This is a genomic window from Neobacillus sp. NPDC093182 (genome assembly GCF_044754045.1).
Genome location: NZ_JBIVOI010000002.1, coordinates 57,672 through 115,342 on the forward strand (window position 1 = coordinate 57,672; position 57,671 = coordinate 115,342).

Consider the following 57,671-nt stretch of genomic DNA (forward strand, 5'->3'; position numbering starts at 1 on the left):
AAATGCTACAGCTATATATGATTTCGATATTTTTGCATCTTCTGGGAAGTATCCCAGCATCTTGTTTGTTTTATCTTTAAAACCTACTTTTAAATCTGCTTCCATTTTCATCTGCTATCCCCCCTTATTTAACCGTAATCGTTGTACTCATTAATTGGTGACCCGCACCACAATATTCGTTACAGATAACTAAATAACTGCCTGGCTTATCAAATGTTTGGGTGATTTTTTGAATATGTCCTGGCATAACCATTGCATTTATATTTGTTCCAGCTACTTCAAATCCGTGAACAACATCCTTTGATGTCATAATAAAAGTAACCTTTGCCCCAGCAGGTATCTCAATATTATTTGGAGTAAAACCAAACGCTTGTAACGTCATGACCACTTCATATTCATTATCGCCAATTTCCTTGACACCTGGGTTATCGAATGGTGCCGTCTGATCTACCTTTTGCGGGTCAATCGTTTCCATATTACTTGGCGGTCCCATTTCTAGTGCAAAAGCTTGGTAACCTGTGATTAACATGAATCCCATGATAATTCCAAAACTTATCGTAAGCCATATTTTTTCATCAAGATGCATTTTCATCTCTCTATCCCCCTTATAATCTCGCCATATAAAGACCGTATAGAACTATATACGTAGCAACAATCACGAGTCCAACCACTGTTACAGAAATCCATGTTCCTTTTAGCGGTGCTTCCTGCTCTTGTTTTTTACCTTTATGAGTTACTTTTGTAGCTGCCATCGAAAAATCAACCCCCTTAATTTGTTCTTACCTTAATAATAATTGCGACTGATTCTCAATGTAGTGAACTGAATCACGGGCGAAGAAACTTTTATAAAAAATAAAAAACTGCCCCTTGAGCTGCAAAGGTAAGCAGCTCAAGGGACAGTTTTAATCATTAAATGGTAACAATAACCATTAGTAAAAATAAGATTGTTATATAATTTACAGAATACAAAAAAATCACATGTGCCCACTTTAAATCGTTCTTGGTAAAAAATCCGCTAATACTTACAACTAACCAGCCTGCATTAAATAAAGTGGCAAGCACAATAAATGCCGTTCCAAGAGGTGCTAAAAAAAATGGTAAAGGCAGTAAACAGGCCACATAGACAACTATTTGCACTTTTGTTACTGCAAAGCCGCGTACCACTGGAAGCATTGCTACACCAGCAGCACTATATTCTTTACATTTCTTCATAGCAATCGCAAAAGTATGCGGCATTTGAAATATAAATAAGATCAGAAACAATATGATTGGAATGATATGCAAGCTGGAATCAAGGGCTGCCCATCCAATTAACGGTGTTACAGCTCCCGAAATACTTCCTATGACGGTATTAAACGTATATCTTCGTTTTGACCACATGGTATACAAAAAAACATAGGTGAACCAACCCACAAATCCATAAATGGCAGCTTCGATTGTCGTGAAAAGTAATAGAATGAATCCAATTATCGTAAAAACAATCCCCATTATTAAAACAACATTTAAAGATATATTGCCTGTTACTGTTGGACGTTTTTTTGTTCTTTCCATGACGGTATCAATATCAACGTCATACCAATTATTCAAGATAAGGGCTCCCGCCATAACCATTGTACTTCCGATCATGGTTAACAAGAATAATTCCCAGTAATCAACAAACGATTTATTGGTAAAATGCAGGGCTAGCCAGAATCCTGAAAAGACTGGCAGGACATTAGCGATTAATACACCTGCTTTAAAAAGTGACTTTAAATCAGAGATTAAGCTAGAGGGATTTCGCTCATCTACTAAAAGTTCTTTCCCAGCCTTCCGAAAAGAAGATAGTTCATCTTTACTCATTTTGCTAAACCTCCAAACTTAATTCCTTCCCTATTATTAAATCATACATTATATACCGTTCGCATGATATGAATCACTTTTTTACCTTTAACATTTCCTATCCCCGCCCTGCAAACACCGCCTCATGTGCTTTGTTTTCAAATAGAAAAGCTGTGTGGATTATTGGCATCCACACAGCTTTCTATTGCTATTCTCTACTTTCATTTAATTCATCGATAAGTTGCTTTGTTCTTTTGGCATTTCCTTCTGCGAAGTTTTCAAGGCGTTCCTTTAATTCATCGTCATCGTGAATCCGTTCAGCCGTGATCAAATAAGTCCGCATTAGATCCTCTTCTATCTCAATGGAATTTTCGAGGATTTCTTCAAGGTTATTTTTCTCTTCTTCACTTTTTCCTTTAAAAATATTTGCAGTCAACGCAAAATGCCTCCTTTAAAGTTAGGCTAATATTCTTCCACTGTTGCTATGTAGGGTAAATTTCTATACCTTTGTGCATAGTCGATTCCGTAACCGACAATGAATTCATCTGGAATCACAAAGCCAACATAATCCACCGGTAATTCCACTCTTCTTCTTTCAGGCTTGTCTAAAAGTGTACAGATCTTAATTTGTTTCGGTTTATGCATATTCAAATGGTCCCTCAAAAAATGCAGTGTGAGTCCACTGTCTATGATATCTTCGACCACCAAAACATTTTTATTCGTAATATCCGCTTCAAGATCCTTTAACAGCTTAACTTTTCCAGTTGTCTCCGTTTGGTCGCTGTAGCTTGAAACCGAAATGAAATCGACGTTAATGTCGCCTTTCATCTCGCGAATCAAATCAGCTGCAAAAACAAATGATCCTTTTAACACAACAATTAACATGATAGCCTCATAGTTAAAATCACTTTCGATTTCCGCCGCCAATGTCTTCACTCTTTGTTTGATTTCATCCACCGGAATCATCGTATCTTTTACTCGATAGGGCAAGAAACATACCTTCTTTCTTGTTAATCCGAACTAGTCATCATTATTATTCCGTAAAAAAAATCTCGAATACCATTTTTCTAATTTGGTTATCATTAAATTCTTTGTCTTCTCACTACTACTTCCTCACTAATCATATTGTACATACATTCGACGCCATCTTTAGTTGCTTCGAAACTAAATGCATTGCTCACCTCAATTCCAAGACTATCGGCTTCTTTTTCGGCGTCGATGTTTGCACCTAGAAAGATGAATTCCCAGCTGTATTTCTCCTGTTGGTGTTTAATTAACTCTTTTACCTTTTCATAGGTAAATTCACGGCTGGCATTTTCTAATCCGTCGGTTGTGATCACAAAAATAACCTTCGCTGGTCGATCTTCTTTATTTGTTTTTGATAGTCGATATCCTACATCAAGAATCGTTTTTCCTACCGCATCAAGCAGCGCTGTACACCCTCTTACATAATATTCTTCTGCTGTCAGCTTCACTTTTTCTGACTCAACGCCATTCCAAATGACTTCATATTGATCATCGAAAAGAACACCTGTGACCAATGTTTTACCTTCTAATTTCCTCTGATTTTCAATAAAAGCATTAAACCCGCCTATTGTGTCACTTTCAAGCCCTCCCATCGAACCGCTTCGATCAAGAAGGAAAATAATTTCTGTTAGATTACTATTCATCTCTATCATCCTTTCGATTTGTTTATACTATAATAATAGGTGAGTTCATCCATTATTTGGTCGCCTGGTGAGCGACATTTTCGGAGGTTTGGTTATGTTTAATCAAGAGCTATTAGAAGAATTGCAGCATTATATTGATACTCACTTACAGCCAGTTTTTCATGAAATGAAGCTATACAGCTCTGAAGAAAGATTGATTTCTGAGGAGATTCAAAATGTTGATATAGAAGAATTTATAAAAATTAAACGCCAGCCTGCCTTCAATCAAACATTATTCCGTTTTATCGATCAAAAAGCTGTAAGCGATGCTGATGTTTACAAACGTGCAGGTATGGACCGAAGACACTTTTCCAAAATACGAACGAACCCCGAGTACAAGCCAGGTAAAAATACCATTATCGCTCTAGCACTGGCACTTGAACTAACCAAAAAAGAAACAGATAAACTATTAAGCTCCGCTGGTTACTCCTTATCTGACAGCGACACCTTTGATTTAGTCATTCAATTCTGTCTCGAGAAAAAAATATATGATTTTTATGATATTAATGAGGCATTGGATTATTTTAGTTTAAATCCTTTGATATAAAAAAGGAATATTCAGACTAATATCGAATTAATCGGATAGAATGGTATTTGTACATAGCCATTAAGAGGAGTGAAGAAAATGCCAGTAAATGTTTATCTTGTTTTTAATGGTAACACCCGTGAGGCAGTAGAGTTTTATGCGAAAGTATTTAAAACCGAAGCACCGCAAATTATGACCTTTGGTGATCAACCGCAACATCCTGATTACCCTATGCCAGAGGAAGCAAAAAATTTAATCATGCACACTCGACTAAACATCGATGGAAGTACTGTTATGTTCTCTGATAATTTCCCTGGATCACCATTTATCGAAGGCAACAACGTCACGTTGGCATTAGTAAGTAAAAATTTGGATGATATCCAATCTTGGTATGATCAACTAAAAGAAGGCGGAAAAGTTACGATGGAGCTTCAAGAAACTTTCTGGGCTAAACTCTATGGACAGGTAACAGATAAATTCGGTATTCATTGGCAAATAAGCCATGATAGCGGAGAATATGGCAGTTAATTTTTTTATAAAAAAGGATACAGCCTTTTAAAGACTGTATCCTTTTTACTTATTTCAAGCTTCTGCTTAAGAAGGCTTTAGTCCGCTCATTCTGAGGATTTATAAATAACTCCGAAGGGTCCCCAGTTTCAATAATTTCGCCGTTATCCATGAAAATAACCCGGTTCGCCACTTCCCTGGCAAAGCCCATTTCATGTGTAACAACAATCATCGTCATCTGCTCTTCGGCTAGTGCCTTGATGACCTCAAGAACCTCTCCTGTCAATTCAGGATCCAATGCTGAAGTAGGTTCATCAAATAATAGAATTTCGGGATTCATCATTAGTGCTCTAGCAATCGCCACTCTTTGTTTTTGACCGCCTGATAGATTTGCTGGGTATGCATTTGAATGATCTGTCAGACCAATTTTCCTTAACAGCTCCGTGCTTCTCTGCTGAATGGCTGCAGCTGGCTCGTTTTTTACCAATTTAGGAGGCAGTTCTAAATTCTCCTTAACCGTCAGGTGCGGGAAGAGATTAAAATGCTGGAAAACCATGCCCATTTTAGAGGTAATCTTTTTGATATCCTGCGGTTTTACGTAGACTCCATCCTTAACAAACGGATCACCAGAAATCGTAATGCTTCCTCCATTTATTTCCTCCAAGTGAACTAAACTGCGAAGCATCGTACTTTTCCCCGATCCAGACGGGCCAATTACGGCTATTACATCATTTTTATTTACATCAAATGTTATCTGTTTTAGTACATCCAGCTTGCCAAACGATTTCTTCAAGTTGGAAACCTCAATGATAGCCACATTTACCAATCCTTCTTATTCAAATTTGTATCTTCTTTCAATTCCTTTAAAAATAAATGTTAAAAAGAGTGTCATAACAAGATAAATCAAACCAGCAACGAAGAATGGAACAATCGTAAAGTCACGGTTTACAGCCGTTTGAGCGTAGTGGAGCAGCTCCGGTACAGCAACTGCATAGAGCAGAGCCGTGTCCTTAACAAGTGTTACGGATTCGTTCGCAATCGCGGGAAGGGTAACCCGAAACATTTGCGGTAAAATAATCCTCGTGGTTGTCTGCCACTTACTTAACCCTAGAACCTGTGAAGCTTCATATTGTCCTTTATCAATTGCCAAAAGACCGCCGCGGAATATTTCTGCAAAGTAAGCTGCGTAATTTAATACGAACCCTAAACAAGCAGCCACGAACCGATCTAAAACTAAATATTCACCGACCACAGGAAGCATTGGCAGACCAAAACAAATTAATAGTAATTGCAGTAATAGAGGGGTCCCCCGCATGATATAAATATAGCCCTGAGCAAGTAATGATAAAGGCTTCATGCTGCTTTTAACAGCGAGAGTCAGCAGAAAGCCAAGTGGGATTGAGGCGATAATTGCAATAATAAACAATAAAACCGTCATCTGTGCACCTTCAAGCATTGGTACCAGTATCGACGTGAAATAGTCTAACGTCATTGAAAACTCCTCCAAAAACAAAACAGGGTTCCCAAAGGAAATCCTGTTTCACCTTATTTTCATATTACTTTAGAACTTTATCTTCTCCAAACCACTTTTCAGAAATACTGGCCGCCGTACCGTCCTCATTCATCTCATCAAGTGCCTTTTGGAGCTTTTCTAATAATTCCTCGTTGCCTTTTTTAACACCAATACCATATTCTTCAGGAGCAAGTGATTCCTCAAGTACTTTAAAGGTTTCCTTCTCTTGAGTCATGTAGTAATTGATGACGATTTCGTCAATGACCACTGCGTCCAAGCGGCCATTCTTTAAATCTGTTAATGCCTGTACATTGTCAGCGAATTCAGTAACCGTCTTTATTTTGTCTTTAACCGGTGAAGCATTTAGGGCATCAGAAGCTGAGGAAAGTGACTGCAGCCCAACTACTTTACCTTCTAAATCATCTAGTTTAGTAAGCTGTGAATCAGCAAGAGTAACGATTACCTGTGCATTTTTTAAATATGGCTTTGTGAAAAGGACCTTTTCTTTCCGTTCATCTGTAATCGTGTATCCATTCCAAATAAGGTCAATTCTTCCGCTGCTAAGCTCTGCTTCTTTTGTTTTCCAGTCGATTGGCTGGAATGTAACTTCTGTTCCCATTTTTTCTGCTGCCGCTTTAGCGTAATCAATATCAAAACCAACGATATTGTTATCCTTATCGCGGAACCCCATTGGTGCAAATTTATCATCGATACCAATAACGAGCTTTTCTTCCTCTTTACTTGCTGACTTTGAGCATCCTGTAAAAATGACAAGTACTGCAGTTACTATAAGAATCATAGTTGCTAACTGTTTCTTCATTTGTATGTACCCCTTTTATATAAATTTAATTTCGCTTTAGTACGTTACCATATTATCATACTACCACATTATAACACTATAATATTATGTAATACAACATAATAATAAAAAGGAGCCTATTTTTAAAAATAGGCCCCACTTGTTGATATTTTCCAAATCATATGATCCTGCCCATGCCCCCAATAATCCTTTAGTAAATAATCAGGTTCTCCAAATTTCTTTTTCCAAATTGTTTGGGCATTTTTGTAGCCGCTGTCGAGACAAAATTCTAGGATTCCCCGGGCCTTTAGGGTATAAAGCATTTGAGCTAGCAGCTTGTTCCCGATTCCCTTTCTTTGATAGTCAGGGAGTACAAATACCGTTCCTACTTCAACAAGATTCCTCAGTTTTCCATTGGTACAGTCTTGAATCAGTTTACTAGCAGGACCATATTCTATTGTTCCAATAATTTTGTTTTCTGCCAAAGCTATTAAGAAATACCTTTTCTCACCCTCGCTATCCAAATCCAAATGCAAATACTTTTTCTTACTTTCAATTTCAGCTTCGATATCGTCTATTAACCCCGCTAGTCCTTCTTTTGCAAAAGTATCGGTAATGACAATTCTAAAAAATTGATACAGCTCCTCGATGTCCCCGGTTCTAGGTCTTCTTATCTCGACTTTTCTCACCCCAAAGCCTCCTATATTAAGTTGACATATTTTTTTGAACATGGATTTTATTTACTACAAAAAGTCCACTATAGAGTAGGAAAGTACCAGCCATTAGTATCATTCCTAGATAAACAGACATCATTGTCGGTACTAAAAATGCCCCCAATACGATTGCGCCACGAGCAATTAAATCTGCTCCGTTAAAACCTAAATTAGCAAAGGCAGAATAGGAGCCACGTTTATCCTCCGGCATCATATTTGCCTTTTCAGCATTGGCAATCGGTGAATAAATAAGCTCACCAATTGTGGCAATGGCGTTAAATAAAATCAGGACATACCATAGATTCGCCGATGTGACGATGGTATAGCCTGCACTATACAGCAGCAGCCCCAACAGAAGCATTTTCCGCGGGGAAAATTTATCTGTCATTTTCGTAACAAAGAATGTTAGGGCCACTACCATCAGCATATTTTCGATATTAAGGAAACTTAGCATCCTTACCCCTGCTAATTCAAAATTAACGATAAATACTGATTTGAATTCTTCCGCTAATCGCACTCCGATATAACTATTAAGTGAAAATTCTGCTGCAAGTATAAACATTGACCCGGCAACCACCATGACAAATGGTTTATCTTGAAACGCAACTTTGTAATTATGAAATAGATCGACAAAAATATTTTCATGCTTTTTTTCCAAGAGTTTAACACGGGTATCCCGTAACCATATTCCATAGGCAATCGGCAAACTAATAGAAACAATTGTTAGAGTGATAAAAAGCTCTAATTGATGATTCACATATAAAAGTCCGCCTAATGCAGCCCCGATAGCCATCGCTAAATTAACCAGCCAATAATCAAGAGCATACACACTCTTCCGATTTTCCGGCGTTGTCGAGTCAATAATAATCGCGTGCACGGCAGGACGCCCTAGACTGCTGGTAATCGTAAAAATCACATAGCTGATCGCAAATAATACTATCCATTTTTGATCTGGCAGTAAGCTTACTGTCATAAGACCAAACATAAGTGCACTAGCCGCGGATGATAGGATAATGATTTTTTTACGAGGGAAGCGGTCTGAAATATAGCCGCCGATAAAGTTTATAAAAAAGCTTATAATGACGGTTATCGCTAAGAAAATACCGGCCCAAACGGCACCTTTATGCTGTGCAAAGAAGAGCGCCATAAACGGCATTACAGAGCTGCCAATTGCCCGGTTAAAAAACGAGGTTACCAGTCGAACCTTAATATTTTGGGGATAGTCTTTCCATGCCATATTATCAACACCTTTCATCTATTTATAGTAAACTAGACGTAAGAATTAAAAAATGACCAATTTTCAAAATAATGTCTACTTTTTAAAGGAATGAGAATATGGACCACTATCTACTAACATTATGGAATTCAGGAACTGCTGGAGAAGTAAAAGTACGACAGCTTGCAGAAATAATTAATCTGAGTACAAAGCAAACACGCCGCAAACTAAATCATTGGGAAGAAGATGGCTGGCTTACTTTTCAAGCTGGCATAGGCCGGGGGAACGAATCAAAACTGATATGGAATAAAGACGTGGAATCAGAGTATGAACAACTATTCTTATCAAAACTAGAAAAATACTCCATTGAGCAAGTAAGTAAATTATTATTATATGAATGGTCACTTGGAACCAAGCAGCGTTTAATGACCAGATTTCAGTCTAAATTTGGGTTTCATCAAGAGGATCAGGATCGTTTAATCATTCCCCGATTTTACCGCTTCTTAACGTATCATCCATTAAAGGCTGCAGACGTACATAGCGCAAACTTAATAGCAAACATTTATAACCGTGTTGTAGCATTGGAGGAAGATAATACAATCATTCCCGAGCTTGCTCATAGCTGGGAAGTCACGGATAAGAAGTTAACATTATACCTGCGAAAAGATGTAGCCTTTCATGATGGTTCCATTCTCAAAGCGGAGGACGTCGTCCAATCTTTTTTTCGGATGAAGCAAGATGAAATATATGCTGAACTATGGAAACCAATTACAAAGATATATTCATCTGCACCTCTAATAGTAGAACTTGAATTTCCAAATGGCTGTACCTATATTTTGCCGCTTCTTAGTATGATAACCGCGAGTATTTATAAAGAATCCAACGGTCAGGTCATTGGAACAGGCAGGTTTTATATGGGGGAGAATACGGAAGAGAAAACCATTTTACACGCTTTTAAACAATATTACGGTGAGCGCCCGCTATTGGATACTGTGGAATTTATTCAGGTTTCGAGAGAGTTTGGAAATATATATTATGGTGCCCATGAATCAAGAGAAGTAGGAACCTTTGAAGTGGAAAGTGACTCGGGCTTTGGTATTGTGGTGATGAATAGTTATCGTAATACCGATATTGCTAGAAAAGAAGTACGGGATTATATTCATATGTTGATAGACGAAAATCGATCACAAATTTCTACAATTAATTCACTTATTTCCGAAAATCGCTCTGGTTGTTTAATCGGTTTTTCCAAGCCTTATTCGATGCCAAAAATAGCAAAACCATCACTTTCAAAACCATTACAAATGAAGTACACAGGCTACGCTAAGGATGTGTCCATTTGGCTAAAAAACATCCTTGAAAGAGCCGGAATTAAAGTGGAGTTAGTGGAAGTCTCATTTCATGATGCCGTGTATCATGATCATTTAAAAGTAAATACGGATTTATTTATTCATGGAGAAATATTTGAGCTAAACCAAAGCTTTTCCTATTTTAATTTTATGAAAAATAACATTTCACCACTACGGAAATTAATACAATCTGATCCTTATTTACAGAATTCTATCCAAGCCTATGATCAATTGCCCTTTGAACAATGGATCGATCAGCATTTAAAAATAGAAGATTATTTAAAAACAAATTCTCTCTGTATCCCGCTCTATTATTCAAAGAGGCAAATACCTTTTTCCATTAATTTAATGAACATCAAAATGAAGCATTTTGGTTATGTTGACTTATCAAAGCTATGGATGAAGCCAAAACTTTAGCACAAAAGGAAGACCTGACACCTAAATGCCAGGTCATTTTCTTTATTTTTCCATCATTAATTTTAAAATTAATTCGTCTGTATGCCTTGTCCCTTCATTTCCCAACTTACAAAAGCTTTCAATACTTTTCTCCACGTCATCATGGATAAATCCATCAGTAGATTTAATTTCTTGATTGTTAAGTGCCAGAAGAGCTGATTGTACCGCTACATTCGAACAGGTGGATACTTTCATCGCACATCCAGCCTTGGCACCATCACAAATCATTCCCGAAACATTTCCAATAGTGTTCTGAATTGCCGCTTTAATTTGATCCAGATGACCATCAAGTAAATAAACGATTGCCCCACTTGCACCCATTCCTGCGGCGGTTACACCACATAATGCTGAAAGCCGCCCAAATTTTGATTTAATATGAATCGTAATAAGATGGCTAAGTGCAACTGCTCGAATCATCTTTTCCTCTGAAACCTGCAGTTTCTCTGCGACTGCCACAACTGGAAGTGTCACGGCAATTCCTTGGTTGCCACTTCCAGTGTTCGCCATTACCGGCAGCGTTGAACCTGCCATTCTAGCATCCGATCCAGCGGCAGCTAAAGACATCGCTGCAGTGGCTATATCATCCGATAGAATTCCCTTTTTTACATTTTCCTTAATGGTCTTCCCTACTTTTAATCCATAATCTCCTTGAAGACCTTCTTGTCCAATTACTTTATTTAGTTCGATACTCTTTTTTACGAGAGATAAGCTGTGTATATCGACCATTTGAACCCATTCAACAATTTCATCAATTGTAAGTGTGAATAATTCCTCTTCATTAGACTGAATGCCGATATTTTCGCATCCACCTTGAAACACAACCTTACCATCAACTTCGATTAACGTAATATTGCTATGATTATCAGAAATAACCACTTTAGAAGTATTCTGATTAGTTTTTAGGGTCACTTCAATATAAAGTCTTTTTGGTGTATCAGCTTGACCAGATGATACTTTACCTTCTTCTATTAGTTTTAATGCGGAGTGCTCATCTTCAAAAGTAAGTCCATCCAATAATTCCAATTGTTTCGTTGGATCCCCCGATACAGCTCCAAGAGCAGCAGCGAAATCGAGCCCACTAGAAGTCATTCCCGGAATCCCGACAGACTTAGCATTTTTGATTATATTTCCACTCGCTTTTAAAGTTATCTTTTCAATTTGCCCTTTGGCATAGCTTTTTGCCGTTGCTGCGGCCAATGCAATCGCCACTGGCTCCGTACAGCCGAGTGCAATGACTAATTCTTTTTCGAGAATGGCTTCTATTTTATCCTTCTTCATTTGCTCCACTCCTACTTTTTTAAATACCCTATCTATAATATTACCATAGCAGAGCAGATAAAAATTTGGGGTAATATTACCAATATCTATTAAAAAAAGAGTCTTTCGATGGACCGAAAGACTCTTTTAAAAACTCTATTACAATACCTTAACAATCGATTGATTAATTGATCCTTCTCCAATTTCTGCTTCTCTTCCAAACAGTCTAGCATAGACACCATTGCTATTTTCGAGTAAGTCAGTGTGTCCGCCTTGTTCGGCAATTTTTCCATTTTCTAAAACAATAATCTTATCTGCAGAGAGAACTGTAGAAAGACGGTGAGAGATAATAAGAATGGTTTGTTTCTTACCGGATTTCAAAACCGACTCATTGATCTTCGTTTCCGTAATTGGATCGAGAGCAGAACTTGCTTCATCAAGAATAAGAATTGGCGCATCTTTAATGATGGCTCTAGCCAGTGATAAGCGCTGCTTCTGTCCTCCAGAAAGAAGGCTTCCTCGTTCCCCGACCTTTGTATTCAATCCTTCCGGCAGACTTTCTACTAGTTCATCCAGACCGCTGTCATGGAGGGCTTTAAGTAATTCTTCATCCGCAGCATCCGGCTTACCAATTCTTAAGTTATCTACCAAGGAACCGTTTCGTAATTGAACATCCTGGGTCACGATTGCCATTTGAGATCGCAGCCACGCTGTATCCCATTCGGTAATATTTCTTCCATCCACTTCAATCTGACCATTTTTCGTTTCATACAATCTAAATAGCAAATCTACGATGGTAGACTTTCCTGAACCGCTTGGTCCAACCAAGGCTACTTTTTCACCAGCTTGGATATCAAAAGTAACACCTGATAATACGTTTTCTTCTTTTTCTGGATAAGCGAACGTTACATCTTTCAGTCTAATACTGCCGCTTGCCCTTCCACCTTTAATGCCTTCCTTAATTTCAGCTTCCGCTGGCTCGTGGGAAAGAAGAATGTCAGAACGATCCAGCGCCGGACCTGTTCTTCTAACAGAAAGCCAGTTACGAAGCAATCGCTGCATTTCGTTGGCCGCTATCGTAACCAAACCTCCTGCAGTCAGCATTTGTCCGGTTGTTAAACTATCGTTCCAAATTAATAATGTACTAATTAAGTAGACAATACCTAAGGCAAACCCATTATAGCTTGCAATTACCACTACCGATTGCATTCTTGCCTTTAGTTCCTTAATCGAATGCTTGACGAAAGAGTTTCGGATGGCAATAACACTTTCCACTTCATTTTCGGAAACTCCCATAACCCGTGATAAATGAATCCCTGTGACTGATTCTCTCAGTCTTTCAAGATACCTTGAAGCCTCTTGTCTTGCGTCAGCAGAGGCCGCTCTAGTCCTCACCCCGACATAGTTAGAGGTCCAATAAAAGATCACACCTAGAACCACACTGGTAATCATCAAATAAGGATGAATCCAAAGCAGTACCAGGCTATAAATCATAACCCCCTGAACGCTTGCCATGAAGGTGGAACCTTCCCAGGCAAGAAAATTGTGGAGCGTATCAGGGTCATCCGAGACTCTTGCCAGCAGTTCACCAGATGAATTGTTATGGTAAAAAGAGTATGGCAGAATCTGCAAATGACTAAAAAGACGCAGCTTTTGCCAATTGGTTACCGTCTTGGCAGTTTGATGGCAAAAATATTCATCAATGACCATCATGACTAAATCAAATATAGCAGAAAAAATTAATAACCACATTAACCCCCACAGCCAGGAGTGGTTTTCATTTGGAATGATCGTATCCACAAGCCAGCTAAGCGCTAAAGTTGGGATTAAAGCTGAAAAAACCTGACTAATTGCGATAACAACTGAATCGGCAATGACCCACTTTTTATAGGGCCTTAAAAATGCCAGAACCCTGCGGCCATCACGATTCTTATTTTGATGGGAGACAGCGTTTACACTCATCCAATCATCTCCTTTTCCAGCTCACTATATTGGGCTTTGTATAATTCATAATACTGCGCTCTTAATGCCAGCAGTTCTTCGTGTGTTCCTTCTTCGGCAACCATGCCCTGGTCTAAAAGGAGGATTTTATCAGCATTCCTGACAGTGATAAGCCGGTGGGCAATGGTGATGGTGGTTCTGCCTGGAATTAATTGTTCCAGCGCCTCCTGAACCTTTTCTTCTGTTTCACCATCTAAGGAGGATGTTGCTTCATCAAAGATCAATACTGGTGGCTGGCGCAGAATGGCTCTAGCAAGTGCTACCCTTTGCCTTTGTCCGCCGGATAGCTTTAATCCTCTCTCGCCGACTACTGTTTCGTACTTATCTTCCAAGGACTGTATCAATTCAGTTAACCCCGCAGCTTCAACTGCTTTATCTAATTCTTCTTGGTTCGCTTCCTTCTTTCCATATAAAAGATTATTACGCAGCGTACTGTTTAGGAGAAACGTTTCCTGAGAAACAACTCCTACCTGCTGCCTAAAGCTGTTTCGGTTGTAGTCAAAGAGATTCTTTCCATCTATAAGAACCGACCCTTTCTCAGGTTCATATAAACCAAGTAGAATTTGTATCAGTGTACTCTTCCCGCCTCCGCTTGTACCAACAATACCAATGTGATTACCTTGTTCCATTGATAGCGAAACGCCTTTAAGAATATTCTTATCGCTCTTAGGATAAGTGAACCAAATGTTATCTAAGTTAATATTTCCTTCTACAACACCAAAGGATGGCAGATGTTCTTCATGTTCTTCCGGTAAATCAAAATATTCATAGATTCTCTGTAGAGCCGGAATGGCCTGTTGGATCGTTAAAGCATTTTCAGCCAACGAGCGGACTGGCAAAAACATGATGGGAATAAAGTTAAGGCAGGCAATCAGGGTTCCAATGGTAAGATTGCCTTTCCAGATGGAAAAGCCCCCGATTAACATGACAACGCCGGGAGTTGCTATATTAAATAAGTTACCTAACCTCCAATTGACCTTCCCAATTAAAGCGGCACGAATGGAGTAGTTCTTCCATTCTGTCTGTTTTTTCTGCTGCGTTTCAATTTCCTTTTTTTGCGTCTGAAATGTCCTTACAAGCCTAGTACTTTCAATACTTTCCTGTAAATGCTGATACATATCTGCGCTCATATCTCTTTGTACAGCGCTCATTTTCCGCATCGTTTTACCTAGCTTAAATGAAGGAAGTATGTAAATAGCAAATACTGCAAACATTACGATTGCTGCGGGCCAGTACAATGCAAATACAGCTGAAAATGCAGCAACAGCACCGATAACCTGCTGTAAAATACGCGGGACAACTGTATTATTTAAGTTTTGAACTGACTCGACATCATGGGTTAACCGGTATAGCATATCTCCTCTTGGTGTCGTTGTAAAAAAGGACATCGGTGTTCGATGCAGCTTTTTAAATGCACGAATCTGCATGTCAGTTATTACATCGAGACCGATTTTAACCTGCACATACTCCTGCAGGGTTTCAAACAATGACTTCCCTAGGAAAGCGACGAGAACACCGCCGACAACCCATAGCAAAAAGGTTGTATCCCGTGCCCCAATTACTTCGTCCACTAGTTTTCCTACCAATATAGGAGGCAAAATTGTAAATGCACCGCCAATTAATGAAAAAGTAAGAGCAAGCAGCAATTTTCTCCAATACGGTTTAAAATGACCCAATGTAGTTTTTAATATATTCATAATTTTCCCCCTCACCGAGATACTATTTTATTACAAATTTTAGAAATATTCATTACTATTTGAAAAAATTTTTTCTGAATAATATTTCACCCTATACCACCGCAAAAAAGGTAACAGCCCTTGGGTTGTTACCTTTTTTGTGTATTATATTTTAATGATCACGGTGGACAATATAATTTAATAAATGCTTTAGAAAAGCTGTATTTCGTGGAATTTCCTGCAGGGTCTCCATTGCCATGCAATAATGTTCCCACATTGCTTTTTTGGCACCATCCACCCCTAAGATTGATACAAAGGTAGAATTGTTATTTTCCGCATCTTTTCCGACGGATTTACCAAGTGTATTCAAGTCCCCTTCAACATCCAGGAGATCATCTTTAATTTGAAAAGCGATCCCGGTATGATAGGCGTATTTTTTCAACGCTTGCATTTCCAAGTCTTTTGCATTTGCAAGAATAGCAGGCATAATGAGAGCAGCTTCAAAGGCGATTCCGGTTTTATAAAAACACAACATATTCAATTGATCCAGTGTTAATGGTTTACCTCTCGAATCTAAGTCCATCGCCTGCCCTTTACACATTTCTGCTGTCATTTGCGCAGAATATTGAATCAAGTTAAGGACCGTTTTCGAATCAAAATCGTCAAGCGATGCTTGTTCTTCAATCGCCTTCTGGGTAAGAAAGAGTCCCGTTAATTCGGCGATTGCATTGTTATAAACCATGTGGAGAGTGGAACGCCCTCTGCGGAACGATGCATTATCTTGGGATGGCAAATCATCAAAGATTAGGGAAGCAGTATGCATAAATTCCAATGATCGTAACAGAGGCACAATGGCGGACTGACTTAATTCATATTCATTTATACCCATAATCCACGTAATGATAGGCCTCAGCCGTTTTCCATCTCCCTCAAGACTATAGTTTGCTGCCTCGGTAATCGGCTCGTTCAACAAAGGTGCCGTTTCACCTTTAGGGATAGGCAGGAGGTGGTTAATCTGTTCCCGTACAGTTTCAATACTCTCTTGAAATTTTTCTTGTTCATTACGCTCATTTTTAAGATTGGTAATCATATGATCCCGGAGAAGTTTATCAAAGAAATCGACATCATCAGCTTTACTGACCATTTTTTGAATCACTGCATTAAATTTGGGATTTCCTGAAGCAAATAACTCCATTACTTCATTGTACTTTTTTGTACCCACACGTTCTTTAAATCTTTTTAATCCATTTATCGCACGATTTAAAATTACTTCACGTGCCTTTTTATCTGAATGATAAACATAATGAATTAAATTGGAAATGACACTCCAGTATAATTCAAATGGATTTATTAGATCGGCACGCTGTGTATGATATTTTAGATAATAGGTATAGGGTGTTACCGCACCATTTTCCAAGTCCTCAAACATATCTGCAAAATCATCAGCCAGTTGATTGTATATACCATAATAGAAGGTTCGATTATCAAAACCCTCATCTTCATCTGCAGTAATGACGGCACGGACGATCAATCGTGAAGAAGAAGACTTTAGAATAACCGGAATATACAGCTGTTCATTCGTGTAATTTCCATTTGTTAAATCCTTTTCACGGTCCACTTCCTGTGATTGAAAAAATACATACGATTGTTCAAAAAATGATTTTATCGTCTCTGGCCGCTGCTGCGCTTTAATATACTCAAATCCCTCGCGAAGCTCCGAATGAATGAACGTGATCAAGGCTTGGTTCTTTTCTTCCCAACCCCCGCCCAATTTCGGTACGGCTCCAGTGGTAAGAGTGGTCCGTATTAAGTTCGAATATTGTTTTTTCTCTTTATGGGATAAAACTTTTGAGTCGAGAAGGTCATCAATGAATGGATAGGTCAAACCATAGGCATAGCCTAACCGAATGGCTCTATCAAGTCTTTGTGCACGTTCTTCCGGTGCCGTTTTATCGCCCATCTCTTCAATCTCGTGCAGAATGACTCCAGCTATGATTTTAATTAGCTTACGCTGAGCATGATTCGCATCCATCCCTTGAGGAATATGATTAGCTACAGTCTTTAATTTGTTCATTACCCAGATAATGGTCAATTCAATACTTTCCTGCTGGGCCCATCTATACAGCCAAGCCATCGAGAAAATTTCATTTTTATTTTCTCGCTGTTCCTTAGGTTGAGTAAGATTGTTTTTTAAACTGGTAACAACACTCTGAATCCTAGTCTGTGTCTCTTTAGAATCCAGTGCTTTTCCTAAATCACGCATAAAAATATAAGAGATGCTTCTATCCAGGTAGTTATCTAATTTTCCTGTATAATCCAGCCATTGGAGATAACTATGATACTCTAAGGAAGTCGGCTTTCTCTTTCTGCGTGAAAGGAAAGTTACTAATGAATGATGGTGTATATGGTTGTGCTTCCAGGATTCTATATCTCTTGTGAGAGAAGAAACATAGCTTTTTTGCATAACTTGCTGATACAGTGATTGAAAATAATCTCTCGCCTTTTGCTCAGCCATACCATAGCATGTATCTTCATTTATTAATGACATCTTAATCATTTAAACATTACCTCAACTTCACGTTCACTAGTATGTATATTAATAATACACGTAAGCATTAGCTTTATAACTATTAAAATGAAAATTAAATTAAAAAATCCCTCAGACCTTCCATCTGAGGGAAATAAATTCTGTTATTCGTATCTTAATGCCTCAATCGGACTAAGTTTAGATGCCTTGTTTGCGGGAAGCAACCCAAAGATAATACCAATTAAGGCTGAAAAACTCACTCCTATGAGAACGATTATCGGACTAACGGTTGCAGTAATGGGCGAAAACTGCGAAACGAGGATACTGCCTATTGCTGCCAGGCCAATTCCAATCACCCCTCCTAATGAGGTTAACGTGATAGACTCGATTAGAAACTGCAAGAGGATTTTCCTTCTTGTCGCACCAATGGCTTTCCTAAGTCCAATTTCTCTTGTCCTTTCTGTGACAGAAACAAGCATAATATTCATCACACCAATCCCGCCTACTAAGAGGGAAATACCTGCGATACTTCCAATTAGTAGTGTTAGCAGCGAAATCATTGTGTTTAATTCTCGTTCATAATCTTCGAAATCATTTGTCGAATACTTGCCATTTTCAAGACCTTTTTCTGCTGTTAATGTATCTGCTGCAAGCCTGCCTGTTTCAGAAATGTTTTCGGGATTACTTGCAATCACCTGTAATTGTTCGATTTCTCGATTGCCAAACATCAGCGAGATGACAGAACGCGGCATAAGCATTTCACCAGTATCTTTATTTCGGAATTGTTCAGGCAGCGGAGATTCATACACTCCTACGACTTTGTATGGATTATCATTTAGGTCAATAATCTCCCCGATTGGGTTTTCGGATTCCTTAAAGAATTTTTCTCTAGCTATAGTATCAATTAGCACTACCCGATTCAAACCATCATTATCCGCAGCGTACAAAGCTCGTCCTTCAACTACTTGAATATCCCTCGCAGGGAAGAATTCCGCACCTACACCGGTAATTTGCATTTCACCCTGTTCATCATCATGTGTCATCATTCCCCAACCTTGATTCGTTGCAACCACAGCCTTAACACCAGGAACTTCCGCGAGTATTTGGACATCTTCAGAAGTTAACTCAGGTTCCTCCCAAAACATTTCTGATTCATCTTCAGGAGGGGTATATTCATAATAAATATCAATCGCGTTCTTATCCGTACTAAACAATTCATCTGTCATTTGCTTCTTCGTACCTTGACCTATTGCTACGATAATAATAACGGCGGCGACACCAATGATAATTCCGAGCATTGTTAGAATTGACCTTATCTTATGATTCCAGATAGATGAAAGGGCGATTTTGAAACTATCCCAAATATTCATGAGGTCACCCTCCGGTCATCTATAATCATGCCATCTTTTATTGTAATAACCCGCTTAGCATAGGCTGCTATCTCTTCTTCGTGAGTAACAATAATAACCGTTTTCCCTTCTTCATTCAGCTGTGTAAATAGTTTCATGATTTGTTCACTCGTATTCGAATCAAGGGCACCTGTCGGTTCATCGGCTAATAGAATAGTAGGATTATTAACCAGGGCTCTAGCGATCGCAACACGCTGCTTTTGACCTCCAGACAATTCATTAGGTAAATGCTTCATTCGGTCACCTAGACCTACTTTAACTAGCAGGTCTTTTGCTCTTGCTGTTCTTTCCCGCTTGGAAACCCCGGCATATACTAGTGGAGAGGCCACATTTTTAATAGCGTTGTCTCTTGGAAACATGAAGAATTGTTGAAATACAAAACCCACATGTTCATTTCTAAGCTTAGCAAGGGTGCTCTCTTTTGCCGAAGCGATTTGTTCCCCATTTAATTCATATGTACCTGAAGATGGATAATCTAAAAAGCCAATTATGTTCATCAATGTAGATTTACCAGAGCCTGAAGGTCCCATAATAGCGACAAACTCTCCATCTTCTATTGTTAAATCAATGCCATGAAGTACTGGGACCTCTATAGAACCCTTGCCGTATACTTTTGTAATATCACTCAACTTCATCATATGAGGTCACTTCCATTCCATCATGCATTTCTTCAGTTGGTGTGAGTACCACAAGTTCTCCAGGTGTAACCCCTGATGTGACTTCAATGAAAGCATCATTCATAACTCCCGTTTGAACTTCACGTCTTTCTAACATCCCATCTTTTAAAATATAAACGATTTTGACTCCAGCTTCATCGATTAAGGCAGGATGTGGGATTGCAATCTTTTTAATTGCATCGCCAGCCTTAATTTCTAAAGAAACATGGAAGCCTTGACGCAACTCTGAGGTGTCATCTGTAATCACTACCTTAAAAGGGTACATGGTCACGTTACCCCCTCCGGCACCGCCTTCAAATCCTTCACTACCGCCGCCTTCGGCATTTGGGAATTGTGAAACAGATTCAACGGCACCATTCCACTCACGATCTTTAAAAACTTTTGGCCGGATAATAACCGGTTGACCTTCCTTAATCTTGACTGCATCAAATTCACTCATGGACCCAATAACTTTATAGGGTTGACTAGAAATAATGTGGATGACAGGTTCTGCTGCACCTGCCTCTGTATTTGCTGCATTTTGATTTACCTTTACAATAATCCCATCCATTTTGCTTACAATCGTCATTTCATTTTTCTGAGCAGTTAATTCTTTTATACGGTCTTCAGCAGTTGTAATTTCAGACTTTGTACTTTCATATTGCATCTCTTGTTGGATCTTTTCGTTCGAAAGCTGGTTTACGTCTTCTTGTGAAACAAGCCCTTCAGCGGCACCTTCAGTTTCTACAGGTTGTGTTTCTATCTTCTTTTTAGCTTCTGCCAAACGCTTGTTGATAGCTGCAATTTGATTTTGTTCTGTTTTTCCCCTGCTTTGCAGTAATTCTTTCTCACGGACGGCTCTTTTAAGTTCACTTTCTATTTTTGAAGAATCATAGATTAATAGTGGGTCACCAGCCTTGACAGCTTGGTTTTCAGCCACTTTAAATTCACTTATTTCCCCTTTTTCAGGTTCTATAAAAATCTTTTGCTCACTTTCTGGAACAATTTTACCCGTAACAAGAATCGATTCTACCAATTCTTGTTCACTAACTTTTTGTACGCTAATATTGATTACACCGCTATCTTTACTTACTTGTTCTGTACCTGCATTTGCATATAAATATGTACCCGTGCTCGCAATGATCAGTATTCCCACGATAGCCGCTACCCAAATCCATACCTTTTTCTTCACCCATATACCCCCATTTATTCTATTATTTATCTATTAACTACTATAAAGGTACTGGAAATATTTTCAATAGATTTAAACGGTAAATTTTTTCATTTGCAATCGATAGAATCAATAGCAGACAAAAAGCCTTTCTTCTGAAAGGCTTTTGCTTTATCATTATGCATTCTCAAGTTCCACAAAAGGTTCGATAAGGACGAGGTGATGGTTCTGGCGGAGTAGTATATTCTATCTGTTCTGGAGAGTACGCATATGGATTGGATAAAACCTCAAGAAGCCTCTCCATCACACTATAGTCTCCATTATTCGCTGCTTCCAGTGCTTCCTCTACCCGGTGGTTCCGCGGAATGACAGCAGGATTACTGTTCCTCATTAATTGAATCCACGAGTCCTTCGATTCCTCCTGCCTGCCTAGTCTTGCCTTCCACCGTTCTAGCCACTCAGTGAATTCTGTTGTTCCTTGCAGACTTGTTTCTTCTGGTTTATCCAAAGTCAACGCTCTAAATGTGTTTGAATAGTCAGCACCGTGCTTCCGCATTATATCGAGAAGGTCTTTAATAAGGGGTTTATCTTCTTCCTCTTCATTAAATAATCCTAATTTCGCTCTCATTCCCTCGAGCCAATTGGATTCAAATAACCCAGCGAAGTCAGAGAGCTTATCTTGTGCAAGCGTAACTGACTCCTCCTGATTCTCATGTAACAGCGGTAAAAGTGCTTCAGCTAATCTTGCTAAATTCCAGACACCAATATTCGGCTGATTACCATATGCATACCGGCCTTCTCTGTCAATGGAACTGAACACGGTGGCAGGGTCATAGGTATCCATGAAGGCGCAAGGTCCATAATCAATGGTTTCTCCGCTAATGGTCATGTTGTCGGTGTTCATGACCCCGTGAATAAAGCCAACCAGCTGCCATTTAGTAATCAACATCGCTTGACGTTTAATCACTTCCTGAAGGAATGTAAGGTACTTGTTCTCTTCATCTTGAATTTCAGGATAATGGCGTTTTATTGCATAGTCTGCCAGCTCCCGCAGTTCCTCATTGGTGCCCCATCTTGCTGCATACTGAAAGGTTCCCACACGCAGATGACTAGCAGCCACACGAGTTAAAATAGCGCCGGGCAAATAGGATTCTCGGGCTATTTCTTCACCTGTTGTTACCACTGCTAAACTGCGGGTGGTAGGAATACCAAGAGCATGCATGGCTTCACTAATAATATACTCACGCAGCATTGGCCCAAGTGCTGCTCTACCATCACCCCCGCGTGAATAAGGTGTTCTTCCTGAACCTTTAAGCTGAATATCAAATCGTTCACCCTGTGGTGTGATCTGTTCTCCAAGAAGTACAGCCCGACCGTCACCTAACATCGTAAAATGCCCGAATTGATGTCCTGCATATGCTTGAGCAAGCGGTGAAGCGCCATCAGGTATTTTGTTACCTGCGAACATGGCTGCACCTTCTTCACTTTCCAAGGTTTTGACGTTCAAACCTAGTGATGCTGCCAATGGTTTATTTAAGACAGCAAGCTTTGGTGAACGTACTGGTGCTGGGTTCTGTCTTGTAAAAAAAGTTTGTGGCAAACGAGCGTAACTATTATCAAAATTCCATCCAGTTTCAGTTAATTCCTTTGTCATCGTATCCTCTTTTCTTCTTTTATCTTTTTATTTAGTTTATCCTCTAACCTTATTATAGTATCCTGCCACAAATCCATTAATAATTTTTTTATAAATAGAAGTGTTGGATTGGGGGCTTGATATGTTGACCTACAAATTATAGGATAAATCTACAAGTAACCATCTCAATTGAAAGGGTGATTAATAAATTGGAGAAAAAAATTGGGGTTATAGATATTGGCTCAAACACGATTAGATTGGTGATTTATGAATGGACCCAATCAAGAAGAAATTTCAGGGAAATAGAGAATATAAAAGTAACTGCCAGTTTACGCTCCTACTTGAATAGTAATCAATCACTAAGCGATGAAGGCATAAATTTATTAATTGATACCCTTCAAGGCTTTCAAATGATGATACGTCATTATGAATTAGCTGAAGTTATTTGTGTAGCTACCGCTGCAATTAGACAATCAGCTAATAGAGAAGAGATTCTCCGAATACTTCATGAGAAGACAAGCTTTTCCATTAATCTGTTGAGTGAATATGAGGAAGCATATTATGGATATCTATCTGTGATCCATTCTACCAATATAAAAGAAGGAATCACAATTGATATGGGAGGAGCAAGCACTGAAATTACCTATTTCCATGATAGTAAGCTTGTACATTATCATAGTTTCCCATTCGGTTCATTGTCTTTAAAGCTTCAGTTTGTTACAGGAAGCATCCCAACTGCAGAAGAACGTCAACAAATCCGCCAGTTCCTCCTGCCTCATTTTCAGAGTCTTACATGGTTACATGATAAACATATTCCTGTCATCGCTATGGGAGGGAGTGCACGAAACGCTGCCCGAATTCATCAAAATTATGTCAAATATCCCCTAGTTGGAATGCACCAATATGAAATGTCTAGACTTGAACTTATAGAAGTAAAAGAGATGTTGCAGGATATATCCTTTACTGATTTGCAAAAGGTAGAAGGACTTTCAAAGGAGCGCTCAACTACCATTTTGCCTGCTTTCGAATTATTCAATATTTTGTGTAACATAAGTAACGCAACAAAATTTGTATTTAGTTTAAAGGGATTAAGAGAAGGGATTCTTTATCAAAAGATGAATGATGTAAGCGGTGAACCCCTTCCATTAGCTGAGGCAAGTATAGATGAGCTTATGCAAGAATTCCGTATTGCTTCTCCAACTGTAAATCAATTCAAAAAATTAGCAGGTTTATTCTATTCGCAAGCAGCATCAATCATTGGAGAAGGAACTTATTTTAATGAGGATGATTTTGAATTGTTAATGAGAGGTGCACAAACCTTCCACTTAGGACGTTATGGTGAAGAAGATTCCAGCAGTGCTGCCTTTTATTTGTTAGCGAATCGGACGATAATGGGTCTCTCACATAGAGAACGGGTGAAATTAGCATTAGTGGCTTCTTTTAAAGGAAAGGGCACCTTCCAAAAATATTTACATCCACTAAAGAATTGGTTTACGAAAGAGGAACAAAGGAAGTTGTGTATTATAGGCGCTATTTTAAAGTTATCTAATAGTCTGAATTCAACCCAGCAAAACATCGTACAGGATTTTGTTATAACCGCAATTGAAAATAGTTGGAACATCGATATACAATGTCAGAAATACTTTAAATTTGAGGAATACCAATTTGAAAAACAAAAAAAACATTTAGAAAAGTTATTAAAAATCTCAATTATCTCCCATTTTCATTTAAACTAAACTCTCACCTTTTTATTAAGGATAAACGAGATGGTAAAATGCTTCTTTACATGAAATTTACATAATTTTAATCTTCCCTTTACTAAAATTTGATATTTTTAATATAAATTGTATATTTGTTTGCTTGTAAAAGGAGCTGTAATCAAAATGGAAACATCAAGTATAGAAACTAACTTAGAAGACCATTCTTATTATAATAATCGAGAATTAAGCTGGTTAGATTTCAACTATAGGGTTTTGGAAGAAGCCATGGATCAACGAAATGCATTACTTGATAGATACAAATTTTTGGCTATTTTCAGCTCTAACTTAGATGAATTTTTCATGGTACGGGTTGCAGGGCTGCTGGACCAATTAAAGGCAGGCTTCAACAGACCAGAAAATAAAGCAGGATTAACTCCAGGTGAACAGCTTGCTGCAATTTCTAAAATCACTCATCAGCTAATTGCGAAACAAGATCAAACCTACTTACGTGAGCTTACTCCTGAATTAGCAAAAGAAAAAGTAAAAATATTGTCTATAGCTGAAGTACATGCTGATGATTTATTTTTCTTAGAAAATCTTTTTGATGAGCAGATTTTCCCGGTTTTGACACCTATGGCGATCGATGCTTATCGTCCGTTTCCCGCCCTTTTAAATAGGTCACTAAATTTAGCGATTGTTATTGGTGAAAATAATATCTCGCAAACTAGTTACAACAAAATGGCAATTGTCCAAGTTCCTTCTACTATAAAACGATTCCTTGAGCTTCCATCTAAAAACGGGGAAAGAATTTTTGTTCTACTTGAAGAAGTAATTTCTCACTTTATTCATAAATTATTTATTGGTTTTAAAGTCATTTCCGTAACTGCATTTCGTATCACAAGAAATGCAGATTTAACCATACATGAAGATGAAGCCGAGGACCTATTGTTAGAAATCGAAGAAGAGCTTAAAAAGCGTAAGTGGGGATCCGCGGTAAGATTAGAGGTCCAAAACGATTCCCACGACAAGCAGGTAATTGACTTTTTAATGGAGGAACTGGAAATCCATCATAATGATGTGTATTTTGCTAAAGCACCTCTTGATTTGACTTTTCTATTTTCTTTTTATAAAACGATTCAGGAAACTCATAATCACTTAATGGAGGCTACATATATTCCACAGCCTCCTCGAGATTTAATAGACGAAAAAGATATTTTTGTCAAAGCACTTGAACATGATGTTTTCTTTCATCATCCATACGAATCTTTTGAGCCAATCGTTGATTTTATTTCGAAGGCAGCAGATGATCCGGACGTCTTGGCTATAAAACAGACACTATACCGAGTAAGCGGTAATTCTCCTATTATAAAAAGCCTGGAAAGGGCTGCTGAAAACGGGAAGCAAGTCACAGTCCTTGTAGAGTTAAAAGCCAGATTTGATGAAAAAAATAATGTCCAGTGGGCAAAGGAATTAGAAAAAGCAGGTTGTCACGTCATTTTTGGTATGACCCATTTAAAAATTCATAGTAAAATTACACTTGTTGTCCGGCGTAAAAAGGGGAAAATTGAAAGGTTTGTTCATTTAGGGACAGGCAACTATAATGACGCCACCGCCAGGATCTATACGGATATGGGAATACTAACTTCTGATGAAAAAATTGGGATCGATGCCACAAACTTTTTTAATTATCTTAGTGGTCATATGGAAAAACCACATTACGAACATTTAATTGTTGCCCCGTTTGACATAAGAGATAAATTTTTTGAACTGATTGACCAGGAAATTTCTTATCATAAGCAATTTGGGAATGGATATATCATTGCAAAAATGAATTCTCTCACTGATAAAAAGATCATTATGAAACTCTATGAGGCATCCAATGCAGAAGTTAAAATTGACCTAATTGTAAGAGGAGTTTGTTGTTTGCGTCCGGGAATTAAAAATGTAAGTGAAAACATTAGGGTAAGAAGTATCGTCGGCACATTTTTAGAGCATACCCGAATTTATTGCTTTCACCATAATGGCGAAAAAAAGGTTTTTTTATCTTCCGCTGATTTGATGACACGAAACATGGAAAATCGGGTTGAGATTTTATTCCCTATCTTGAATAATGAGATAAAACAGCGTATCCATACTTCAATCGAAATTATCCTGGCAGACAATGTAAAAGCGCGTGAACAAGAGGCTTCAGGTCATTATCACTATGTACAAAGAAAAGACGGTGAAACCGAAGTTAATAGTCAACATTTGTTATGTGAACTGGCTTATCAAGCAAGGAAAACTGAAATACATGAAAACAAATCTGTTCACGACCTAAAACAAAAAATAGTAAGGTTTGGCAGTCTATCAATAAGTGGCTTTAAAAAACTATATAAGTCAAAAACTTAATATTATGATGAATAGAGCCAGGCTCTTAGATGTCTGGCTCTTCCTCATTCCTGATTAGGCTTTAACTGATATTTATCCACCATTCCATAAGTGAATCAAGTTCTTCAATTAAATGTATTTTTCTAGAATAAAACTTATTAAGTTCCTCAAAATCGAGTTGATCATCAGCCATTGCTAAATCAATTGCTTTTATTTCGATTTCCAGACTTTCAATCCTTGCCAGCGCAGAAGCCTTTACTTCTTCTTGGTTTATAATTTCGGGTTTAATTCTTTGGTTCTTACCTTTTTCACGATTGACAATGGATTCTTCCATCGGCTGCAGACTTTTATAATAATCGTAATTTCCCTGGTAGCTTTTAAAGCCATAATCCTCCAAAGCAATAACTCTTTCAGCGATTTTATTTATAAAATATCTGTCATGAGAGATAAAGAATATGGTACCTTTAAAGTCTTCGAGTGCTTCCTCAAGAGTTTCGATGGAGTCAATATCAAGATGATTCGTTGGCTCATCCAGGATTAATAAATTAATGTCTTGATATAACAATATGGCAAGCTTTAGCCTTATCCGCTCACCGCCTGACAAGTGCTTAACTTTTTTAAAGGGACTCTTTTTAAAGAACATGAATTTCGCTAAATATTCCCTTGCTTTTCCTTCGAGAATAGATATATCTTCTCTAAAAGCTTCCAGGACTGTGTACTCTTCATTTTTAAAAGTAATCTTTTGAGGTAAATAGGCAGTCATCACATTAGCCCCTAATTCCACCACACCTCGTTCAGGCTGCTCTTCTCCTAAGAGCATTTTTAAAAAGGTGGTTTTCCCGCTTCCATTCGGACCGACCAGCCCAACTCTTTCACCATAATGTATCATTAAATTTGCATCCTTAAAGATTACCTTATCTTGGTAACCTTTTGAGAGCCCTATTGCCTTGATGGTTTCATTTCCAGAGCGCTCGGCAACTTTAAGATCTAATCTCATATTTTTTCGTTCAAAAACGGGTTTATCAATTCGTTCCAACTTATCGAGCTTTTTTTGGATACTTGCCGCTCTTCTAAAGAATTTATTATTATCAGCCCGCATTGCCCAGTCTCTCAGACTTTTAACTTGATTTTCCATATTATTTACTTTTTTCTGCTGCTCACGAAAATGCTCATATTGAATCCGCATATTTTCTTCTTTTTGGCTGACAAATGAGGAATAGTTACCCTTATAAGTGATGGATTCCAAATCCTCTATTTCCACAATTTTATTTACAACATTATCCAAAAAGTATCGGTCGTGGGATACGATAATAATGATTCCCTTGTAGCTTTTTAGGTAACCTTCCAGCCATTCTATGGCTTCCATATCTAGGTGATTGGTCGGTTCATCCAGCAGCAAAATATCCGGATTATGAATCAAAAGTTTTCCAAGCACGACGGTAGTTTTTTCCCCGCCGCTTAATAAATCAAAATCCTTTTTTAAAAAGCTCTCAGTAAAATTAAGACCAGTACAAACCTTGCTTAATTTCTCTTCACGCTCATATCCGCCCTTCACTTCAAATAGCTGAACCAAATCACTATATTGATTTAAGGCTTTTTCAAGGGCCTTATCTTCCAGCGTTTTCATCTGATCTTCTAATTCCCGCATTTGCTTCTCAATGCCGGCAATTTCCTCAAAGGCCAAATTAAGCACATCTATCACTTTTAAACCTTCCGGGTAAGCAGGGGATTGTTCAAGATATGCCTTAGTCGCCCCTCTCGGCAGGTTAATCAAACCTTCATCATATCCGGGGCTTGAAGTTTGCGGGTAACCTGGATAATAATGCATCTTCTCGATTCCCGCGATTAATTTAAGAATGGTGCTCTTGCCGCTTCCATTGGCACCGACAATTCCAACCTTATCTCCTTCATAGGCTTCAAACGTTATATTTTTAACCACAAGAGTGGCTTCCATAAATTTTTTAACGCCATGCAATTTCATTTCTAACATAAAATCTCCTTCTTTCATCCATAATCAAGTTACACCTTTTATGGACAAGGCAAAGAAGAACCTGCATTACCTATATTTATTTGTAAAATAAAAAAGACCATAAGAAGATGGTTTCTTCTTACAGTCTGCATAATCAGTGGATGTAATCTATCTAAAGTAGTTTAAGCAAAATGCGCACTCTTGATAAGCGCATGAATATGCCTATTTACCTCGCTTTAAAAAATACGAAGTACTTTAAATAAATAATAATCTTGATTCAGTAAAGTAAGTTACCTTCTAAATTGCCGTAATTCCATAAAGAGCATAACAAATAAACCTAAGTTTTATAGGCAAATTGACACTCAATACAAAATCCATATTAATTTTAAAATCAATTAATATTAGCAATTAGTTGGTTCCATAAACTTACTTTCCCCCTCCAAAATTTTCCTTATTATCTCATTATTTCATCAATTTGTAAATAGATTTCTATGTCATCCTTTCACTTGATTGTTCTGATTCCTTACGCTTTTCCTTAATAGAACTTACTCCCATCAAACCAACTAACGAAAATATAACGGGTGTGATGAATCCGTAGAAGTATCCATTACCGGCACTCCCTGAAGCACTCTGAAAATGATCCAATACGATTCCAAAAATACTCGGGAGCAGAACGGCACTCAGAAATCCACCCGTATTCGCAAACCCAGATATAATACCAGATTCTTTTAAAGGAAAGGTTTGACGAACGACAGCAAAGGTTAAGGCACTTGCTCCGTATCCAAAACCAATAATAAAGAATAGCGTGATTAGCATGAAAAGCGGAGGATTCCCATTAAATAAAAGAAAAGTAGCCCAGCACAATAAAATAAAAATATGAATCACAACATAAGGACGTTTAATCGTTTCCAAGCGGCTTGAAATCCAACTAGATAGCGGGGCTCCGATAAGTGCTCCAATCAGTCCAATCATGATGAGCTGACTCGCGTCTGAACGTGTCATTCCATACATATTCATCCCATAAGGCACTGCCCATGAACCGATAAACCCAACATACGCGCCAACAATACCAAAGTGACACAGGAATAAAGCCCATGCCTGTTGATTTGAAACTAACCTTCGTAGTAAAATCCACATCTTTTCACGTTGAACCTCTTTTTTGATAGAAACCAATTCGTTAACAAAGATTTGTTTTGTTTTTTTTATCAGCACAAAATAGAGAAGTATTCCACATAGACATAGTAGTATTCCAGCTGAAAGAAATGCCGATCTCCATCCAAGGAAGTCAATCAATAAAGAGAAAGGGACTGTTGCCAAGAGAAAACCAAGACTTCCTGTCATTCCCGCGATCCCAATCAATCGGACGAATTCCTTTACTTTAAACCATTGGCCTAAAATTAACACCATATTGACCCAGATGGTCGCATCCCCTGTCCCCGTAAGGATTCTGGCAAAAAATAGGACGGATTCATGCGTACCAAGACTATAGATAATGGTACCTAATCCTGTAAGAATGGCCCCTATTATGAGAAATAAATTAGGTCCATGACGGTCAGCTAATATCCCCATCGGAACTTGTAAACCAGTATATACAAAAAATTGAATACTTGTCAGTAACCCAATCGTTGATGCTGTAACAGTAAAATCCCTCATTACTTGGTCAGTTATTAATCCTGGAGCAGTTCGTTGGCTTGCCATTAAAAAATAAGTAAACAATACAGAAGCAAATACTACCCATCTAAATTTGCTATTTTGTTTATCCAATGTTTAATCTCCTATTGGCTTTTACTTCTATATATATGAGATATATTGATAAAGTATCATTGTGATTTGCAATGGATTGGGAGGCTATGGGTTATAGATATTTATTAAAAAAGATGAAAAAGGCAGCGCCCATATTATTAGGGAGCTGCCTTTATTAGCTTGTTTTACTTATCAAAAAATTTAAGCCTAACGTAAGACTCTAGAAGCAGTTGAAAATTTAGACGGATCAAATGGAGCAATTTTCACAACATCCCCCGTTTGTGGAGCATGTATATATTGTCCTCCTCCGATATAAATGCCGACATGATAAGCAGGCAAACCTCTGAAAACTAAATCTCCTGGCTGTAGTTGATTTAGTGAGATTCTTGTTCCAACATTTTGCTGATCTCGAGACGTTCTTGGAAGACTAATGCCAACGGAACGATACACATATGAAACAAATCCGGAACAATCAAATCCGCTTGGCGTTGTCCCACCCCATACATAAGGAACACCCAAATATTGTTTAGCATTAGCAATCACCGCACTTGCCGTTGCTGAACTTGGTGCACTTGGTGCAATTGGTGCAATTGCAGCAGGTGGTGGTGGTGTGGATGTTGTTGTCGTGTTTACGAAAGATTGCTGCGTTGATTGCTGTTGAGCTTGCTCAGCAGCTTGCTGGGCTAATAAAGCCCGTTGTTCAGCCTCTTGTTGAGCCAGTTGAGCCTGTAATGTGCCCTGTGCAGCAGCTAAATCTTTTTCGATTTGTTCTTTATCTTTTTCAATCTGTTGTTGTTCAGCGGCTAATTCCAGTTGGCTCTGTTTTAATTGGTTGATCTGAGTATGTAATTGTTCCTTTGCTTCTATTAAGGTTTGTTCTTTCAGATTTAAACCGTCGAGTAACTCTGTATCACTTTCGATAATCTGCGAAATGGCAGTAAAACGATTAAAAAACTCAGAAACGCTGCCAGATGAAAGCAAAAGTTCTGCATATGTAACGACAGACTGATTTCCTTTTAATTGAATGCTTTTTAGTCGTTCTGAATAGACCTTTTTATGATTCTCTAAAGCGGTTTCAGCTTTGGCAATTTCAGCCTCGGTTTCTTCAATTTTACCTTGTTGAGTTACAATACTATCATTTAATTCTCGGCTCTTCTCCATTGCTAAGCTAATTCGGTTATCCAATTGTTGAATCTTTGTTTCAAAGTCATTAATTTGTTCCTTAGTAGCATCGATTTGTCCGTTTGTTACTGGATTTGCAAAAGCAGGTGTTACTTGTATAGTAGTGGCAAGGATGACAGCTGCTACGGTATATTTTAATAATTTTTTTATCATCACAAAATCTCCTCTTGTAACGTAATCTATCATTCATTTAAATTTCTAATATATTCCTAGTTTATATTCCAAAAGGACTAAAAACAATGAATTAGTCGATATTGTAATTAAATTGTAATTTAATGTAGAATAATCTGTTAAAAAGTCAACTTATGCTCATGTTAAAAAAGGAAAAAAAAGAAATGGGATATCATCCCATTCCAGTTAAAACATATAAATCTACTTCTTTCTCGATAACCTGATTAGTAACTCCTGCTTTCATAGGCGAAATGTTAAATCTCATGATCCCTCAGTAATTATTTTTTCTGCTTCATTTTTTAATAACTCTGCTCTATCTGTGTTTTCCCACGGTAACTTAATATCTGTTCTTCCAAAGTGGCCGTAGCAAGCAGTTTGAAAATAAATAGGCTGCCTAAGATTTAACATACGAATGATTCCTGCAGGGCGGAGGTCAAAATATTTTCTTATAAGTTGGACAATTTTAGTCTCTTCTATTATCCCGGTACCAAACGTATCAACAGCTATTGAAACAGGTGCAGCTACTCCAATAGAATAAGCCAGTTGAATTTCACATTTATTTGCAATCCCTGCCGCAACAATATTTTTTGCTACATAACGTGCTGCATAGGCTGCAGAACGGTCAACCTTAGTTGGGTCTTTTCCCGAAAAAGCACCTCCTCCGTGACGGGAAAATCCGCCATACGTATCAACGATAATTTTACGACCCGTTAAACCTGCATCACCCTTTGGTCCACCAATCACGAATCGACCAGTTGGATTTATATAATATTTTGTGCTTTCATCAATCAATTCTGGTGGTACTACGTAAGAAATGACATATCTTTGCAAATCATTTTTTATTTTTTCTAACCCTACTTCAGGTTTATGTTGCGCAGAAATAATAATGGTGTCAATTCGAATAGGCTTTGCATTTTCGTATTCCACTGTAACCTGCACTTTTCCATCTGGACGTAAATACTCTACCAAACCATACTTCCGAACTTCTGCTAAACGTCTAGCAAGTTTATGGGACAGGTAAATTGGCAATGGCATTAATTCTTCCGTTTCATTGCAAGCAAAACCAAACATAAGCCCTTGATCACCTGCACCAATTTGGTTTATTTCATCCTCAGTCATTAAACCTTCACGGGCTTCTAGCGCTTGATTAACTCCCATTGCTATATCAGAGGATTGCTTGTTTAGTGCTATTAGAATCTTACAAGTATCAGCATCAAGTCCAAACTCTGAGTTTGTATACCCGATATATCGAATGGTTTCTCTTACTATTTTTATGAAATCGACATTGTCGTTCGTGGTAATCTCTCCAGATAAAACGACTAAATCTGAACTAACTGAAGTTTCACATGCAACACGAGCATTTGGGTCTTTCAAAAGAATGGCATCTAAAATAGCATCAGAAATTTGATCACACATTTTATCTGGATGACCTTCAGTAACCGATTCTGATGTAAAAAGGTGACTTTGTTTTATATACATTATCTCATCTCCCAAATAACAATCTTTTAACTATTTATCATTTAATCCTTTGTACAAATTGTTTTTGCGCTTTCCCCTTCCGTAAATTTCTAATCTCTTTCTCAAAGATTGTCCAAATTTTCTCCACTAATATAGGAATTCAGTAATAGATTGGCAATGACAGCGGGACAAACAATTGTTTTTTAAAGTTTACTCACTAAAAATTCTATTTCATCATATGGTATTTTCTAAAGGGGGGTGATTAATTAATGAAAAATAACAAATTTATTATCGAAGCATCTAACCAAATGGGACGTCTGCCAAATCAATTTTTCTCTACATTGGTTGAGAAAGTAAATGGTTTTATTGGTTTAGGGTATGATGTTATTAATCTTGGACAAGGCAATCCAGACCTTCCTACCCCACCTCATATTGTTCAATCGCTACAAAAAGCAGCACTAAACCCGATCAATCATAAATATCCACCTTTTTCAGGCAAGATTGAACTGAAGAAAGCCATCTGTACTTGGTATCAAGAGGAATATGGAGTTCCATTGGATCCGGAAAAGGAAGTTGCTATATTGTTTGGAGCAAAAACCGGACTCGTAGAAATTTCACAAATATTACTGAATCCAAGTGATATTGCACTCGTTCCTGACCCAGGATATCCTGATTATTGGTCTGGGATTGCTATTGCGGGTGCTGAAATGGTTCAGCTGCCACTAGATTATTCCAATGGATGTTTCCCGGATTTTTCTAAAATTCCAAATAACGTGTGTAAACAAGCAAAATTAATGTTCCTTAATTATCCATCAAATCCGACAGGAGCTTGTGCTACTAGTTCCTTCTTTGATGAAGCTATTGGCTTTGCGGAAAAAAATAATATTGTGATTGCTCACGATTTTGCTTATGGAGCAATCGGCTTTGATGGGCACAGACCAATCAGCTTTTTATCTCGTCCCGGTGCCAAGGATGTTGGCATTGAATTTTATACACTGTCGAAAACCTATAATATGGCAGGATGGCGAGTGGGATTCGCTCTTGGTAATCATGAGCTGATTCAATTAATCAATCAATTTCAAGACCATTATTTTGTGAGCTTGTTTGGCGGCATTCAAGATGCAGCAATTGCAGCATTAACCTCATCACAAGAATGCGTTCGTAAACTTGTTAATACCTATGAATTACGACGAAATGCCTTATTTGAAGAACTCCAAATACTTGGTTGGAGTGCTCCACTTCCTAAAGGATCATTCTTTGCCTGGCTGCCGGTTCCAAAGGGGTACACATCAAGCGAATTTGCGGATACCTTATTAGAGAAAGCAAAGGTTGTTGTTGCACCAGGAATTGGATTTGGAAAGCATGGTGAGGGATATGTTCGATTAGGATTACTTGCCGAAGAGGAACGTATGCGAGAAGCTATGCAGCGGATTTCAAAGCTATCAATCTTTTAATGTTTTCTGCTATTAAATTTAGGAGTTGAAATATTCATGGACACCCCCAAGGCACAACAGCTGGAGGAAAAGCATTTATGGATGCGATTCAAGCAACAAATTCAGGTCAAACGCTTGCTCGAGCAGCAGATAACTCTGCTGAACTTCGTTCGGTGATCGACAAATGGGGTGCTTTATAATAGTGGGCGCCCTCAAAAAAATGATTATATTTTGCGATTTTGATGGAACAATCACTGAAAATGACAACATCATAAATATTATGAAGTATTATAATCCACCTGGTTGGGAAACCATTAAGGATGATATTTTAGCTGGGAGAATTAGTATTCGTAAAGGTGTAGGACGCTTGTTTGGGCTATTACCTGCATCTTACCGAGAAGAAATCACTAATTACGCTATTAGGCAAGCAACTATTCGACCTGGTTTTGATCAGTTTATTCAATATTGTCAGGAGCATAATATTCGTCTTCTGATTACTAGTGGAGGAATAGACTTTTTCGTTTTCCCAATCTTGTCACGATATTCTGTACCAAAACAATATATATATTGTAATTCGAGTGATTTTAGCGGCAAACAAATTCAAATTCTTTGGCCTTATTCATGTGATTCACTTTGCGACATGGATTGCGGAATGTGTAAACCAAGTATTCTTCGTTCCCATTCAAGTATAGATAATATAAAAGTTGTCATTGGAGATAGTATTACAGATTTGGCGGTAGCCAAAATGGCTGATCTTGTGATTGCAAGAGATTTTCTTTTACAGAAATGCCAAGAGCATTCTCTTTCTTATAAAGAGTTCGAGTCCTTTTACGATGTAATTAAAATTTTAAAGCAGTTAAAATAATGAAGGAGGTGAAACAATAAAAAAAATGAAAAAAACTAACCTTGAAGCCATTCAAACAGCCTTTAAAACTCTACAAACTGTGAAAGAAACACTTTCGAAAAAAGGCTGGTTTCCAGCAACGAGCGGGAACTTATCCGTTCGAGTAAAAGGTCCCCCATTAGAGCAAAATCAGTCAATTATCGCCATAACCTCTAGTGGAAAAGACAAATCCATTCACACTCCAGAGGATTATATTTTAGTTAATATGGATGGCAGCCTTGTACTTCCCAGCAACTTAAAACCTTCTGCTGAAACTTTAATCCACACCTCTATTTATCAGCACATCCCTAATTGTCAAGCGGTTTTTCATGTCCATACGATTCCAAATAATCTTATTTCAGAGCTTTACGCTGATCAAGGAAATGTTACTTTCAAGAACCATGAAATTATTAAAGCATTTGATATATGGAAAGAAGATGCATCAATAACCATACCAATTGTAGAAAATTTTTCTTCCATTCCTAAATTAGCAGATGAAATCAGCAAGGTTATCCAACCGGAGGTTCCAGGGGTATTAATTCGCAACCATGGCATATATGTTTGGGGAGATAGTCATTTTACAGCTAAACGCCATTTAGAAGCATTTGAATTTCTTTTTGAATACCAAATGAATATGTATTTCCTAAAAAAGTTTAAATAAATCATTAACAAGGAGAGTTTACTATGGCGAATATTCGCATTCGTAATACGAATGAAAGATTAACAAAAGAACAAGAGGTTAAAAGTTTCTTAGATAAATATGGTGTCCTTTATGAACATTGGGATATGGACAAGCTATCTAGTAAGCTTCGTGATCAATTTTTACTTTCAAAAGAGGAGAAAGAAGAAATTCTTAAAACCTTTGATAACGAAATTAGATCCCTTGCAACCCGACGTGGCTATGCTGAATGGGACATTGTGGCATTATCAGATGCTACTCCAAATTTAGACGAGTTGTTAAAAAAGTTTGAACAGGTGCATGTTCATACTGAGGATGAAGTACGTGCGATTACAGCAGGAAATGGGATTTTTACGATCAAGGGTGAAGCCGGGTATTTTGATGTAGAATTGTCCCCGGGAGATGTAATTTCTGTTCCCGTTAACACACCCCATTTCTTTACTTTAATGGAAAACCGCCAAGTTGTGGCCGTTCGCTTGTTTATCGATTCTTCAGGATGGGTTGCACATCCATATGAAGATCCTGATTTTAAACGATAATTGAGATTAAAGGTATAAATTTTTATACCATGAATTAGCCTCTTTCATCTGAAAGAGGCTTTTCCAAATTGAGAATCTCAATGATTAAGTGATTCATGATCGAGAAGCCAATATAGACCATCATGATCTGCAATTATTTTTAGGAAGTCATGCTTTCCTGATTTATCTATTGATTTCCATCTCGCATAAGCAATGGAGACTAACATCGAAACAAAGGCATGTCGAAAATTTTCATCCTTAAAATGCTCTTCATTCCACCCTTGTATATTTAGGATCGAACCTGGAACTCCATTGATTTTTTTAAATGCATCAACTAAGAATGACTTTTCCTTTTCCGTTGCTCTTGTTTCGTTTATGTCAAAAGGAAAATTACTTAGAGGGAATGTTTCTAAATAAACTCTCTTAGATGCTCCCGATATCGGAAAACGATTGAGCCAATCACTTATCTTATGATAACTTTCTGATTCCCATCTTTGATTTATCTTATTTCCATTATTTCTTTCAACATCGACATCACGAATAGTATACTCTGGTTTTATTGGAGAACTTAAACAAGCGCCTATTGTAAAAATGAGATACTCTTTTAAAAAAGTACTTCCCGCATTTTTATATCTATTTTTCGAGAAAAAATTAATATTATTGTACAAAAATTCAAAGGCATCTTCGTTTTCATTCGTTTTCAATTTCCAATTTGTTCGATCCTTATATAGGAGTACAACACAATCTGTTTCATTGTGATAACTAGATCCAATATTAACTCCAATAAACAAAGACAATTCTTGGATTTCAGTAAAATCTAAAGGTGACATGTCTTTGCTATTTTGTTTCCTGCCCCCCCAAGGGATACCCTTCTCATTCGTTAATTTCAAATTAATCCACCTTCTAACTCTGAAATCATCTTATCCAGGATATTGTAATCGAAGGTAAGACTTTCAACTTGCTTAACTCCAATATGATGCAAATCCTCCTATCCCTAATGCTAGTTCACTTCGTTAAACACTATATGTTCAGGATTAAAAAAGGCTTGTGCTCATTTCTTAATTTTATTCGATTGAGGATGTGGTGAATATACTACTATGTGATTATAGATGAGGTCGTTATCTTTTTCGCCAGTATATGTAAAGCCATATAAGAACGTAAAAAAAGAAAGGCAGATCACTCCGCCTCCCTTCACCTATTCTGTAATTCATTCCATTTTTTAACCAATCGCTTTGGTGCAGCACGTAAATATGCTTCTTGAATTAAATCGGTCAATTCCTCCCAGTTTTCTTCAGCCGGATTTTGGATAGATACCCAGCCGTGGTGCCCTATATATCGAGTTTTGTAAAAATGCTCTTTCTGGAGCAATATTTCTTGAGTTTCCCGATCTGACTTGAACGACAAGCTAAATCCATTCTCGTTTTCACCTGATATTACGAAAGATTTTCCATTGATTTTAAACGTATTGTGGCCAAAACCGTCGATATGTTCAGTAGCTTCGGGCAATGCAAGACAGATATTGCGAATGTTTTCAAACATGCCTGTCGTGTCTTGTGATCTCATTTTTTCATTCACCTATCAACTCTTCTATTTTGCATTCTCATCGGGTTGATGAATACCGAATACATTACCTTCGGGATCAATATAGTATCCTTGCCATGCCATTCCAGGCAGAGCATATTTAGGCATTGCGACCTTGCCGCCATTCTCAATAATTTTAGCTTCGGTTAAATCGTAATTTTCCACTCCCATTGTACAAGCAAATCCATTTAAAGCATGGTTTTGTTCCGGCGGAGCACTTTGTCGCTGCATTAAGGCACCATTGATTCCAGGTTCATTGTCACTTCCAGTCACTGCCCCAAAGTAAGGCATTCCTGCATAATCAGACCAATCTTGAAATGACCATCCAAATACCTCTCCATAAAACTTCTTTGCTCGTTCCATATCACTCACATGAATTTCGAAATGAACTAATCTACCCATCATTCTCCCCGCCATTTCCTTTTATTTTATTTGTTCGTTCTAGTTTGCTATCTCTTATTATAACCAGGATAAATTAATTTAAATATTGAAAATAATTATAAATAACACAAAATTGACTTCTCGATCCAATATGTAAATACAGTATTAGGACTAAAACACTCAAACTTTTTCATTTTTAAATACATGTCGATCTTCTTTTTCAGTTTTTTTTTCATTTTTTATTAATTTATTGCTGCCCATTTCCTCATCCGTTCTAGATTTATTTCTTAAGCCCGATAAAAACTTTACTTCTCAAAATGCTTTTTCAACTCCATAAAATCCACTCTAGAAGTTAAAGAGCCAATTTTGGTTGTCGCTTGAGCACCAACACGATTGGCAAATTGAAGATACTCCGTTAATTCTGTCATCCCTGCTGGCATTCCCTTTTCATGGAAGCAATACAAAAGTCCAGCCATAAAAGCGTCTCCTGCACCGGTTGTATCAATTGAATCTACCTTTGGAGCGAGACTGAAAACTTTTTTTCCATTCATCACTCCGCAAGCACCTTTCTCTCCCAACGTGATAAATAGGTAAGGAATGTCCCATTTTATTATTTTTTCCAATCCAGCCTCAAGTGAATTTGTTTCCATTAAAAAATTTAACTCATCTTCAGCCAGCTTGACGATAGTAGCCTGTTTAAGGAATGAAACCACTGTTTGCCGGCAATCGCGCTCGCTTTCCCACCGCTTTAAACGAAGATTGGCATCAAAGGCGATGAGATTGGAACATTCTTTAGCATATTGTAATGCAGCCTGTGTTGTCTCTTTTGACTTTTTTTGAAAAAGGGTACCGGAGCCAAAATAAAAAATTCTTGTCTTCTCAAAAACATCTCTGCTCAATTCGTCTTCTCTTAAGACTTCTTCCGGAGTAGGGTTTATATAGGAGTGGAAGTTTCGGTCTCCACTTTCTGTTAGATGGACATAGACCCCACACATTCTTTTCATAGCAGTACGAACAGAAAACTCAAGATTAACTCCTTCCTTTTTTAATTCTTGTTCCACAAATTGTCCGTCTGGATCTGTTCCCAATTTACACAAATAAAAAGCAGGCAGGCCAAGTCTGCTGGTTCCGACTGCCAAGTTAACTGTAGCTCCTCCTAACAACTGCCGGAATTTGGTATTGGTGCGATCAGTTGAAATAAAATCTACAAAAGCTTCTCCTATTGATATAACTCCTCTTTTTTCCAATAATAGACCTCCTTCGGGAAAGGATAAACTCCATTATAAACTATTATTAACTTACTTCTGGTGAACGATATAAAAATCCCTCAAACTCTTAGTCTGAGGGATTAAAAAATCGACTTCATTGTTGATTTTGCAGACAACCTAAAATACTTAGTTAATTCCCACGGCATCAAATCCAGCATTCGCTGCAGCCACTTCTTCGCTGTCTTCACCGTAAAGATCAATAGCTGACTGAACAATCGCCTGACGGGCGTCGCTGAAATCGGAATTTGGAGTTAAATAAACCGTTAAGGCACGATAGTAGATCTGCCCTAATTTTTCCCTGCCGATTTCTTGGCCAATCAAGTATGCAGCATGGTTTGTAATCGAAGAGTTTACATGAACACCGCCGCCATCAACAGAAGTTGGCATGTGATAAAACTCATCCATATGGTCTGGATAGACTCCGCCATTTGTGCTATACGCTCTTCTTTGCTCATTACTGACAACAACACTGTTTGGATTACTTAAGCTCCGCAATACAGTTACACCGTCAGCTTTAGCAGCCGGTGCCATAATATCCTCGCCCATTTCCCAATCACTATCATCAACAAGCGCACCAAAAACGTCTGCAAACGATTCGTTTAACGCTCCAGATTGATTGCGGTAAACTAAATTCGCAGAATGAGTGATAACACCATGCGTCATTTCGTGGGCAGCCACGTCAAGACCTGCTGATAGAGAAGTCATAAACACACCGTCACCATCACCATAGGTCATCCAACGCCCATTCCAGGAAGCATTGTTATAATTGTTACCATAGTGAACTCTAGAAATAATTGCCATTCCTTCTCCATCAAGGGAATTGCGGCCGTGCTCGTTTAGGTAATACTCATATACCTTTTCAGAATTATAGTGTGCATCGACCAGCGCTCGATCATAGTCGCCGATAAAGGATGCAGAATTACCCACATAGAGAGTATCGTTACTAGAAGTATTATCATTTTTAGCGTCATATGTGACGATTCCTTCGAGGTTCTCATGAGAGTAATCTGCTAACGCAAACTTCGTACCAGCATTTGGTTCCTTTACTTGCGTAATATGTATTTCCCTATGCTCACCATGTACTCCTTTTCCAGCACCTTTTTGTGTTTTCATTTCATCGGCATGCATTAAGCCATTATACTTGTCGATGACTTTACCTGTCTTTCCGTCTACAAAAACAAACCAGTTTCCAGGTTCATCCCCCATAAAGTTAACATTCACTTTATAGGCTGTATAATTTTCCCCTTCAAATGGAAGGACAACTAGCTCAGCAGTTGGCTCATAAGTCAGTTCTTCAGGGGCATTGACAGAGGATAAAGCAGTCTTTAATGCAGACTCACTACTTAAAGAAGCAGTCGTGTCCACTGCATCATCGGCAATCGTCTGGTTTACTCTTCCGTTTACGGATACCACTTCATTATTCTCATTAAAATGAACAACAACCTCGGCTCCTTCAATATTTACTCCATTTACAGCCTGATTAAAACGGACGTGAGTCATACCGAGTTTATCTTTTTGTACACTCTTCACTTTTAGATTCTTATCCGGATTATTAATTCCGGTTTTGCCTTCGTTTTTCTTCAAATAATTTAATGCTTCGGTAGAGGTATTAGAAGAGAATTTCTCTGCAAATCGCTCCTTCACAAATAATGGAACACTTGCTTTCTCATTCCATTCCTTAGAAGCTTGTACACTATTAACGACCTTTGTATCAGCCGGTTGCGCAAAAACACTACTAACTGGGATAGAACCTACCAACATCGCTGTCGACAAAGCTACAGGTATAATAAAATTTTTCTTCATCATCCAACACCTCCTATTATTTTCCATGTAGTTTATTATAGGTTAGTAGAATTTAAATAGCATGAATAATTGTAATTATTTTAATATTATAAATATACGGAAAAATAACCCTATTTTACATGCTAGGATAGGTATAATCTACCAATTCCCATCAGCTTCCATAACAAAAAAATCCCCCATACTTTTTTGTCTGAGGGAACATAAACGCACTTCAATTTTCACTTAATCTACTAAAACTATTCATACCCAGCTATGCATTTCAATCAATGCTACTGTCTCAACGAATGTTGGTCGTGTTTGGCAACATACGAGATGTAGTTCTTACTTACCTAAATGGATTATAAAAACGATTTCCATCCAAAAAGGTAATGATCATTGAAAAGACAAACAAAAGGATAATAAGCATAATGGCTAAATAATCTGCTTTTGTAAAGGGTCTCTCATGGTACCATGATCTTCTCTTTTGACTGCCAAAGCCTCGAAGCTCTATCGCAGCACTTATTGTTTCAATCCGATTGAGGCTTGAAAAAATTAACGGCATTAAAATGGATGATGCATAGCGTAATTTTTTGGTCAATTTTTGTTTTTTTGATAAATCAATTCCTCGCGCCTGTTGAGCTAGTGAGATGTTTTGATAATCCCGCTGAATATCTGGTATATATCGCAGCGCAAGAGCTACTGCATATGCAATTCGATAGCTTACTCCTATTTTATTAAGAGAAGCTGCAAATTCACTGGGATGTGTCGTAACCATAAACAACAAGGCAAGTGGAATAATGGTCAAATATTTAAGCGTTAAATTAAATTGGTAGAATAGCTGCTCAGCGGTTAAATTATAATGTCCAATGATGTGAAGAAACTCATGCTTCGTATGATACATTTCAACACCCTGCATCGGTTCAAAAAGAAAAATAGCAATATTGTTTATAAACAAAAATAATAAGAATATATAGAATACAAAAGAAATATAACGAAATTCGACCTTCGATAAAAGAAAGATCAAAATCCCTAAAATAAACATAACAACAAGTATCCTAGTATCATAGGTTATCATTGCTGTTAATGACCAAAGAATAAAACCTATCAGTTTAGCAGCTCCAGTAAGACGATGAATTGGGGATTCTTGATGAATGTAAGAAAGAATATTATGATTCATAGCTGTCGGGTCCCCCGATCAAAATGAATGAAGCGTTTGACAAAGTCTCGTTGGTCAAAAAAATCTGCTTTTTTAGCTAATTGATAGAGGGATGTTTCTTTTAAATTAGCTAGACGGATAACCTCTTCATCTGTAAGGATGTTAGCAGGTTCGTCTTCTTTTATCTTTTGTCCCTCTGATATTACAATGGCTCTGTTTGTATATTCGAGCATCAAATGCATATCGTGGGTAATCATGATAATGGTGATTCCTTGTTGATTTAAGTTCCACAGAAACTCCATAATTTCGTTATAGTGTTTATAGTCCTGACCGGCTGTTGGCTCGTCCAATAAAATTAATTTCGGTCCTAGCACTAATACGGATGCAATCGTCACTCTCTTTTTCTGCCCGAAGCTTAAGGCCGAGATGGGCCAATTTCTTAATTCATAAAGCCCGCAGATTTTTAAAGCATGAAATACTTGATCTTCTATATCTTTATCTGGTACTCCACGGAATTTTAATCCTAGTGCTACTTCATCAACTATGAAATTTTGAGAAATCATTTGATTAGGGTTCTGCAGTACGAAGCCAATATGATCTCCCCGCTCTTTTATGGATTGTTCTTTAAGATTTTCACCTTCATATAAAATTTCCCCTGCTGTGGGAGGATAAAAACCGCATATTAACTTGGCAAGGGTAGATTTTCCAGCTCCATTTTTACCGATTAAAGATAATAATTCTCCTTTGTTAATCTTGAATGAAACATCTTTAATAATCTCTTTTGTTTTTGAATACCCGAAATGAATATTTTTTAGCTCTAAAAGTACATCATTTTTTTGTTTTTTCTCGGCATATCCCACTGACTCATACCATGCATGAAGCCTCGTTTTATTGACTTCAATGTTTAATGTCTTTAAACTTTTAGGTTTCAGCATTGGAGTGATCGTACATCCTGCATATCTCAAAGCTGTCAGATAGAGCGGTTCACGGATGCCCGTATCTATAAGCAGATTTGAGCTTAATAATTCATTAGGTGTCAAATCCGCTAATATGCAACCCTCATCTATAATTACAATACGATCTATCTCACCAAGCAGCACATCTTCCAATCGATGCTCTATAATGATCGTTGTCTTTCCAGTTTGCTTATGAATACGGTCGATAAGTTCAATCGCCGTTTTCCCTGTTGCAGGGTCCAAATTTGCCAAGGGTTCATCAAATAGAAGAATATTTACATTATCATCAATCATACTTCCTGCAAGTGTGACCCTTTGCTTTTGTCCTCCAGAAAGGTCCTGTGGGGGTGAATCCAAATGCTCTGTCATATCTACCAGTTCAGCAACCCGGTTCACTGATTCAAATAGCTCTTCTTGTGGAACAAACTGATTCTCAAGTTTAAACGCAATATCCTCTGCTGCAGTTAAACCGATGAATTGGGCATCAGGATCCTGTAACACCGTACCAACCATTGAAGATAGCTTAAAAATACTTTCCTTTTTTGTTTCTTTTCCAAGAATCTTTAAACTCCCTGAAATTTCACCAGGATAAAAAAAGGGAACCAATCCATTTATACAATGTCCTAATGTACTTTTTCCAGACCCTGATGGTCCTATAATTAGAATTTTTTCTCCTTCATAAATAGTCAAATTAATACCACTTAGTGTTGGAGAGGACTGTGTCCGGTAGTGGAAACTAAAATTAGTAAATTCAATAACTGGTTTTCTCATATTCAACTTCCTTCTGTTTGTTAGACTAATAAAAAATGCCGATGATGGGAGATCACCGACATTCACTTCTTACAATTCTCGAGTCAAGCTGCCTTTTTTAGGACGCGTTTTGGCATATGCTATTGCTAGCAAGGTTCCTAAAACACCAACGGTTACTATATTAGCCGCACCCGCTACAAGGCCTTGAATGTATACTTTATTGGCTGGTTCTGCATATATGAGGATATCTAAAGTAGGAGCAATTAAAAACCATGCAATTGAGTTAGTAATAACTTGAATGATAATAAAAAAAATAATAGCTTTTCCACCAAATTCCCCATCCCGAAGCTTGATCCGTGATGCTGCTAATCCTATTAATAATCCTACGACTCCTGAAGCGATAATCCAGCTAAACCAGGGTGCTCCATAAAAAACAGCGTCCTTAATCGTATGACCAATTAATCCAATCAGCAATCCAGCGACAGGACCGTAAAGTAATGACATTAGGGCTAGGAACGCATAAGATGTTTCTACGTTTGTATTTGGTATGCCTGTTGGAATCGAACCAAACCTGCTTAAAATTATAAACACCGCAGCACCAATACCGATTGCGACAACCGTTTTAATCGATAGCACTTTCGAATTCATGGTAAGCACCCCTTTTTTTGGTAATATATAGTTGAAATATATTTCATATTCAGTTTATTTTAGAGTCAAATAAATTATTATCGCACTTTTATACCATTTTTCAGCTAGGGTTAGCTATATTAAAGGAGACTTAAGAAATCCGGCTCATTCATTGGGCCGGATTTTTTGTTTTCTTCTACAACAAGAACGCCAATTAACGTTGAAAGATAAGCATTCAATAAAAAAATTAAAATCCAGTCTTTGATGAAGGGCTTTCTTAAACTAAATAATAATAGGGTAATACCAACTAGTAACAAAGTCCACAAAATGATTCTTTCCAAAGATAAATCCGCCTTCTAGTGTTAATTTGCTCCTATTTATTATTACCAAATCTACAAATCTGTTTCCGGTATTCAACAAAAATCGCACAGTTTCAATAAACTTTTACTAATCAAACGTTTGATTAGATTCGTTATGAGTCCTTTTATATAGCGACTTTCTTTCTCATATGCAGGAAGAGAGATTGTCGAATCCAATAGTCAACCAAAATAACCCCTTCTCGTTTGAGAGGGGTTATTACTAGATCCGCTTTTTGATGGTACGCAGCACCTAAACTAAGTACCTCTTTATTTCTTCCATGATTTCTTTTATTTCATTTACGACCCGATTTCGTTGTCTAACGAAAAAGGTCATGGTGAAAAGAAATTCTTCAGGCGGCGTGTTGCTTCGATAGATATCTTTCACCTTTGCTAAGCCAGGGTAAGGCCGAAATGGAAAGGTATTATCGTAATCATATTTATTTGAATAGGAAAATTTAAGTCTATTTAATGTTCCACCAATAGTTTTCAAAAGTTTATTGTACTTATTGGCATCCAGGACTTCACTTCCTGATAGCTCTTGTATCACTACTGTTAAATTGTCTAAAGACTGATGAACAATGGTAAAATCGAAGACCTGATCAGAACTTTTGTCCAATTCTTGAATGATCTTTCTGCTGGTGGTAATAAAATTGATTAGATTGACCGGAAGGATATTTATATTCGCTAATTCGTCCAAAAGCGCCAAATGAATCCCTGTATCTCTGACCAACAAATTAACATCTACCTTATCAAAAAGGTCTTCTTCTGTGTGCCACCACCAGTTTCCCCCTGGTGTCAGATAAATTTTATCCTCTTCAATGGGTTCATATTTCAGCATTAGATGAATAGGAATGTTTGTCCCCCAAAAGGATTGGTCGGCTCCTCGAGGTAAATACTCAAAACGAGATGGCTCTTTCTCTGTTAAGGAAGTAATAATATCCTTTATAAACTGGGCATTTTCAAGCGATGTCCATCTCGGAACTACGTTTACATTTCCTTTTGTGCCTGGAAAATCAATATTAATGTGAGCCACGCATTGCTCATTGATTTCTTGCCAAAAATGATCACAATACCAAGCAGACCCTGCATATCTGCCATTTGAATGTCCAGGCCACCATGCGATTTTGATCCCTCGTTTACATGGCTTGGTAGAAAATATCCGCGCCAATTCCAGCATTAGAGCATTTGCTGTTGCATTATCTGTTGCCCCTTTATGCCAGGAATCATAATGGCCAGAAATAAGGATGTACTCGTCCATTTCTCCTGGAATCGTGGCAACCGGCAGACTGACACGTTTGATTCCATTTTTTACAATAGTTTTCAAATTTACCGTTACGGCTTCGTCTCGCATAAGTTCGAGTAGCTGCAGTCCATCATGATGGTTAATTCCCACAACTGGGATTTTCGTGAGTTGATCAACGTTTTCAATGGTTGGCGTGCCCCAAACGGTCCCGACGGTTTCTTCATGGATGGCATCTTCTGTTGATGGCCAAATATGAACTAGACCTATCGCACCAGCACTTTCAATTTTCTTCACATAATTCTCGTAGTAGTCCCAGCTAACAACAATTTTATCTTTCATTTTTTCAAAACGCTCAACTGGTCCATTGACACTTCGACGCTTTTCACTATCAAAGTCATAGATGAGATCCCCTGTTATCCCCTGTGGAAGATGTAAACCGAACGATCTTGTTTTTGCCCGAATATCTATTTTCTTAGGTACAATCACGGACACTTGTCCATATACAGGGTCACTGAAATAGCCATCGAATTGATAACGGTTATGTTGAATATGATGTTTCTGCAGGTCTTCTACTATATAATCAACCGCTTTTTCAGCCTCCTCTTCCCCTGTTAACCGTTCCCATTGGGAAAGAGTTTCAACATGCTGAGTTAAAAGATTTATATCAATCAATTCAAGTAACTTTTTATAGTTTATAGATTGGGTATCCAACGGCTTTCATCCCTTTATCAATATTGAATAATATCTGCAACGATGACAAAAAAAGCACCAATTACGACCCAGATTAACAATAACGGCCAGAAAAACTTTACCCATTCTTGATATTTTATTTTAGAAACAGCCAAGCTCCCCATTAACATCGCGGAGGTAGGCAGGATACAATTGGATAATCCATCACCTAGTTGATAGGAAAGAACGGTAGTTTGTCTTGTAACATCAATTAAATCAGATAATGGAACTAATATTGGCATGGTAGTGGCTGCGAGCCCCGTTCCCGAAGTAATGAACACGTTCATAATGGTTTGGAAAAAGTACATGCCTAATACTTGAATGAAACCTGGCATATGGTCAACCATCATCGCTAACCCATTAACAACGGAATCAATCACATGGCCTTGTTCTAAGACCATAACAATTCCTTTTGCAAATCCGACAATAAAAGCACCAAATGTAATGGCACTAGCACCCGCCACAAATTCACTTGCAATTTTACTAGGACCATATTTTGATAAGAAGCCAACAATAACTCCTAAAGCGAGGAAAAATGCAGCAAGTTCTTGCATCCACCAGCCCTTTTCTGATACTCCCCATATTAATAGACCAAATCCGGCAATCACTGTGATAATCGTCAAATAATGAGTCACCTTCATGGAAGGCAAGGAAGTAATATCAATATTCCCATGTTTTTCTTCTTTTTCAAGGTTAACTACAATACTGGAGGCTGGATCTTTTTTTACCTTTTTCGCATAACGAATAATATAAAGACTCGTAACGATTAAAAGTACCACTAAGATGATGGCGCGTAACCACATCCCTGAAAACATTGGAATTTCTGCAATCGATTGGGCGATACCCACGTTAAAAGGATTTAATAATCCTGCTGTAAAACCAACCGCAGCACCCAGCATTACCATGGCTGTTCCAGTCACAGCGTCATAGCCTAACGCTCTAGCAATGGCGATTCCAATCGGTACAAACGCCATGACTTCTGCTGACATCCCGATTGTAAACCCGCCGACTGAAAATAACGATAAGAAAATCGGAATGATGAGAAGACCGCGGTTCATAAAGGTCTTTCCAACTCTTGCTGCTACCGCTTCAATCGTTCCGGTAGAATTAATGATTTGAAAGACACCGCCAACAATAAATATAAAAAAGACCGTATCACTTGCGCTAACTAGCCCTTGAACAACAGCCAAAGGAAGATCAATCAGACTGACAGGATTTTGTTCTACTCCATGGTAGGAATCCTGTACGACAACGGTATTTCCAGTGTTCTTGTCTTCCGCTCGATCGAATTCACCTGCTGGCAGCAAATAGGTAAGTGCTGCCGCAAATAACACCATACTTAAAATGATAACAAACGTGTGGGGCATTTTAAAAATTTTCGCCTTAGGTGTTTCACTCTTTTCCACTGCAACATTTGTAGCCATTTTATTCAATTTCAATTTCTTCACCCTTTACTGTTTATTTGAAAAAACTTTTATTTTTGTTTGTTTCTTTTCCATTCTTCAAATTCGCTGCGAATGGCTAGGAGGTAACGATCATTTACACACACATCAAAAGCAGTCATCGCTAACGCCTTTGCCGCTTTATTTAAACCTCTCATCCCTTCTTCTGAACACGCTGCTTCCACAAAATCAGGAGTATGCGTATTCGCTGAATCCGTAATTTTGATGTATGGATGAATGGTTGCTGTCACCTGTCCAACATTTCCAATATCAGAAGAACCAATTCCACCCTTTTTTGGCGGTTGGGATACTTCTTCACCTAAAAGTTCCAAATTATCTTTGAATAAATGTGCGAGTGCTTGGTTGTTGTTTCGTTCGGCGTAGATCAGGCCTTCTTCTATATCAATTTTGGCACCGACAGCTTCTGCAGAATATCGTGCAGCTGCATACACCTTTTCACGGACAATCTCCAATTGTTCCACTGTCTCTGCTCTTAATAAAAATTCAGCCTCACAGTATGCTGGTACTACATTCGTAGCATCACCGCCCTTTGTAATAATGCCGTGAATTCTAACATCATCCTTGAAAAATTGACGTAAAGAATTAACTGCAACAAAGGTATTGATGACTGCATCCAATGCACTAATGCCTTTTTCAGGACTAGCAGCAGCGTGAGTTGCTTTCCCGTAATATTTAAAGGTCGCATCGACACAGGCCAATCCCCCGCGCAAAACCATTGTGCTTTTATGTGGGTGACACATCATGGCCACATCGACATGGTCGAAAATTCCCTCTTCCACCATTAATATTTTTCCGCCGCCTACTTCTTCTGCTGGCGTTCCGAGAACAACGATTTTTCCCTTTAAATTTGGAATGGAGTTCTTCAGCGCTAATGCTGCGCCAACCGCAGACGTTCCGATGATATTATGGCCACATCCATGCCCCAATCCCGCCAATGCGTCATATTCAGCAAGCAGAGCAATCGTTGGACCTCCAGGCTCCCCTTCCCATGTTGCCCTAAAAGAGGTTTCCAGCTTAGCAATTCCTTTTTCAATGGTAAACCCGGCCGTTTCTAATGGCTCTGTCAACCATTTCATTGCATCGTTCTCATGAAAGCTAACCTCCGGATTCCGGTGAATTTTTAACGATAATTCTCTTAACTCCGCATCCATGGCATCAACTGCGTACAGAAGTGCCTTTTTCTCTTGGGCTATCTCAACATACACAAATATACAACCTCCTAAATATTCTGAATACTAATGAGCTTATTTGTTATTTTACTTTCACTTGAATAATAAGTAAAATTAAGCTTTTTTAAGATTACTATAAAATTTTTTTATAGATTTTTTAAACAACACATTGAATATTTATTATTTAAACATTTTTTAAGCAAAAAAAAGAGAATCACTTATACCGTGTTCTCTTTTAGTTCAATTTTTCCTGTTCATATATTTTTTTAATATAACGAACATACTCAGCTACTGTTGCCAAACTTACCGAGGCTTCTCTGTAATACATCCATGTTCTTCTTTTCATTTCCTGTCCGTTTTTAAAAATCAAATTTGAATAATGTAATCCGTCACTATCTTTTAGAAAAACACTCGGTATGATCGAATAGCCAAGCCCTTTTTTCACCATCTCTCTGCAAGTCTCGTAGCTATCAACTTGCATCGTAATCAAAGGGGGGGCTACAAACCTTTCATTCCACCAATATTCAACGCTTTGGTCATAGGGATAATAAGGGCTGGTCTTATATTTTTGAAGAACCTTTGGCTCTTTTCTATTAATCATCGGCATTTGAGGAAGTTTCCCTAAATCAATCGGTTGATTGGCGATAATACATACATTTTCTTCGCTAAGGAGAAATTTTTGATCCGACCAGTTATAATCCCCTCTCACGATCGCAATATCAATCTGTCCATCCAAAAGTGAATCCATAATTTCTGTACTAAAACCTGTATCTACATTTAATTGAACATTCGGAAACATATTCATATAAGACTTCAAAATAGCAGGAAGATTATACAATCCAAAGTGACTATTAACCCCTATTTTCAAGCTCCCGGTAAGTTCATTTCCCATATTAATTAGAAATTCTTTCGTCCTTCGTAAATCGATCAGAATTCTTTTTGCATATTCAACCAAATGTTCACCAGCAGGGGTCATTTTAATATTCTTTCCGTTCTTAGAAAAGATTTCAACCTGAAATTCCTTTTCTATTTGCCGTATACGATACGTTAAAGCAGGTTGTGTCATATATAGATGCTCCGCTGCCTTTGTTAAATTTTGATCCTTATGTAAGTATTGCAACAGCAAACAATCCTTCTCATCCATTTGGTTTCACCGCCTGCTTTAAATAAGATTCCCTTCTATTTAAACATACAGAGTCGATGTTTACCAGATACCTAGTTGGTGCCTGGCACGAGGAAAACTATTAACACGAATACGAAATAGAGAGTGCGCTGTAACCACTTTAGGCGGCTACAGTGCACTCTCTAAGGGTTTATTAAGCAAAGTTGGCACGAATCGCATCAAGTGAGCGATTTAAGAAATCTTGCAGTTTCTGTAAAAATGACTGCCCCTCTTCAGACTGCAAAAATGTAGAGATTTTTTCTGACGTAACACTTAATTGTTCTTTTACTTGATTCCAGTCAATATCCATAGCCTTCAGTTCGTTGAAGAAGTCTACTAACATATCTAACTCTGCATCTGTTAATGTAATCCCCAGCTCTGCTGCCACTTGTTCAATTAACGCACGCAAGTCAGCTTCTGTTTTCGGTTCATTCTTGGCGATTTCATCCTTGACTTTTCCCATGAGAGAAGCAGCATTGTCAGCTCCAATCGAGTCACCAAGCTGTGCGGTTTTCACCATTTCTTCATTCGCCACTTTTTTGATTTCTTCCGGAATTTCTTTATTCGTTGTTGCCTCATAAGCTTTCATAATGCCTGTCAAAGCAGCTGTACCTGATACTTCAAACGGAGCAGAAATCTGTATGGTTGCATCCTTTACACCGGCTGTAGTCAAGGCATTGATATACATTTCATCCGTAACCCATGTAATATTGTTTGTCTGAACCTCTAATCCGAAATCTTTAGCTCCCATAGTAATACTCGCTGATGAAATCGCACGGGAACCAATTTGTGACTTAGGAATAAACTCCCCTAAATAATCATGCTCTTCTTTATTGGACACCGTAATCATTTGTGCGTTTTCCGGTACCTCTAACTCTGCTAACATATCTTTTTCTTGCTGTTCCGTTAGGTTTTCTCCTAATGAAACAATAACATCTCCTTCTACTGCATCAGCAAAGCTGATAGAAGGAATAGAGATAAACATTGTTATTATAAGCAACATTGCAAGTATTTTTCGTTTCATAAAAAGACCTCCTATTATACATGTAACCATTCTAAAAAAAATGGTTCATGTTTAGCCAATAGATCAAATTGGCTTTGCATTATCTTAACATAGGGGTTTGGGATTTCATTATAAGAATGGATAACATTTATGCTATTTCTATTAAGATTCTTTCAAGCTAGATAATAATGTTACAGCCTTTAGTTAAACCATAAATTAGTTTAATAAATATGACTAGTAGATTGCGTCCAACAAGAACGTTAGTTCGATAAAAACACGACTATAGTAACTGGTTAAATATATTCTGAATTGTTAAACTATCAGTAACTTCCTAGAATACACAGAAAACAAATTCTGTCAGGAGGGATACAAATGAAGCAAAGATTACATTTAATTCCGTATCAAGTGAATGCAGTGGTTGAAACGGTGTCTGAGGTGCCAAAAGGTATTGAACTTATTTCGGCTCCAAAAATTTGGGAGAAATCGAAGGGTAAGGGAATCACGGTTGCGATATTGGACACGGGCTGCGATGTTACCCATCCTGATTTAAGTGAGCGGATTATCGGTGGACGGAATTTCACGGATGATGATAATGGAAATCCTGATGTATACACTGACTATAATGGTCATGGAACTCATGTGGCTGGCACAATAGCTGCCACCCAAAACAATAACGGAGTAATTGGTGTTGCACCAGAAGCAAGTTTATTGATTTTAAAGGTGCTTGATAAAAATGGATCAGGACAATACGACTGGATTATAAATGGAATTAACTATGCAGTTGAACAAAAGGTGGATATCATCTCCATGAGCCTCGGCGGTTCTGAGGATGTACCTGAGTTGCATCAGGCGATTCAAAACGCCGTTGATAATCAAATTCTGGTCGTTTGTGCCGCTGGTAATGAAGGAGATGGACAGGATTCTTCAGATGAATTCTCCTATCCTGCCTCCTACAATGAAGTGATCAGCGTCGGAGCCATTAATCTGCACCGCCGTTCTTCAGAATTTTCAAATTCGAATAATGAAGTCGACTTAGTAGCTCCGGGTGAGGAAATCCTTTCAACGTATTTAAACGGATCTTATGCAAAACTAACTGGAACTTCGATGGCAACACCGCATATTTCCGGTGCACTTGCGCTCATAAAAGATATTGCCAACAAAAACTTTGAACGAAATTTGACAGAGCCTGAGCTATATGCACAATTAATAAAGAGAACGGTTCCTCTAGGAAACTCGAAAAAACTCGAAGGCAACGGATTGCTGTTCTTAACTGTAGATGACTACTTATCGGTTGTGCTCAACGAAAAATTATCTGCCCAAGTGCTAAAAATATAACGTAATAGAACATCCAAGAATTATAGATTGAAAGAAGGGCAGCCATTCGGCTGCCTTTTGTATTTTTATACTTTGTCAGAATTGTGCTCATAATAGGTATAATTAATTATTTTAATTTTCTAAATTATAAAATAAAATATCGGTATAATATGGAAAAGGTGGCGATAAAATTGAAAGCGCTTAAATCGATTGTTATATGGGGATTAATTGCAGCCCTTGGAGCAGCAGGTTTTGCAGTAATGGCCTTAAATAGCGGCGAGAGCATTAATGCAATTTGGCTTTTAACAGCAGCTATTTGTGTTTATGCAATTTCCTACCGTTTTTACAGCAGGTTTATTGCGAATAAGGTGTTCCAGCTTGATGACAAACGTAAAACACCTGCAGAAATACATAACGACGGCAAAGACTATGTTCCGACAAATAAATGGGTGCTATTTGGACATCACTTTGCTGCCATCGCCGGTGCTGGACCATTAGTGGGTCCAATTCTTGCAGCGCAAATGGGCTATTTACCTGGAACACTGTGGATTGTAGTCGGAGTTGTTTTAGCTGGGGCTGTACAGGACTTTATTATTCTTTTTGGCTCTATGCGACGAAATGGTAAGTCACTCGGTGAAATGATTAAGGACGAAATGGGACGTGTAACAGGTCTTATTTCAATGATTGGTATTTTAGGAATTATGGTTATTTTATTAGCTGTTTTAGCATTGGTAGTTGTGAAAGCATTAGTAGGAAGTCCGTGGGGAATGTTTACAATCGCGGCTACCATTCCAATTGCGATATTTATGGGAATTTACATGCGTTATATTCGTCCAGGGCGTGTTGGAGAAGCTTCCCTCATAGGAATTGTATTATTACTTCTTTCACTAATCTTCGGACAAACAGTTGCGGAAAATCCAACGTTAGCAGCGATGTTTACCTTTAAAGGTGAAACGATAGCTATCATGATGATTATTTATGGCTTTGTTGCATCTGTCTTACCTGTTTGGCTTCTTCTTGCACCACGTGATTATTTGAGTACGTTTTTAAAGGTAGGGACTATCTTTGGACTAGCAATAGGAATCATTATTGTTGCACCGAATCTTGAAATGCCTGGTGTTACAAAATTCATTGATGGTACAGGCCCAGTCTTTGCAGGAAATCTCTTCCCATTCTTATTTATTACAATTGCCTGTGGATCTGTTTCGGGGTTCCATGCTTTGGTTTCCTCGGGTACAACACCTAAAATGATTGAACGTGAGTCACACGCCCGTCCAATCGGTTATGGAGCAATGCTTACAGAATCTTTTGTTGCTGTCATGGCAATGATTGCTGCCTGTGTATTGACACCTGGTATTTATTTTGCCATTAACAGTCCACCTGCCTTAATTGGTACGGATGTTGTCCAAGCTGCCACTACGGTTTCCAGCTGGGGCTTTACTATAACTCCTGATGATTTAAAAACACTCGCAACTGACGTTGGTGAGCAAACCATTCTTTCAAGAACTGGCGGTGCACCCACGCTTGCAATTGGTATGGCTGTAATATTTTCAAATGTAATTGGCGGAAAGGCGTTAATGGCATTTTGGTACCATTTCGCCATCCTATTTGAAGCACTGTTCATTTTAACTACGATTGACGCAGGAACACGTGTTGGTCGATTTATGATTCAAGATATTATTGGTACTGCTTATAAGCCGTTTGCTAGAACGGATGCTTTAATTCCAAATATTATTGCAACTGCGCTATGCGTCCTTTTTTGGGGTTACTTCTTATATCAAGGTGTTATTGACCCGCTCGGAGGGATAAATACACTATGGCCTCTGTTCGGTATTGCAAACCAAATGTTGGCTGCTATTGCCCTGCTGCTCGGTACAACGATTCTCTATAAAATGGGAAAAAAAGCATATGTTTGGGTAACACTTCTTCCGACAACATGGCTGCTCATTGTTACTTTAACTGCAGGCTGGCAAAAATTATTTCATGAAAATCCAAAAATCAGTTTCCTTGCCCATGCTAAGATTTTTAAAGAGGCATATAACAATGGAAAAGTACTAGCACCTGCAACATCACCGGCACAAATGAAACAAGTTCTTATAAATGATTATGTTGATGCCACGCTATGTGCTATTTTTATGGCGGTTGTCATTGTAGTATTAATTTCTGCGATTAAGATTTGGTTTAAAATTATTAAAAACCACAAATTACCATTACATGAGACACCACCAGTGCCTCGTGACGGAGGAGATTTGAAAAATTATGCTTAACAAATTAAAAGAAATCCTTTCATACAGAAAGCAATTCCTCAGTCTTCTTGTCGGCGTTCCTAGCTATGAAACATACGTCGAGCATATGAAAAAGCACCATCCCAGCGATTCTGTGAAATCTAGAAAAGAATTTTTCTGTGAAGCACAGGAAGCCCGTTACAACGCCAAAGGCGGTAAAGTCTCAAGATGCTGTTAACGAAAAAAGAACAAAGAAAGTAAAATAACAGATCCATTGAAAAAAGAAGTGCAGGAATCGCACTTCTTTTTTCTCTTACCTGCTTCTATTTGTTTTTTAAGATTACTTAAGCAACGACCAGTGTATTTGGCTAATCTCTTCACACCCGCATGGTGTGAGTCCCTAAAAATCAAGAGGGTCCTTTTTTCTACTGTCTACTTGACATGCGTATATCCATAATTCTTGGAAGAGAGAGTCTTTTCATAAATTTTTAAAAATCGTCATTTGAATGGTTTTCGTAGCTTTGGCAATGGCACCGCCATCATTTTTAAAGATAGTTGATTTGTTTTCGTCTGATGGCTCAATGTGGATGGTCAATTTGTTTTCTCCCTCTTTTAGCACAATATTATAGGAGAAGGTCATGTCGTCTTTTATTGTTACTGGCTCGCCATTAATGGTAAGGACACCTTCTTTAATCGCATTTCCCTGAATGGTGATGCTGTCCGCGGTGACGCTTTGCCCATCAGTATGAGAAGTCACGACCACTGGCATATCAATCCAACGGAGGATTTTATCTTGAACCACCATTTGGTTACCGCCTTGATTGGTTACGATTAAAGAAAGGTCGGTTCCCGTTGCTCCGTAACCATAGTAACTTACGTCATCATCATTTGGGTTCAATGGAGTGTGGTCTGCTAAACCTTCTTGCTCCCAAGAGCCATTTTTGACGTATTTGTAAGTTAGCACTTCCCCTTCCTGTGCTTCGATTGTATACTCATAATCATTTGTGACTGCGCCACCGCGTGTCATTTCCCATGCGCCCGTATTCCAGCCATTTTTCGTTCCTGGCATCGTAATGTTGATTCCCTGTGGAGTGTACGCTGGTGCGTTGACTTTAAAGGTCACCTTAACGGTTATAAGTTCAGGCGTCACAGCAACAGCGTTTGATCTAACGACATTCCCAGCCTGATCATACACGTGCACTTCGTAGGAATACAGCTTTCCATTCGAGACATTGATATCTTTGTAGGATTGCTTGGTTGGGTCAAACAACATATCGATGATCGCACCATCGCGGACTAAGGCAATCATATAGGGATCTTTCACACCTTCCAGCTTCCATGATAGATTGACCTGTCCCGATTCCTGCACAGGCTGATCTAACGTTACTTTATCAGCCGGATCAATCGTATCTTCCCCTTTTATAAAACGTACCTCCTGCGTTTCACTCGTGACCCAGTTTCGGC

The 57,671-nt window shown here is 38.1% G+C and carries 51 protein-coding genes (2 of these 51 cut by a window edge); 12 read left to right on the forward strand and 39 right to left on the reverse strand.

The genetic code is table 11. The features are described from left to right. From ACIQAA_RS04930 to ACIQAA_RS04960, 7 genes are all read right to left on the reverse strand, one after another. Positions 1 to 105, reverse strand: partial view of a cbb3-type cytochrome c oxidase subunit I gene (locus ACIQAA_RS04930; protein ID WP_402617061.1) — the start only. Its footprint begins 1,578 nt before the window's first position; only the first 105 of its 1,683 coding nucleotides appear in the window; its start codon is at positions 103 to 105; its stop codon lies beyond the left edge, outside the window. A gap of 19 nt (positions 106 to 124) precedes the next feature. Continuing rightward, the gene (locus ACIQAA_RS04935) at positions 125 to 592 is read right to left on the reverse strand and encodes a cytochrome c oxidase subunit II (RefSeq protein ID WP_402615763.1); all 468 of its coding nucleotides are present in this window, start codon (positions 590 to 592) and stop codon (positions 125 to 127) included. A gap of 13 nt (positions 593 to 605) precedes the next feature. Beyond that, positions 606 to 752 (reverse strand): cytochrome c oxidase subunit 2A, encoded by a 147-nt coding sequence (locus tag ACIQAA_RS04940; RefSeq protein ID WP_402615766.1) that lies wholly within the window; start codon positions 750 to 752, stop codon positions 606 to 608. 157 nt (positions 753 to 909) lie between these two features. After that, positions 910 to 1,839 carry a heme o synthase gene (gene cyoE, locus ACIQAA_RS04945; protein ID WP_402615769.1) on the reverse strand — a complete coding sequence of 310 codons (930 nt, stop codon included), beginning with the start codon at positions 1,837 to 1,839 and terminating at the stop codon, positions 910 to 912. A gap of 187 nt (positions 1,840 to 2,026) precedes the next feature. After that, the gene (locus tag ACIQAA_RS04950; RefSeq protein WP_402615772.1) at positions 2,027 to 2,254 is read right to left on the reverse strand and encodes a hypothetical protein; all 228 of its coding nucleotides are present in this window, start codon (positions 2,252 to 2,254) and stop codon (positions 2,027 to 2,029) included. 26 nt (positions 2,255 to 2,280) lie between these two features. Next, positions 2,281 to 2,808 carry a hypoxanthine phosphoribosyltransferase gene (gene hpt, locus ACIQAA_RS04955; RefSeq protein WP_402615774.1) on the reverse strand — a complete coding sequence of 176 codons (528 nt, stop codon included), beginning with the start codon at positions 2,806 to 2,808 and terminating at the stop codon, positions 2,281 to 2,283. A gap of 92 nt (positions 2,809 to 2,900) precedes the next feature. Continuing rightward, positions 2,901 to 3,488, reverse strand: a complete 588-nt coding sequence (locus ACIQAA_RS04960; RefSeq protein ID WP_402615777.1) for a vWA domain-containing protein — start codon at positions 3,486 to 3,488, stop codon at positions 2,901 to 2,903. 94 nt (positions 3,489 to 3,582) lie between these two features. Between ACIQAA_RS04960 and ACIQAA_RS04965 the strand changes: the two genes are divergently transcribed. Then, on the forward strand, positions 3,583 to 4,074 hold the full coding sequence (locus tag ACIQAA_RS04965) for a hypothetical protein (RefSeq protein ID WP_402615778.1): 492 nt from the start codon (positions 3,583 to 3,585) through the stop codon (positions 4,072 to 4,074). A 78-nt stretch (positions 4,075 to 4,152) separates the two neighbouring features. Next, positions 4,153 to 4,581 carry a VOC family protein gene (locus ACIQAA_RS04970; protein WP_402615781.1) on the forward strand — a complete coding sequence of 143 codons (429 nt, stop codon included), beginning with the start codon at positions 4,153 to 4,155 and terminating at the stop codon, positions 4,579 to 4,581. A gap of 49 nt (positions 4,582 to 4,630) precedes the next feature. Here the strand turns inward: ACIQAA_RS04970 and ACIQAA_RS04975 are convergent, their stop codons facing one another. The 5 genes from ACIQAA_RS04975 to ACIQAA_RS04995 form a co-directional block, all read right to left on the reverse strand. Beyond that, positions 4,631 to 5,377: an amino acid ABC transporter ATP-binding protein gene (locus tag ACIQAA_RS04975; protein WP_402615784.1), complete on the reverse strand. Its 747-nt coding sequence runs from the start codon at positions 5,375 to 5,377 to the stop codon at positions 4,631 to 4,633. A 15-nt stretch (positions 5,378 to 5,392) separates the two neighbouring features. Continuing rightward, on the reverse strand, positions 5,393 to 6,052 hold the full coding sequence (locus ACIQAA_RS04980; protein ID WP_402615786.1) for an amino acid ABC transporter permease: 660 nt from the start codon (positions 6,050 to 6,052) through the stop codon (positions 5,393 to 5,395). Between the two features lie 64 nt (positions 6,053 to 6,116). Next, complete coding sequence (locus tag ACIQAA_RS04985; protein WP_402615789.1) at positions 6,117 to 6,893, reverse strand: amino acid ABC transporter substrate-binding protein; 777 nt, start codon at positions 6,891 to 6,893, stop codon at positions 6,117 to 6,119. 122 nt (positions 6,894 to 7,015) lie between these two features. Beyond that, complete coding sequence (locus ACIQAA_RS04990) at positions 7,016 to 7,603, reverse strand: GNAT family N-acetyltransferase (RefSeq protein WP_402615792.1); 588 nt, start codon at positions 7,601 to 7,603, stop codon at positions 7,016 to 7,018. Beyond that, a complete protein-coding gene (locus ACIQAA_RS04995) occupies positions 7,578 to 8,822 on the reverse strand; it encodes an MDR family MFS transporter (protein ID WP_402615794.1) in 1,245 nt (414 codons plus the stop codon). Before ACIQAA_RS04995 ends, ACIQAA_RS04990 begins: the two co-directional genes overlap by 26 nt. Before the next feature lie 98 nt (positions 8,823 to 8,920). Between ACIQAA_RS04995 and ACIQAA_RS05000 the strand changes: the two genes are divergently transcribed. Then, a complete protein-coding gene (locus ACIQAA_RS05000) occupies positions 8,921 to 10,567 on the forward strand; it encodes an ABC transporter substrate-binding protein (protein WP_402615797.1) in 1,647 nt (548 codons plus the stop codon). 42 nt (positions 10,568 to 10,609) lie between these two features. On the opposite strand, the gene ACIQAA_RS05005 is transcribed toward ACIQAA_RS05000, so the two are convergent. From ACIQAA_RS05005 to ACIQAA_RS05040, 8 genes are all read right to left on the reverse strand, one after another. After that, positions 10,610 to 11,884 (reverse strand): L-cysteine desulfidase family protein, encoded by a 1,275-nt coding sequence (locus ACIQAA_RS05005; RefSeq protein ID WP_402615800.1) that lies wholly within the window; start codon positions 11,882 to 11,884, stop codon positions 10,610 to 10,612. 138 nt (positions 11,885 to 12,022) lie between these two features. Beyond that, complete coding sequence (locus ACIQAA_RS05010) at positions 12,023 to 13,825, reverse strand: ABC transporter ATP-binding protein (protein WP_402615803.1); 1,803 nt, start codon at positions 13,823 to 13,825, stop codon at positions 12,023 to 12,025. Then, the gene (locus tag ACIQAA_RS05015) at positions 13,822 to 15,561 is read right to left on the reverse strand and encodes an ABC transporter ATP-binding protein (protein WP_402615806.1); all 1,740 of its coding nucleotides are present in this window, start codon (positions 15,559 to 15,561) and stop codon (positions 13,822 to 13,824) included. Before ACIQAA_RS05015 ends, ACIQAA_RS05010 begins: the two co-directional genes overlap by 4 nt. 151 nt (positions 15,562 to 15,712) lie before the next feature. Continuing rightward, a complete protein-coding gene (locus tag ACIQAA_RS05020; protein WP_402615809.1) occupies positions 15,713 to 18,097 on the reverse strand; it encodes a polyprenyl synthetase family protein in 2,385 nt (794 codons plus the stop codon). A gap of 134 nt (positions 18,098 to 18,231) precedes the next feature. Beyond that, positions 18,232 to 19,437, reverse strand: a complete 1,206-nt coding sequence (locus ACIQAA_RS05025) for an ABC transporter permease (RefSeq protein WP_402615812.1) — start codon at positions 19,435 to 19,437, stop codon at positions 18,232 to 18,234. After that, on the reverse strand, positions 19,434 to 20,114 hold the full coding sequence (locus tag ACIQAA_RS05030; protein WP_402615814.1) for an ABC transporter ATP-binding protein: 681 nt from the start codon (positions 20,112 to 20,114) through the stop codon (positions 19,434 to 19,436). Before ACIQAA_RS05030 ends, ACIQAA_RS05025 begins: the two co-directional genes overlap by 4 nt. Next, a complete protein-coding gene (locus ACIQAA_RS05035; protein WP_402615817.1) occupies positions 20,098 to 21,324 on the reverse strand; it encodes an efflux RND transporter periplasmic adaptor subunit in 1,227 nt (408 codons plus the stop codon). Before ACIQAA_RS05035 ends, ACIQAA_RS05030 begins: the two co-directional genes overlap by 17 nt. A 166-nt stretch (positions 21,325 to 21,490) precedes the next feature. Beyond that, complete coding sequence (locus ACIQAA_RS05040) at positions 21,491 to 22,957, reverse strand: protein adenylyltransferase SelO (RefSeq protein ID WP_402615820.1); 1,467 nt, start codon at positions 22,955 to 22,957, stop codon at positions 21,491 to 21,493. Positions 22,958 to 23,145: 188 nt separating this feature from the next. On the opposite strand from ACIQAA_RS05040, the gene ACIQAA_RS05045 reads away from it, so the two are divergent. After that, positions 23,146 to 24,672 carry a Ppx/GppA phosphatase family protein gene (locus ACIQAA_RS05045; RefSeq protein ID WP_402615823.1) on the forward strand — a complete coding sequence of 509 codons (1,527 nt, stop codon included), beginning with the start codon at positions 23,146 to 23,148 and terminating at the stop codon, positions 24,670 to 24,672. 147 nt (positions 24,673 to 24,819) lie between these two features. Then, on the forward strand, positions 24,820 to 27,024 hold the full coding sequence (locus ACIQAA_RS05050) for an RNA degradosome polyphosphate kinase (RefSeq protein ID WP_402615826.1): 2,205 nt from the start codon (positions 24,820 to 24,822) through the stop codon (positions 27,022 to 27,024). 61 nt (positions 27,025 to 27,085) lie between these two features. Here the strand turns inward: ACIQAA_RS05050 and abc-f are convergent, their stop codons facing one another. From abc-f to metK, 4 genes are all read right to left on the reverse strand, one after another. Beyond that, positions 27,086 to 28,993 (reverse strand): ribosomal protection-like ABC-F family protein, encoded by a 1,908-nt coding sequence (gene abc-f, locus ACIQAA_RS05055; RefSeq protein ID WP_402615829.1) that lies wholly within the window; start codon positions 28,991 to 28,993, stop codon positions 27,086 to 27,088. A 468-nt stretch (positions 28,994 to 29,461) separates the two neighbouring features. Then, on the reverse strand, positions 29,462 to 30,736 hold the full coding sequence (locus tag ACIQAA_RS05060; protein ID WP_402615832.1) for an MFS transporter: 1,275 nt from the start codon (positions 30,734 to 30,736) through the stop codon (positions 29,462 to 29,464). 186 nt (positions 30,737 to 30,922) lie between these two features. After that, positions 30,923 to 32,050: a C40 family peptidase gene (locus tag ACIQAA_RS05065; RefSeq protein ID WP_402615834.1), complete on the reverse strand. Its 1,128-nt coding sequence runs from the start codon at positions 32,048 to 32,050 to the stop codon at positions 30,923 to 30,925. Positions 32,051 to 32,329: 279 nt separating this feature from the next. Then, the gene (metK, locus tag ACIQAA_RS05070) at positions 32,330 to 33,547 is read right to left on the reverse strand and encodes a methionine adenosyltransferase (protein WP_402615837.1); all 1,218 of its coding nucleotides are present in this window, start codon (positions 33,545 to 33,547) and stop codon (positions 32,330 to 32,332) included. Between the two features lie 248 nt (positions 33,548 to 33,795). Between metK and ACIQAA_RS05075 the strand changes: the two genes are divergently transcribed. The 4 genes from ACIQAA_RS05075 to ACIQAA_RS05090 all read left to right on the forward strand — a co-directional run bounded on the left by ACIQAA_RS05075 (position 33,796) and on the right by ACIQAA_RS05090 (position 37,060). Next, a complete protein-coding gene (locus tag ACIQAA_RS05075; protein ID WP_402615840.1) occupies positions 33,796 to 34,980 on the forward strand; it encodes a pyridoxal phosphate-dependent aminotransferase in 1,185 nt (394 codons plus the stop codon). A 163-nt stretch (positions 34,981 to 35,143) separates the two neighbouring features. Further along, positions 35,144 to 35,824 (forward strand): 2-hydroxy-3-keto-5-methylthiopentenyl-1-phosphate phosphatase, encoded by a 681-nt coding sequence (locus ACIQAA_RS05080; RefSeq protein ID WP_402615843.1) that lies wholly within the window; start codon positions 35,144 to 35,146, stop codon positions 35,822 to 35,824. A gap of 25 nt (positions 35,825 to 35,849) precedes the next feature. After that, positions 35,850 to 36,503 carry a methylthioribulose 1-phosphate dehydratase gene (locus tag ACIQAA_RS05085; RefSeq protein ID WP_402615846.1) on the forward strand — a complete coding sequence of 218 codons (654 nt, stop codon included), beginning with the start codon at positions 35,850 to 35,852 and terminating at the stop codon, positions 36,501 to 36,503. Between the two features lie 23 nt (positions 36,504 to 36,526). Beyond that, a complete protein-coding gene (locus ACIQAA_RS05090) occupies positions 36,527 to 37,060 on the forward strand; it encodes a 1,2-dihydroxy-3-keto-5-methylthiopentene dioxygenase (protein WP_402615849.1) in 534 nt (177 codons plus the stop codon). Between the two features lie 77 nt (positions 37,061 to 37,137). Here the strand turns inward: ACIQAA_RS05090 and ACIQAA_RS05095 are convergent, their stop codons facing one another. The 14 genes from ACIQAA_RS05095 to ACIQAA_RS05160 form a co-directional block, all read right to left on the reverse strand. Further along, positions 37,138 to 37,929 carry a hypothetical protein gene (locus tag ACIQAA_RS05095; RefSeq protein ID WP_402615852.1) on the reverse strand — a complete coding sequence of 264 codons (792 nt, stop codon included), beginning with the start codon at positions 37,927 to 37,929 and terminating at the stop codon, positions 37,138 to 37,140. Positions 37,930 to 38,230: 301 nt separating this feature from the next. After that, positions 38,231 to 38,602: an MmcQ/YjbR family DNA-binding protein gene (locus ACIQAA_RS05100; protein WP_402615855.1), complete on the reverse strand. Its 372-nt coding sequence runs from the start codon at positions 38,600 to 38,602 to the stop codon at positions 38,231 to 38,233. Between the two features lie 24 nt (positions 38,603 to 38,626). Continuing rightward, positions 38,627 to 39,022, reverse strand: coding sequence for a VOC family protein (locus ACIQAA_RS05105; RefSeq protein ID WP_402615858.1), 396 nt, complete (start codon positions 39,020 to 39,022; stop codon positions 38,627 to 38,629). Positions 39,023 to 39,306: 284 nt separating this feature from the next. Further along, on the reverse strand, positions 39,307 to 40,248 hold the full coding sequence (locus tag ACIQAA_RS05110) for a carbohydrate kinase family protein (protein WP_402615861.1): 942 nt from the start codon (positions 40,246 to 40,248) through the stop codon (positions 39,307 to 39,309). 147 nt (positions 40,249 to 40,395) lie between these two features. Continuing rightward, positions 40,396 to 42,072, reverse strand: coding sequence for a M4 family metallopeptidase (locus ACIQAA_RS05115; protein ID WP_402617064.1), 1,677 nt, complete (start codon positions 42,070 to 42,072; stop codon positions 40,396 to 40,398). A gap of 325 nt (positions 42,073 to 42,397) precedes the next feature. Next, on the reverse strand, positions 42,398 to 43,228 hold the full coding sequence (locus ACIQAA_RS05120; RefSeq protein WP_402615864.1) for an energy-coupling factor transporter transmembrane component T family protein: 831 nt from the start codon (positions 43,226 to 43,228) through the stop codon (positions 42,398 to 42,400). Next, the gene (locus ACIQAA_RS05125; protein WP_402615867.1) at positions 43,225 to 44,934 is read right to left on the reverse strand and encodes an ABC transporter ATP-binding protein; all 1,710 of its coding nucleotides are present in this window, start codon (positions 44,932 to 44,934) and stop codon (positions 43,225 to 43,227) included. The genes ACIQAA_RS05120 and ACIQAA_RS05125 overlap by 4 nt, the downstream gene beginning before the upstream one ends. 69 nt (positions 44,935 to 45,003) lie before the next feature. Beyond that, a complete protein-coding gene (locus ACIQAA_RS05130) occupies positions 45,004 to 45,561 on the reverse strand; it encodes an ECF-type riboflavin transporter substrate-binding protein (protein ID WP_402615870.1) in 558 nt (185 codons plus the stop codon). Positions 45,562 to 45,680: 119 nt separating this feature from the next. Then, positions 45,681 to 45,881, reverse strand: a complete 201-nt coding sequence (locus tag ACIQAA_RS05135; RefSeq protein ID WP_402615873.1) for a hypothetical protein — start codon at positions 45,879 to 45,881, stop codon at positions 45,681 to 45,683. A gap of 268 nt (positions 45,882 to 46,149) precedes the next feature. Further along, positions 46,150 to 47,853, reverse strand: a complete 1,704-nt coding sequence (locus ACIQAA_RS05140; RefSeq protein WP_402615876.1) for a M28 family peptidase — start codon at positions 47,851 to 47,853, stop codon at positions 46,150 to 46,152. Between the two features lie 17 nt (positions 47,854 to 47,870). Further along, complete coding sequence (locus tag ACIQAA_RS05145; protein ID WP_402615879.1) at positions 47,871 to 49,310, reverse strand: YfcC family protein; 1,440 nt, start codon at positions 49,308 to 49,310, stop codon at positions 47,871 to 47,873. 35 nt (positions 49,311 to 49,345) lie between these two features. After that, positions 49,346 to 50,539 (reverse strand): M20 family metallopeptidase, encoded by a 1,194-nt coding sequence (locus tag ACIQAA_RS05150; protein WP_402615881.1) that lies wholly within the window; start codon positions 50,537 to 50,539, stop codon positions 49,346 to 49,348. Between the two features lie 199 nt (positions 50,540 to 50,738). After that, the gene (locus ACIQAA_RS05155) at positions 50,739 to 51,647 is read right to left on the reverse strand and encodes a LysR family transcriptional regulator (protein ID WP_402615884.1); all 909 of its coding nucleotides are present in this window, start codon (positions 51,645 to 51,647) and stop codon (positions 50,739 to 50,741) included. 172 nt (positions 51,648 to 51,819) lie between these two features. Beyond that, positions 51,820 to 52,689 carry a DUF1002 domain-containing protein gene (locus ACIQAA_RS05160; protein WP_402615887.1) on the reverse strand — a complete coding sequence of 290 codons (870 nt, stop codon included), beginning with the start codon at positions 52,687 to 52,689 and terminating at the stop codon, positions 51,820 to 51,822. A 351-nt stretch (positions 52,690 to 53,040) separates the two neighbouring features. On the opposite strand from ACIQAA_RS05160, the gene ACIQAA_RS05165 reads away from it, so the two are divergent. The 3 genes from ACIQAA_RS05165 to ACIQAA_RS05175 all read left to right on the forward strand — a co-directional run bounded on the left by ACIQAA_RS05165 (position 53,041) and on the right by ACIQAA_RS05175 (position 56,445). After that, entirely contained in the window at positions 53,041 to 54,003 is a 963-nt protein-coding gene (locus tag ACIQAA_RS05165) for a S8 family peptidase (protein WP_402615890.1), read from the forward strand. Between the two features lie 170 nt (positions 54,004 to 54,173). Beyond that, entirely contained in the window at positions 54,174 to 56,249 is a 2,076-nt protein-coding gene (locus ACIQAA_RS05170) for a carbon starvation CstA family protein (protein ID WP_402615893.1), read from the forward strand. Then, on the forward strand, positions 56,242 to 56,445 hold the full coding sequence (locus ACIQAA_RS05175) for a YbdD/YjiX family protein (RefSeq protein ID WP_402615895.1): 204 nt from the start codon (positions 56,242 to 56,244) through the stop codon (positions 56,443 to 56,445). The genes ACIQAA_RS05170 and ACIQAA_RS05175 overlap by 8 nt, the downstream gene beginning before the upstream one ends. Before the next feature lie 240 nt (positions 56,446 to 56,685). On the opposite strand, the gene ACIQAA_RS05180 is transcribed toward ACIQAA_RS05175, so the two are convergent. Then, positions 56,686 to 57,671: the 3' end of a pullulanase X25 domain-containing protein gene (locus tag ACIQAA_RS05180; protein WP_402615898.1), read on the reverse strand. 3,358 nt of this gene lie beyond the right edge of the window; 986 of the gene's 4,344 nt are visible here — the last part of the coding sequence; its start codon lies beyond the right edge, outside the window; it ends in the stop codon at positions 56,686 to 56,688.

Bases quoted from the DNA above. Each gene is read 5' to 3' on its own strand.
- ACIQAA_RS04935 (WP_402615763.1), bottom strand. From the start codon at position 592: ATGAAAATGCATCTTGATGAAAAAATATGGCTTACGATAAGTTTTGGA.
- ACIQAA_RS04940 (WP_402615766.1), bottom strand. From the start codon at position 752: ATGGCAGCTACAAAAGTAACTCATAAAGGTAAAAAACAAGAGCAGGAA.
- cyoE (WP_402615769.1), bottom strand. From the start codon at position 1,839: ATGAGTAAAGATGAACTATCTTCTTTTCGGAAGGCTGGGAAAGAACTT.
- ACIQAA_RS04960 (WP_402615777.1), bottom strand. From the start codon at position 3,488: ATGAATAGTAATCTAACAGAAATTATTTTCCTTCTTGATCGAAGCGGT.
- ACIQAA_RS04965 (WP_402615778.1), top strand. From the start codon at position 3,583: ATGTTTAATCAAGAGCTATTAGAAGAATTGCAGCATTATATTGATACT.
- ACIQAA_RS04970 (WP_402615781.1), top strand. From the start codon at position 4,153: ATGCCAGTAAATGTTTATCTTGTTTTTAATGGTAACACCCGTGAGGCA.
- ACIQAA_RS04980 (WP_402615786.1), bottom strand. From the start codon at position 6,052: ATGACGTTAGACTATTTCACGTCGATACTGGTACCAATGCTTGAAGGT.
- ACIQAA_RS04985 (WP_402615789.1), bottom strand. From the start codon at position 6,893: ATGAAGAAACAGTTAGCAACTATGATTCTTATAGTAACTGCAGTACTT.
- ACIQAA_RS04990 (WP_402615792.1), bottom strand. From the start codon at position 7,603: ATGTTCAAAAAAATATGTCAACTTAATATAGGAGGCTTTGGGGTGAGA.
- ACIQAA_RS04995 (WP_402615794.1), bottom strand. From the start codon at position 8,822: ATGGCATGGAAAGACTATCCCCAAAATATTAAGGTTCGACTGGTAACC.
- ACIQAA_RS05000 (WP_402615797.1), top strand. From the start codon at position 8,921: ATGGACCACTATCTACTAACATTATGGAATTCAGGAACTGCTGGAGAA.
- ACIQAA_RS05005 (WP_402615800.1), bottom strand. From the start codon at position 11,884: ATGAAGAAGGATAAAATAGAAGCCATTCTCGAAAAAGAATTAGTCATT.
- ACIQAA_RS05010 (WP_402615803.1), bottom strand. From the start codon at position 13,825: ATGAGTGTAAACGCTGTCTCCCATCAAAATAAGAATCGTGATGGCCGC.
- ACIQAA_RS05015 (WP_402615806.1), bottom strand. From the start codon at position 15,561: ATGAATATATTAAAAACTACATTGGGTCATTTTAAACCGTATTGGAGA.
- ACIQAA_RS05020 (WP_402615809.1), bottom strand. From the start codon at position 18,097: ATGATTAAGATGTCATTAATAAATGAAGATACATGCTATGGTATGGCT.
- ACIQAA_RS05025 (WP_402615812.1), bottom strand. From the start codon at position 19,437: ATGAATATTTGGGATAGTTTCAAAATCGCCCTTTCATCTATCTGGAAT.
- ACIQAA_RS05030 (WP_402615814.1), bottom strand. From the start codon at position 20,114: ATGATGAAGTTGAGTGATATTACAAAAGTATACGGCAAGGGTTCTATA.
- ACIQAA_RS05040 (WP_402615820.1), bottom strand. From the start codon at position 22,957: ATGACAAAGGAATTAACTGAAACTGGATGGAATTTTGATAATAGTTAC.
- ACIQAA_RS05050 (WP_402615826.1), top strand. From the start codon at position 24,820: ATGGAAACATCAAGTATAGAAACTAACTTAGAAGACCATTCTTATTAT.
- abc-f (WP_402615829.1), bottom strand. From the start codon at position 28,993: ATGTTAGAAATGAAATTGCATGGCGTTAAAAAATTTATGGAAGCCACT.
- ACIQAA_RS05065 (WP_402615834.1), bottom strand. From the start codon at position 32,050: ATGATAAAAAAATTATTAAAATATACCGTAGCAGCTGTCATCCTTGCC.
- metK (WP_402615837.1), bottom strand. From the start codon at position 33,547: ATGTATATAAAACAAAGTCACCTTTTTACATCAGAATCGGTTACTGAA.
- ACIQAA_RS05075 (WP_402615840.1), top strand. From the start codon at position 33,796: ATGAAAAATAACAAATTTATTATCGAAGCATCTAACCAAATGGGACGT.
- ACIQAA_RS05080 (WP_402615843.1), top strand. From the start codon at position 35,144: ATGGGGTGCTTTATAATAGTGGGCGCCCTCAAAAAAATGATTATATTT.
- ACIQAA_RS05085 (WP_402615846.1), top strand. From the start codon at position 35,850: ATGAAAAAAACTAACCTTGAAGCCATTCAAACAGCCTTTAAAACTCTA.
- ACIQAA_RS05090 (WP_402615849.1), top strand. From the start codon at position 36,527: ATGGCGAATATTCGCATTCGTAATACGAATGAAAGATTAACAAAAGAA.
- ACIQAA_RS05100 (WP_402615855.1), bottom strand. From the start codon at position 38,602: ATGAGATCACAAGACACGACAGGCATGTTTGAAAACATTCGCAATATC.
- ACIQAA_RS05105 (WP_402615858.1), bottom strand. From the start codon at position 39,022: ATGGGTAGATTAGTTCATTTCGAAATTCATGTGAGTGATATGGAACGA.
- ACIQAA_RS05115 (WP_402617064.1), bottom strand. From the start codon at position 42,072: ATGAAGAAAAATTTTATTATACCTGTAGCTTTGTCGACAGCGATGTTG.
- ACIQAA_RS05120 (WP_402615864.1), bottom strand. From the start codon at position 43,228: ATGAATCATAATATTCTTTCTTACATTCATCAAGAATCCCCAATTCAT.
- ACIQAA_RS05125 (WP_402615867.1), bottom strand. From the start codon at position 44,934: ATGAGAAAACCAGTTATTGAATTTACTAATTTTAGTTTCCACTACCGG.
- ACIQAA_RS05130 (WP_402615870.1), bottom strand. From the start codon at position 45,561: ATGAATTCGAAAGTGCTATCGATTAAAACGGTTGTCGCAATCGGTATT.
- ACIQAA_RS05155 (WP_402615884.1), bottom strand. From the start codon at position 51,647: ATGGATGAGAAGGATTGTTTGCTGTTGCAATACTTACATAAGGATCAA.
- ACIQAA_RS05160 (WP_402615887.1), bottom strand. From the start codon at position 52,689: ATGAAACGAAAAATACTTGCAATGTTGCTTATAATAACAATGTTTATC.
- ACIQAA_RS05165 (WP_402615890.1), top strand. From the start codon at position 53,041: ATGAAGCAAAGATTACATTTAATTCCGTATCAAGTGAATGCAGTGGTT.
- ACIQAA_RS05175 (WP_402615895.1), top strand. From the start codon at position 56,242: ATGCTTAACAAATTAAAAGAAATCCTTTCATACAGAAAGCAATTCCTC.